Here is a 44232-nt window from a genome sequence, read left to right as displayed (position 1 = left end):
GAAGCCGCCTGGCACGCCGCCCAGGCCGAACCGACTACCATCCCGGCATCACCGATCCGATCCAGGTAACAACCATCTCGGGTTATCGGGGGAAGCTCACACCTCCACTGCCCGCTTCGGCAGCCGATACCTGGCTAGAGGCCGAAACCGGTGTCCTGAACGGCACCGCGGTCGAGTCGAGCCACGCGGGTTATTCCGGCACGGGTTACGTGGCCGGGTTCGACCAGGCATCCGACTCGGTCACCATCACCATCCCGGGAAACCCCGGCGGCTTGCATGACCTGACCATTCGTTACGCCACGCCGTACGGGGCCAAGACGGCGTCGTTGTCGCTCAACGGCAGTGGCCTGGGCGACGTGTCGTTCCCGGCGGTCTCGACGTTCAGCGAGATCCCGGCGGGCAAGGCGCTGCTGCGGCCTGGTGACAACACGATCACCGTGACCAACAACTGGGGTTGGTACCTGATCGACGCGATCAAGGTGACCCCGAGCGCGCCGCGGGCGCCACACCAGGTGACCGGCGAGCTGACCGACCCGGCCGCGACCGCCGAGGCCAAGGGCCTGATGCGGTACCTGACCGACAACTACGGCAAGAACATCCTGTCGGGCCAGCAGGACCAGGCCAGCATCGACTGGCTGGAGCAGAACATCGGCAAGGCGCCCGCCGTGGGCGGTTACGACCTGATGGACTACTCGCCCAGCCGGGTCGAGCGCGGCACGACGGGCCGGGACGTGGACCACGCCCTGGCCTACGACGGCCGCGGCGGGATCACCACCATGGTGTGGCACTGGAACGCGCCGTCGGGCCTGATCGACCAGCCGGGCAAGGAGTGGTGGCGCGGCTTCTACACCGACGCCACGACCTTCGACCTCGCCGCCGCGCTGGCCGACCCGGCCTCGACCGACTACAAGCTGCTGATCCGGGACATGGACGCAATCGCCGCGCAGCTCAAGCGCTTGGCGGACGCGAAGGTGCCGGTGCTGTTCCGGCCGCTGCACGAGGCCGAGGGCGGTTGGTTCTGGTGGGGCGCCAAGGGGCCCGGCCCGGCCAAGGAGCTGTGGCGGTTGCTGCACGACCGGCTGGTCGGGCACCACGGTCTGCACAACCTGATCTGGGTGTGGAACTCCGTCTCGCCCGACTGGTACCCCGGTGCCGACGTGGTCGACGTGGTGAGCGCGGACGTCTACCTGCCGCAAGGCGACCACAGCGCGGCCAACGGCACCTACGACCGGTTGGTGCAATTGGGCGGCGACAAGAAGTTGGTCGCGCTGGGCGAGGTCGGCTCCATCCCCGACCCCGACCTGGTCCGCGCCTACGAGGCCCGCTGGTCCTGGTTCGTCACCTGGGGCGGGTTCGTCCAGGACGGCGCGATCAACCCGCGCGACTTCGTGCAGCGCGTCTACAACCACACCAACGTCATCACCCTGGACGAACTGCCCGACTTCAAGGACCCCGGCAACCAGCCCGAGCCCACGGACGGCTGCGCCGCGACCTTCCACGTGGTCAACCAGTGGAGCGGCGGCTACCAGGCCGAGGTCACCGTGAAGAACCAGAAGACCACGGCGATCAGCGGGTGGCAGGTCACCTGGACGCTCAGCTCGGGCCAGGGCATCCAGAACTCCTGGAACGCCACCCTGTCCACCTCCGGCTCGACCGTGACGGCGAAGAACGCGTCGTGGAACGGGACGATCAAGCCGGGGGAAAGCGCCTCGTTCGGCTTCATCGGCAGCGGCACCCCATCGACGGCCGCGCTGATGTCACGGTCACCAACCTGGGTGACGCCATTTCCGGCGGTTGGACGCTGGAATGGGACTTCGCCGCCGGCCAGACGGTTCAGCAGGGGTGGAACGGCAACTTCTCCCAGTCCGGGAGCCGTGTGACCGTCAAGAGCCCGTCCTGGGCCGACAACCTCGGCACCGGCGCATCGGTCACGCCCGGTTTCAACGGCTCGTGGACCGGGTCCAACCCGGTGCCCGCGCAGTTCCGGTTGAACGGCACGGCCTGCACGGGGACGGTCGACACGACGACCACGACCACCACCACGACCACCACGACCACGGGGACCAATCCGGGTGGCTCGAAGGTCGACAACCCGTACGTGGGCGCGGGTGTGTACGTGAACCCGCAGTGGTCGCGTCAGGCAGCCGCGGAGCCGGGTGGTTCGCGGATCGCGAACCAGCCGACGGGCGTGTGGCTGGACCGGATCAGCGCGATCACCGGCAACGGGTCCCCGACGACCGGCTCCATGGGTCTGGTGGACCACCTGAACGAGGCCGAGAAGCAGCGCGCCGCGCGTGCGGACGGCCAGCTCGTCTTCCAGGTCGTCGTCTACAACCTGCCCGGCCGTGACTGCGCCGCGCTGGCCTCGAACGGTGAGCTGAAGGCCGACGAGATCGGTCGCTACAAGACCGAGTACATCGACAAGATCGCGGAGATCGTGGCCCGGCCGGAGTACTCCAAGCTGCGCGTCGTCTCGGTGATCGAGATCGACTCGCTGCCGAACCTGGTCACCAACGTCTCGCCGCGCGTCACCGCGACGCCGGAGTGCGACACGATGAAGGCCAACGGCAACTACATCGAGGGCGTGTCGTACGCGCTGGGCAAGCTGGGCGCGATCTCGAACGTCTACAACTACATCGACGCCGCGCACCACGGCTGGATCGGCTGGGGCGACGCGGATCCGCAGTACGACAACTTCTTCGCCTCGGCGAAGCTGTTCGCGACGCTGCTCGGGAAGAACGGCGCCACCAACGACAAGATCCACGGCTTCATCACCAACACGGCGAACTACTCGCCGCTGGAGGAGCCGTACTGGTCGGTGGACGACGTGGTCGGCGGCCGTCCGGTGAAGGAGGCCTCGAAGTGGGTCGACTGGAACGACTTCAACGGTGAGATCGGCTTCGCCACGGCGTTCCGCGCCGAGTTGGTGAAGCAGGGCTTCGACAGCGGCATCGGCATGCTGGTCGACACCTCGCGCAACGGCTGGGGCGGCCCGAACCGGCCCACCGCCAAGTCGACCTCCACCGACCCGACCACCTACGTCAACGAGTCGCGCATCGACCGCCGCTTCCAGAAGGGTAACTGGTGCAACCAGTCCGGCGCCGGTCTGGGCGAGCGTCCGAAGGCCGCTCCGAAGCCGAACATCGACGCCTACGTCTGGATCAAGCCGCCGGGCGAGTCCGACGGCTCCAGCACCCTCATCCCGAACGACGAGGGCAAGGGCTTCGACCGGATGTGCGACCCGACCTACGGCGGCAACGTGCGGAACGGCAACAACATGTCGGGTGCCCTGCCTGACGCGCCGCTCTCGGGCCACTGGTTCTCGGCTCAGTTCCAGGAGCTCATGCGCAACGCCTACCCGGCGCTGTGACCACCGGCTGACTGGTACGACAACTGGATAGGTCTTCACGCCCCGTAGGCGGCGTCCCTCTTGGACGCCGCCTACGGGCTCATCCTTCGCGGTCGCCGTGTCAGGGACGTGGTCGACGACGGCCTGGTCGCTGCGCTCCGTTGAGCGAGGTCCACCGTGTGCGACTCGCTCCTCGCGGCCTTCCCCGGTCGCAATGGCAGGCGAGGTGCGGACCCTCGTACCGGCGTCATGGGGCGTGGCACTCGGTGGATCGTCACCGAAGTCGAAGCGTTAAGTTTCGGGCTTTTTCCCGTACGTTTTGGCACCCGTCCACCACTACGCGCGCGGTGCGGCCGTGCTGGCGCGGGTGATGAGTTCGGTGGAGAGCATGAGGCGGTGTTGGGACAGCGCGTCCCCCCGGGACAGGGAGATGATCATGTCGGTGGCCGCGGCGGCCATGTCGCTGAGAGGTTGGCGGACTGTGGTGAGGGCGGGGATGGCCCATTGGGCGGGCGGGAGGTCGTCGAACCCGACGACGCTGAGGTCGCGGGGGATGCGCAGGCCGGCCTCGTGGGCGGCTTGGTAGACGCCGAGGGCCTGCGCGTCGTTGAACGCGAAGACGGCGGTGGGTGGCCGGTCCAGTCGTAGCAGGTCACGGCCGTGGGTGAGGCCGTCGACGATGTTGAAGTCGCCGATGCGGATGAGCGTCGGGTCGATGGGGACCTCGGCGGCGTCGAGGGCGGCGCGGTAGCCGTCGAGGCGGGCCCGGCTGGACAGCGCGTGCGAGGGGCCGGTGATGGCGGCGATGCTCCGGTGTCCGAGGTCGAGCAGGTGGCGGGTGGCCGACAGGCCGCCGCTCCAGTTGCTGGTGCCCACGGACGGGAACTCGTGGCCGGGGTCGCCGGTGGGGTCGACCAGCACGAACGGGATCTCGCGGCTGGACAGTTGCTCCTGCTGGGCGGGGGTGGGCGCGGAGAACACGGTGATCACTCCGGCGGGTTTGCGGGCCAGCACGCCGTCGATCCAGGTGCGTCCGGGGGTGTGACGGCCGTGCAGTTCGGTGAGGACGACGGCGAGCTCGTGCTCACCGGCGACGCGTTCGACGCCCTTGATGATCTCCATGGCGTAGGCGCCTTCGAGCTCGTGGAGCACCAGTTCCACCAGCGTCGCGCGGTTGGCCCTCTTCTGCCTGCGGTAGCCGTGTTCGCGGATCACCGCCTCGACCTGGGCGCGGGTCTCCGGGGCGACCTCCGCGCGCCCGTTGACGACTTTCGACACCGTGGCGGTCGAGACGCCCGCCAGCTCGGCGATGCGGGCGATGGTGGCGCCTCCGCGTTCGGCGGAGTCGGCCGGCGGGCGTTTGGTGGAGGACATGGCCGGAGTGTAGTGCGGCGTGAACACCGAACGTTTCTACGGCATTGCCTGCGCCGTCTTGACGCTGAACGTGACGCGCCTTACTGTCGGCCGCGTTAACATTCGGCGATTTTTTCGAAATTTGTGACCACAGCGAGTGGCCTGCCTCCGCCGCGCTCTCACACCACCGCGGACCGACGGTGGTCGTCAGCGTCTGGCACCGTCCGTTCCGTCCCTCACTGGAGACACCGCCGTGAAGCTCCGCCGCACGACCTGGTCATTAGCCCTCGCCGGGGCCCTCGCCCTGTCCACCGCTTGTTCGCCCGGCACCGACACCGGTGGCGGTGGCGATGGGAAGTCGTTCGAGTTCTGGTCGTTCACCGCCATCAACCAGAAGGCGTCGGTGGACGTCTACCGGGAGAAGCACCCGGAGGTCGAGGTCAAGCCGGCCGAGGTGGGCACCTCGGCGGAGACCGCGCAGGCGCTGACCACCGCCCTGGCCGGCGGCGAGGTGCCGGACCTGGTGCTGATCCAGGGTGACGACCTGCCGAAGTTCGTGCAGCAGCCCCAGAACTCCGTCGACCTGCGCAGTCTGGGCGCCGACGACGTCAACGACGTGGGCGGCATGGCGGTGGCCTACCGGACCGACTTGTTCGCCGCCGCGGGCCTAGCCACCGACCGCGACGAGGTCAGCGCGCTGTGGCCGACGTGGGAGGCGTTCATCGAGACGGGGAAGCGGTACACGCAGGCCACCGGCAAGGCGTTCGTGGACAACGCGGCGACCAGCGTGTTCTCCCAGGCGGTCAACCAGGGCGCGCAGAAGTACTACGACGACGACGACGAGCTGATCTACGCGAGCAACCCCGGGGTCAGAGCGGCGTTCGACCTGGGCGTCAAGGCGGCGACGGCAGGGATCACGGCCAAGCAGCCGTCGTTCTCCAGCGGGTGGAGCGCGGGCATGGCGCAGGGCCAGTTCGCGACGCTGGAGGCGCCGTCGTGGATGCTGAACGCCATCCGCAGCCACGCCCCGGACACCAAGGGCAAGTGGGACATCGCGAAGATCCCCGGCAGTGCCGGCAACCGGGGTGGCAGCTTCCTGACGATCCCGAAGGGTGCGAAGAACCCGCAGGCGGCGTGGAACTACATCAAGGAGATGCAGTCACCGCAGGGCCGGCTGGAGTACTTCGTCCGCTCCGGAGCCCTGCCCTCCACGCCGTCCGTGTACAAGGACGACAAGATGGCCTCCGCCGAGGATCCGTTCTTCTCCGACGCGCCCACCGGCACCATCTACACCGATTCGCTGCTGGGCCTCGAGCCGTTCCGCATCGGGCCGGACACCTCGGCCATCGGCCAGGAACTCGGCAACGTCGAGCAGAGTGGCGGCAACCCCGCCACGGCCCGGGACGAGGCGGTGCGCAACACCAAGACCGCCTGGCGCTGTTCGACTGGAACCCGATCGGCGACCGGACGTTCATCGGCGGGGACAACGTCACGCGCATGTTCCCCGACCCCAGGTTCTGGAACACCGCCGGCAACACGGTGAGCATCTGGGTGCTGTCCACGGTGCCGCAGCTGGCGCTGGCGCTGGTGCCGGCGCACGTGCTCAACCACGCGCGCCTGCGGTTCGCGCTGTTCTTCCGGATGGCGGTGCAGGTCCCGTACACACCGACCGCGACGAAGATGCCGCCCGAGGTCGTGCCCGGCGGCTTCGACTGGTTCGACTGGTTCGACTGCGAGCCCACCGACGTGGCACCGCACCCGCGGTGACGACCCGCCGGTCCTCGCCGGCGCGCCACCGTCCCAGCCGACCCGCCGCTCGCGGGTCGCGACAGATCTGATCGGCACCACGACGCCGATCACGACGCCGCACGGGCACGCCACTCCCCCGGCGTGCGCGTGCGGCCGGTCCCGACAGCGACGTCAGGAGAAGACACATGTCAGCACCAGCAGGCCGCGCACACCGCGTCCTCGCCGCCACGGCCGCCGTCGTCGTCGGCACGCTCGCCGTCGGCATGGCGGTCGCCGCACCGTCCTCGGCAGCCGCCGAGCCGACCCTGGGCGAACTCGCCGCCGCCAAGGGCCGCTACTTCGGCTCAGCCACGGACAACCCGACCCTGGACAACGCCTCCTACACCGCCGTCCTCGGCAGCGAGTTCAACCAGATCACCGTCGGCAACACCCAGAAGTGGATGTACACCGAGCCCAGCCGGGGGCAGTTCGACTACACCAAAGCCGATCAGATCGTCGCCTTCGCCCAGCAGCACGACCAGATCGTGCGCGGCCACACCCTCGTGTGGCACAACCAGCTCCCCGACTGGGTCAACAGCGTGTCGGCCGGCGACCTGCCGGACGTGATGCGCAATCACATCGCCAACGTCGCGGGCCACTTCAAGGGCAAGGTCGTGCACTGGGACGTGGTCAACGAGGCGTTCGAGGAGGACGGCACCCGCCGGCAGTCGGTGTTCCAGCAGAAGATCGGCGACAGCTACATCGCCGAGGCGTTCAAGGCCGCCCGCGCCGCCGACCCGAACGCCAAGCTCTACTACAACGACTACAACATCGAGGGCATCGGCTCCAAGAGCGATGCCGTGTACAACCTCGTCAAGTCGTTCAAGCAGCAGGGCGTCCCCATCGACGGCGTCGGCTTGCAGGCCCACCTCATCCTCGGTCAGGTGCCGAGCACGCTGCAGCGGAACATCCAGCGCTTCGCCGACCTCGGCGTCGACGTCGCCATCACCGAGCTCGACATCCGCATGCGCACGCCCCGCGACGCGACCAAGGACGCCCAGCAGGCCGCCGACTACCGCACCGTCACCAAAGCCTGCCTCGCCGTGACCCGCTGCGTCGGCATCACGGTGTGGGACTTCTCCGACGGCTACTCCTGGATCCCCTCCGTCTTCCCCGGCGAAGGCGCGGCCCTGATCTACGACGAGGACTTCGCCAGGAAGCCCTCCTACTGGGCCGTCTACGAAGCCCTCGGCGGCACCACCACCACCACGACAACGACGACCGGTGACAACGGCAGTGGCTGCACCGCGACGTACCGGGTGACCAGCCAGTGGAACGGCGGCTACCAAGGCGAGGTCGCCGTCCGCAACACCGGTGCCACCGCCACCGCCCGCTGGACGGTCAAGTGGACCCTGGCCCAGGGCCAGACCGTGGGCAACCTGTGGAACGGCGTGGCCACCACCAACGGCCAGGAAGTGACCGTGCGCAACGCCAACTACAACGGCGCCATCGCACCCGGCGACACCACCACGTTCGGCTTCCTCGGCTCCTGGATCGGCACCAACCCCGTCCCCGCCACCATCACCTGCACCTCCGCTTGATCGCAGCGGCGGTGTTGAGCCGCCCATGGGGCCGGTGCTGCCCCTTCCGCCTTCGTATGGGGCAGCACCGCGGGGCGCCCGTTCGAAGAACCGGTTCGCGCCTGATCGTCGCGTCACGTGCGTTTTACGGGCCAGATCCGTCGAACCGCGTCCCGTTGGGCGCAACCGTGCATCAACTACTTGTCCGGGTTCGGCACCCCGTGGTGTCGGGTCGGCGTGCCTTGGAGGTGGTGATGCGACGCAGCGGCGGTTCGGGCACTGGTCGCGGTCGTTGGTTCCGGACCAGTTCACCGGTCCTCATCGGACGCGGCGAGCACCTGGCCGCGTTGCGGGAGGCCGTCGTGCGCCCGCCGGCCGTCGTCCTGCTCGAGGGCGAGGCGGGGGTGGGCAAGAGCAGATTGGTGTCCGAACTGCTCGCCGGAGACCTCGGCGGGGCGCTACCGCTGGTCGGGTACTGCTGGCAGGTGGGTGAGCCGTTCTCCTACGGCGCGCTGTTGGAGGCGCTGCGGGCCGCGGGGCCGGGGCTGGACCGGCAGCGGAACCTGAACCCGGTGATCGGGGCTCTGGCACCGCTGCTGCCCGAGATCGCCTCGGAGCTGCCCGCCCCGCTGCCGTCGATCGGCGACCCGCGGGCCGAGCGGCACCGGCTGTTCCGGGCGGTGCGGGAACTGCTGGCCGCGCTCGGTCCGGTGCTGCTCGTGGTGGAAGACCTGCACTGGGCAGACGAGGGCACGCGCCAGTTGCTGCGCTTCCTGGCGGGTGCTCCGCCGGCCGACCTCGGCATGGTCCTGACCTACCGGCGGGAGGACCTGCACGGCGGCAGCCCCCTGGGCGCGGAGTTCCGATCCGCCGCAGGCGGTCTCGTCGCGGTGCTGGACATCGAGCCGCTCGACGTCGACGGCGTGCGAGGACTGACCGAGGCCATCCTCGGCGCGGAGAAGGTGTCGGCCGAGTTCGCGGCCCGACTGCACGAGCGGACCGCGGGCATCCCGTTCGTGGTCGAGGAGGCGCTGCGCGCCCTGCGCGACCCCGCGGGAGCGGTGCACGCGGGCAGCGTGCGAGCCAAGCGGCTGCTCGACGCGGTCAAGGTCCCGGTGTTGCTGCGGGACGCGATGTCCGACCGCCTCGCCACGTTGCCCGCCACCGCGGTCCGCCTGGTCGAGGCAGCCGCTGTGCTCGGCACACCCGCACCCGCCGAACTGCTCGCCGACGTCGGTGATGTCCCGCAAGACCAGGTGAGGACCGCACTCGCGCACGCCGTGGACGCCCACGTCCTGCACGAGGTGGACGAGCAGCGGTACAGCTTCCGCCACATGCTGGCCCGTCAGGCGGTCTACGACACGATCAGCGCTCCCGAGCGCGCCGCCCTGCACGGCCGTGCCGTCGACGCGCTGGAGCACGTCGAGCCCAGGCCACTCGTCCAGTTGGCCGAGCACAGCGAGCGGGCGGGCCGGACGGCGGACTGGCTGACCTACGGGGAGGCCGCGGCGGACCGGGCCGTCGACTCCGGCGACGCGGCGACCGCGACCACTCTGCTGCAACGGTTGCTCGCCGTGCCCGTGCTGCCCGCCGACGCGGTCGACCGGCTGGCGATCAAGCTCGGGCGCATCGCCAACACCGGCCTGGCCCAGCGCGACCCGACCGAGACACTGGAACGCCTGCTGACCGATCCGAGACTGACCACATCGGTGCGCGGCGAGGTGCGCCTGTACCGGTCCTTCCTGCTGCTTCGCCGGATCGGCCACATCCGGGAGGCACGGACCGAGCTCGAACGCGCGGCCGACGAGTTGGAGGACAAGCCCGACCTCGTCGCCCGCGCCGCCTCGGCACTCGCCGTGCCGTCCACCGGCGCCGTCCCGCCGGACGCGCTGCGCCGGTGGCAGGACCTCGCCAAGGCACACCGGATGACCGCATCGGGCGAGCTGCGGATCCGCCTGCTGGCCAGCGAGGTCGCCTCCGCCCTGTACGAGGGGCACCTGGCGTGGCTGGACGACGTGCCGGAGCACGCGGACACGCTCGGCGCGCGGCAACACCTCGCCCGGCTCCGGTGCAACGTCGCCGATGTCTGCGTGTGGCTCGGCCACCTCGACCTGGGAACACGGTTCCTGCGCGACGGGCTGAGGCTCGCCGCCGAGAGCGGAGCGCCGTTCGTGACCAGCACCGGCAGGACCACCGAGGCACGGCTCGACTGGATCACCGGTCGGTGGGAAGACCTGGCCGATCGGGTGAACGCGCTGATGGAGGAGTACCGCGACATCACCAGCATCACCTCTGAGCTGGAGTTGGTGCTCGGCTGGCTCGCCGCGACCCGTGGCGAGCCGGAGGTGGCGGACGGGCACTTCCGCAGGACCGGGGCCCACGACCCGCACGACGCCATCGCCCCCGTGGCGATCAGCGGGATCGCGGGTCTGGCCTCGATCCTGCTGGAACGGAAGGAGGCGGCCGAGGCGGCGGCTGAGGTCGACCGAGGGCTGGCCGCCGTGCGGAAGTGCGACGGCTGGTACTGGGTCGGCTCGCTGGCCCCGGTCGCGGTCGCCGCCTACTCGGCCACGGGACGGACCGCGGAAGCGGAACGCCTGGTGGGTGAGATCGCCGAGGGCGTCCAAGACCGCGACGCGCCCGCCGTGCTCGCCGCGCTCGCGCACTGCCGGGGCACTCTGGCCGAGACGCGGGGCGAGCCCTTCGAGGCCGTCGAGCACTTCAGGGAGGCCGCCGCTCGCTACGGATCGATGCCCGCGCCGTACTTCGCCGCCCTCGCCGGGGAACGCGAGGCGACGGTCCTGGCGCCGTCCGATCCGGAGAAGGCCGTCGAGCTGCTGACCGGGTTGGCGGAGACCTTCGACGGGCTCGGTGCGTCGAAGGACGCCGCGCGCTGCCGCCACGCCCTGCACGCCCTCGGCAGCGTGAAACCGGCGCGGCGGGGACGACGCGGGTACGGCAACGACCTCTCCCCCCGTGAGATCGAGATCGCGCGCATGGTCGCGGTCGGGCAGACCAACCGCGAGATCGCCGAGCAGCTCTTCCTGTCCTCGAGAACCGTCGAGCAGCACGTGGCAAGGCTGTTCCGCAAGCTCGGCATCAACTCGCGCACCGAGCTGCACGCCGACCACCTCCGCTGAGGTCCTGTCGGAAGCGAGCGGCGCTACCGGGTGGGGCTACCGGAAGCGCCGCTCGACACCGAGGAAGTGGCTCTAGAACATCATCGGCATGCACCAGGTCGGGAAGTTCGGGTACGGGGAGCCGTGGCACCGGATCTGCTGACTGACGGTGCTCTTCTGGTCGAAGCTGTCGGTCACGGTCAGCTTGGCGATGAAGGTGACCGCGAACTCCTTGGTCGAGTAGGTGTGGTCGGCCTTGACACCGGTGGCGGTCTTGCCGTCACCGAAGTCCCAGGCGTAGGAGACGATGTCGTTGTTCGGGTCGGTCGACCCGCTGCCGTCGAAGGAGCACACGTCCTGCCGGCACATCACGCTGAACGCCGCCCTCGGCGGCTGCGGACCCGCGACGGCCCTCCTCGACGTGGTGGCGGTCTTGCCGCTGTTGTCGGTCACCGTCAGCTTCACGGTGTAGGTGCCGTTCTGACCGTACTTGTGGGACGGCTTGACGCCGCTGCCGGTCGTGCCGTCGCCGAACTCCCAGGCGTACGAGGAGATCGAGCCGTCCGGGTCCGACGAGCCGGACGCGTCGAACGTGCAGTCCGGCGTCGTCGACGAGCAGTTCGCGGTGAAGACCGCTTTCGGCGCACCGGGGTCGCGGGCGCCGAGGTCGTCCACGTACAGCAGCCGGTTCGGCGAGTCCGACGGATCGGAGATCTTGTTGACGGTCGCCGTGTCGAGCACCAGGGCGTTGGCGTCGGCCACCGAGATGTCCGGGGCGGCGCTCAGCACCAGCGCCAGGGCGCCGGCCACGTGCGGGGTGGCCATCGACGTGCCGTTCCACGCGGCGGTCTTGCCGTCCTGGGTGATGGAGGTGATGTTGCTGCCCGGCGCGAACAGCTCGACGCACTCGCCCCAGTTGGAACCCCCGCTGCCCCAACGGCTGCGCTTGTCCTCGCTGTCCGACGCGCCGACGGTCAGCACGCCCGGCGCGGAGGCCGGACTGACCTCACAGGCGTCCTTTGTGTCGTTACCCGCCGCGACGGCCCACGCCACGCCCGCCTCGACCGACTTGGCCACGGCATCGTTGAGCGCGCTGCTCCGGGCGCCACCGAGGCTCATGTTGCCCACCGCGGCTTTCGGGGCGTTCTTGGTCACCCAGTCGACGGCCGCGATGATCTGGTCGTACGAACCGCTGCCGGCGCAGTTCAACGCCCGGACCGCGACCAGGTTCACGTTCTTGGCGATGCCGTAGGTCTTGCTGCCGATGGTGCCGGCCACGTGGGTGCCGTGGCCGTGGCAGTCGCTCGCGTCGCTGTCGTTGTCGATGAAGTCGTAGCCGCTGACCGCTCGACCTTCCAGTTCGGGGTGGTCGAAGGCGACGCCCGTGTCGACGACGTACGCCGTGACGCTGGACCCGTCGTTCGGCGCCGCGTAGCTGTTGTCCAACGGCAGGTCACGCTGGTCGACGCGGTCCAGACCCCACGTCTCGGACGTGCGCACCACCCCGTTCCGCTCGACGTAGCGCACCGCCGGGTCGGCGGCGAGCCGCTTCGCCTGCCGCTCGCTCATCCGCACCGAGAAGCCCCGCAGCGCGGTCGAGTAGACGTGCGAGACCTCGCCGCCGTACTGCCCGGCCAGGTCGGTCGCCTGCGTCGAGACCGCCGCCTGGATGCTCGCCGCCTTCGACGGCTCGCCGTTCAACGCCACGACGTAACTGCCTTCGACGGCGTCCTGGGCACCCGCGCCCAGGATGTGCCCCTCGGCCGCCTGGGCGACACTGACAACGCTCATCGTCAACGCGATGGAGGCGAGACCGGCGCACAGACCGGCCATGAGCGTTCCTCGCCCTGGTAATGTGGACATGCTTGACCAAGCTCCTTCAGCCGTAGCAGGGAAACGACTTCAACCGGTACCGCCGCGGCGAGGTCATGTGCCGTGACGGCTTCGTGCGAAGACCCGACGATCCGTCAGGCAGCACACGCGGTCCACTGCGCTTCGGCGCCACGCCCACGTCAGGCGGCCCGCCGGTCGGTATCGCCCCAGCACACCCCGTCAGGCACCCCTCGCGTGCCGGCGACGGGGTGAGGTGCGGGGACATCACCGACGAACCAAGAATCGGCCGTGCGCTCAAGTCGGCACAATCAGTATCGAAGCTAGTGGGTATACCCAATCATCGGCGCCGCGACCGCGAGTCCACGATCGCCGCCGAGGACGCCGACTTTCCGCACCACGCCAGGCGAGCTGCGAGCACGACAGCGGAACGCCTGGCGGGAAAGGCATGCGGCACCGTGTGCCTGCCGATAACGGGTGGTCAAGATCGGGCCAAGCAACTGCGACGGTCGCTGGGCGAACGCTGCGTCGCCGACGTGGTCACCCTGCTCTCGAGGATCCTCGGCGAAGCCGTCGACGAAGGCCTGATCGGATCCGACCCCTGCCGCAAACACAGCCGCATCTGCGCGATCAGCAGCAGCGGCGTGGCAGCCGGCAGACGATCACTGGAGCCGCGGGCCGGGCCGCTGAACACGATCACGTAGTCCACGCACGGCGTGAGCAGCACCAGCAGCACCCCGACCTGCACGGCGCGGTCGGCGGGCAGGAACCCGAACATGGCCGCGACGACCAGGGGCACGACTACGAAGTTCACCACGAGCGTGGCGGCCAGGAACCGTCCCGCGCGCAGCGACCGCACCAGATCGCGGGCGGGCACTTGGAGGAAGGTGACGTAGAGCAGTGCGCCGAGGATCGGATTGATCGCGGTCTCCAGCCCTGGTCCGGCCGCCGGTGCGGCCAGGCCGAGGGAGGATGCCGCCGAGGTAGATCGGGACCTGGTGGCGCTCCATGCGCGTGACCAGCCCGCCTACGCCTTCCGACACCGACACCCTCCGCGCTCCATCTCACCTGCTTGTCCTGGTGGTGGGCGTCGGTGCCCCCGGGGCTCTTCCTGCCTGACGCGACCCGCCGGGCTTCGAGCCTGGTCAGCCGGTCAGCACGAGCAGCGGCCACCGGAGCAGGCGTGACCGGCCTGCCGCCGCCGCGTTCGGCGGTGGTTCAGAAACCAGAGCGAGCCGGCGAGCACGAACAGCACCGCGGAGATCACGAGCAGCCCCGTGGTCGCCGCCGCGACACCAGCACCGGTGAGCAGCCCGAGCGGCACCAGCAGCGGCAGCGCACAGCACCCCGCGCAGGCGAGCGCCGCGAGGAACGCGACCACTTTGCTCCGCCGGGGCGGCCCTGCCTGCCCCCTGTGGGCCGGCTCGATCGGGAGTGACGCGGCGTCGGGTCCGGGTGTGACGGGGGTGCTCATGCGAGGCCTTTCGTAACGGTGGCAAGTTCGATGAACGGGAGCGGGCAGTCCTCGCAGGTGCAGTTGGTCAGGCTGTCGCAGCGCGCGTCGACGACCCGCACGAGTTCCTCTCTGATCTTGGTGAGGTCCTCCATCCGTTGGTCGACCTCGACCAGCTTGGCCTGCGCGCGGGCCTGCAGGTCCGGTGTCGGGTGCCGTCGGCGGCCGGCGTCGAGCAGCTCGGCGATATCGTCGAGGGTGAAGCCGAGCCGCTGAGCGGCCTTGACCACCCGCAACAGCGCCACCGCGCCTTCGTCGTAGTCGCGATACCCGCCCAGTGACCGGCGTGGCTCCGGAAGCAGGCCGCGCCGCTCGTAGTAGCGCAGTGTCTGCACGTTCACCCCGGCCGCCGCGGCCAACTCACCTGACCTCATCGCCTGCACCTCACCGTCACTTTGTCGCTCCCTGCACCCGCGCGGCCAACACGGCCTCCGCTTGGGCGGCCAGGCCGTCGAGCACCACTTCCTTGTCCGCGGGCACTCGGACATCGACGACCACCTGGTCGCCGTCCCGGTCCACGGCGAAGTCGAAGAACGCGCAGCACTCCGCCTCCCGTGCGGTGAGGTCGCGCGCCCGGCTCTCCACGTCCGCGCCGCCGTCCAGGCGAAGCCGCAGCCAGCCGGACTCCTCCCTGCGCAACACCAGCAGCGACGCGGTGAACAGGCCCTCGAACTCGGCGAGACGCATCGGCTGGTCAGCGGTCGGCAACGTGCACGCCTCCACAGAAACCCACCCGATCGGCGCTCCAGTTCCTGGGTCGGTCTGCCGGCCCGCCTCGTCGAGCCCGGTACCGGCGGCGGACCCGCAGGCCGGTCCGCAACCGCATCCACCGCCAGACGACGACCCCGCCGAGACGGTCGGCTGGGCGAGCCCTGCGGCAGTGTCGAACAGGGCCCGCAGGATCGGGGCCGGCTGCGCACCGACCACCGACGCCACCCGCTCACCACCAGCGAGAACGAACAGCGTCGGCGTCGAGGACACCCCGAACCGCGACACCAGATCCGGGTTCTCGTCGACGTTGACCTCGAATAACCGCACACGCGGCGCGAACTCGTCGGCCAGTTCGTCGAGGACCGGGGCGATCCGCCGGCAATTCCCGCACCAACTCGCGTAGAACTCGACCACCACCGGCATCGACGACGAGCCGATCTCCCGTTCGAACGTCGCCTCGGTGACCTCCACCCTCATGCCACCCACCTCCGGGTTCCACCTACCAGGACCAACACCCACCACGCTAAGCCTGTACCCCAGTACAGCCTTCAATGAGACCTGCATCACACGAACCAGGGTGCGGTTGCCCGGCGTACGGAAGTGACGGGGCTGATGCGCGCGGCAGGCAAGGCGCTTGCGTATGCCCGGCGGGTTCATCCGGAGATGATCGGCATGCCGAGGCTCACCGGACCGATGCCGGTTTCGGTGTGCTGCAGCCGTTCCAACGTGGCGAGTTTCCTCCTGGCCCCGTCGAGGCTGACCTGAAACCCTTGGACTTCGCCGAGCCGGCCGTTGGCGCGGGCCTCGGCGATCCGGTCGGTGAGGTTGCGGCCGATGTCGACCAGCCGATCCCGCCGCCGGGGCTCCACGCGCAACTCGGCCGATTCCTCCTATGTGGGTTCGCGGTACTCCGCGGCGGGCCGGTCGGCGCGGCGGTTGTCGAGGTAGGCACGGTAGGACTGGATCAGGTCGGCCTGGAACACAATGGCAACGTCAGAACTGTCTGAGTGCCTGGCGGTAGTGCGTGATCCATGCCAGTGATCACAGGTAGTCGAAGAAGCGGAACCACCAGGTCGGTGGGTGCTCAGGCGGGTAGTGGGAGCCCAGATCGCTGACGCCGTCGTATCTGCCCCAGAGGATGTGCTCGGAGACGACGCGGTAGCCGAGCGCGTGAAGTACATCCTCGGTGCGGTGTCGGTCCAGCCACATCCCCGACGTAGTCAGGCGACGTTGTCCGGTGAACGGACGTGCTCGGCGTGCTGGGCGACCAGCGCCACGATGTCGGTCACGGCGTGGTCGTGGCGGAAGGCTCGTCGCTGCCGGCTCGCACCGTTGCCGTTGGCGATCAACTCGCCCACGACGGTCTTCACGGCCTGCAGATCACCTGTTGTGGTCAGCGCGGGTTCGACGTGGCGCAGCAGGCGGTGCAGCAGGTCGACGGCCGGAACGGGCCGGATGGTGTCCAGGTCGACGCCCATGCCGTCCAGTCCGTCACGCGAGGCACGCCAGTACGCCATGCGCAGCGCGTCGTCGCCGATCCGAGGTGCTTCGACGCCGTCCCGAATGGACTGCAGCGAGGTCATGACCAGCGCCCGCACCAGAGCGGCGAACAGTACGGACTCATCCACAGTGGACTGGACGTCGCTCACGCGGACCTCCACGGTGGGCAGGTGGGAAGAAGGCCGGATGTCCCAGTAGACCATCTTCTCGTCGAGCACACTGCCGGAGCCGACGGCCATGTCCACGGCGGACTCGTAGTGCGCGAGCGACTCGAAGTACGGCGGGGCGCCGGCGCACGGCCAACGGCCGACGATCACCGACCGCCAGCTGGCGTAGTCGGTGTCGACGCCGTGGTGGATCGGCGAGTTGGCGGTGAGCGCCAGAAGCACGGGGAGCCACGGCCGGACGTGGTTGCAGACCTGGACCGCGGTCTCCCGGTCGGGCACCTCTACGTGGACGTGGCAGCCACACACGACGTTCTCGGGCGCGAGCTGCCCGTACGCGTTGTTGATCGTGTGGTACCGCGGGTCGTCGGTGATCGGCGGTCCCGGCGCGTCATCGGCCAGGGCGGTGCCCACGGCGAGCAGGGTGCCGCCACACTGCGACGCCGCCTCGGCGGCAGTGGAGCGCAGGAACGTCAGCTGCTCGCGCACCTCCGCCATCGTCCGGCACACCGGCGTGTTGATCTCGACCTGCGCCCTGGTCAGCTCCAACTCCAGCGCACCGCCCAGATCTCCGGCCACCTCGACGACGTGGGCGCTGATCGGGAGCAGGTGCCCGGTGGACAGGTCCGCCAGCAGAAACTCCTCTTCCACGCCCACTGTCGGCACGCCAGGCGCACCCGGATGGGAAGACCACAGCACAGGGGAAAACGACGCCATCGCCTGCCTCGCTCACGGGTTTGATCACGCCGGTCGGGACCCGGGGATTACCAGCAGTCACCTCTTGCAAACCGATGGTCTGTTCGGACTACGCACGGGTCGTCGGTCGACACAATCGGCCACATTCCCGACACCGGACCGTGCGCTGGACGGATCACTGTTGTCCGCACGAGGTGCAGGCCTGCACGGCTCACTACCACCACCGCAGACCCCACCAGGCCCTACGATTCACTCCACCACAGCCGGACCACCCGACCGCAGAGCCAGGTGGCGCCACCATAGGTCGCCGACCAGCCCTCGGCGGCCTGATCAACGAGTACGGACCCACAACAGCCCAACCGCGCAGGTCAGGTCATGTGGCCGCCCTTCGGCACCCGGTACCGCACCCGGCCGCCCGTACGACCCTCCTGTCATCGGCCGACAACCGACCAGAGCTTGGTCTTCAATCGATCGGTTGATGTGTCCGGTGAGCCCGACTGCCACTGTCTGGATCATGAGACGACTTCTGGGGGCGGCGGTCGCCGTCGGTGTGTTGGCGTTGAGTGCCGCGCCGGCCGCGGCGAGCAACAACGCGGCGGTGCGGACCGATGCCGGCCTGGTGCGGGGCACCACGAATGCGGATGTCCGTTCTTTCGAGGGGATTCCCTACGCCGCGCCGCCGGTCGGTGACCTGCGCTGGCACTCGCCGGTGCCGCCGGCGCCGTGGTCCGGTGTGCTGGACGCAACCCGGCCGGGCGATCGCTGTCCTCAGGCCAGTACCGGCGGCCGACCGGCAAGCGTCACCGAGGACTGCCTCTACCTCGACGTCACCACACCGCGTGCGGCCAGGAAGGCACCGGTGCTGGTGTGGCTGCACGGTGGCGGGCTCATGAACGGCGCTGGTAGCGACTACCTGCCGACCCGGCTGGTCAAGCAAGGCGGTCTGATCGTGGTGACCGTCAACTACCGGCTGGGGAATCTCGGTTTCCTCGGCTTTCCCGGGCTCGCGAACGGCGGCGCGTTCGGCATCGAGGACCAACAGGCGGCGCTGCGCTGGGTGCGGCGGAACATCGCGGGGTTCGGTGGCGACCCGAACAACGTCACCCTGGCCGGGGAGTCCGCCGGGGCGCACTCGGTGTGCGCACAACTCGCCTCGCCGGGCGCGGCCGGGTTGTTCCAGCGGGCGATCGCCCAGAGCACGCCATGTGCACCGGGCTCCTCCGCCGGCGCCGACCTGCGACCGATACTGGACGTGCCGCTGTTCGTACCGTACGAGTGGCACCAGGGACATGGCCAGAACGTCGCCGCACTCCTGGGCTGTACGACACTCGAGTGCCTGCGGGGCAAGCCAGTGCCGGACCTGCTCGCCGCGCCGGCGTTCCCCCTGCCTGCGTTCGGGAACACGGTGCTGCCGGAGGACCCCGCAGTGGCGCTACCGGCCGGGCGGTTCAACCACGTGCCGCTGCTGACCGGCATCACCCGTGACGAGGGCACGTTCTTCGCACCACTGCTGCTCCCCGATCTCGGTCCCGATGGCTACCTCACCGCGTTGACCGATCATTTCGGACCGCACGCTGCGGCAATCGCACAGCAATACCCGCTCGAGCAGCACGCCGGCTCCGCGGTGCAGGCACTGGCCGCGATCATGACCGACCTCGACTGGGCGTGGCCGCAACGCGCCGCGGATCGCCAGTTCGCGGCCGAGATCCCGGTGTACGCCTATGAGTTCCTCGATCGAACGGCACCGGCGATCCCCGAGTTCCCTTCCGGTGTCGAGCCGCTCGCCGCCCACGGCTCCGAGCTGCGGTACCTGTTCGACCTGCGCTCCGACGACGTACTGCTGACGACCGCACAGCGCCGCCTCGGCGACCGGATGATCGACTACTGGGCCCGCTTCGCGACCACCGGCAATCCCAACCGGCCAGGCCTGCGCGCGTGGCCCCGCGTCGACCCGGCGGACACCACGCCGTACGTGCAAGGCCTCGACCTCCACCGAATCAGACCGTTCGACCGGGTGACAGAACACAACCTGGCCTTCTGGAACGCGCTCCACCGCTGATCGAGGGTCGCGACCTCCTGACGGCAGCCCCGCACCGACCGTGGACCCTGTGGGGTGCCAGAACCTTGCACAGGGCGTTGAGCTGCGACGATCGTGCACGCTGGTCTTCAAGGCCTGATCGTGAGGTGTGGCGTTACGACTGCTCTACCTGATCTTCGTCCGACTCAGTGGTCGGCCGGCGCCCATCTGCCGGTCCTGTCAAGGTGTTCCGGCTCGGACGGGTACGCGAGAGCCCGCTGCTTCAGATGGTGGAGAAGGGCGAAGCGGCGCTCAACATCACCTTCGACCGATCCCTCTGCACCGGGACAGGCCGGCGGCACGACGTACCGTGGACCGCGTGAGCACCGCACCGACCGTCACCCTGGGCGACCGCTTCGCCCGGGAATTCCCCGAGATGGCTCTCGCCTGGCAGGCCGAGCAGGCTCCGGCGCCGCGCCTGCTCGTGCTCAACGATCGGCTGGCCGCGGAACTCGGGCTGGACGTCGCGTGGCTGCGTGGCGCCGAGGGCCTTCGCCTGCTCGTCGGCGAGCACGTCCCCGACGGCGCGACTCCGGTGGCACAGGTCTACTCCGGGCACCAGTTCGGGCACTACGCCCCGCGGCTCGGCGACGGTCGCGCCCTGCTGCTCGGCGAGGTCACCCACGCCGACGGCGAGCCGCGCGACCTGCACCTCAAGGGCTCCGGGCGCACGCCGTTCTCCCGTGGCGGCGACGGCCTGGCCGCGGTCGGTCCGATGCTGCGCGAGCACGTCGTCAGCGAGGCGATGCACGCCCTCGGGATTCCGACGACCCGCTCACTGGCCGTGGTGGCGACCGGCCGGCCGGTCCGCCGTGAGACCGTGCTGCCGGGAGCCGTGCTCGCCCGCGTCGCCCGCAGTCACCTGCGCGTGGGCAGCTTCCAGTACGCCAGGGCCACCGACGACGTGGACCTGCTGCGCCGCCTGGCCGACCACGCGATCGCCCGCCACCACCCCCACGCCGCGCGGGCCGAGCGCCCTTACCTCGCGCTGTTCGAGGCGGTGGTCGCGGCCCAGGCCGCGCTGGTGGCGCGGTGGATGCTCGTGGGGTTCGTCCACGGCGTCATGAACACGGACAACATGACGATCTCGGGCGAGACCATCGACTACGGGCCGTGCGCGTTCATGGAGGCGTTCGACCCGGCCACCGTGTACAGCTCCATCGACCACGGCGGGCGCTACGCCTACGGCAACCAGCCGCGCGTGGCCGAGTGGAACCTCGCGCGACTCGCCGAGGCCCTCCTCCCCCTGTTCGCCGACGACGAGGAGCAGGCGATCGCCCTGGCGGTCGAGGCGCTCGGCACGTTCCGCGGGCGGTACGACGACTCCTGGTCGGCAGGCATGCGGGCCAAGCTCGGCCTGCCCGACGACCTCGACCACGCGGTGAGCGGGCCCCTGGTCGAGGAGCTGCTCACCCTCCTCCAGGACAACCGCGTCGACCACACGTCGTTCTACCACCGCCTGGGCGCGGCGGGCGGCGGCACCGGGTCACCCGCGCGTGAGCTGTTCCTCGACCTCGCCGCGATCGACGGCTGGCTGACCCGCTGGCAGGCTCTCGAACCGGACGCCGCCGCGATGGGCCGGGTCAACCCCGTCTACATCCCCCGCAACCACCTCGTGGAAGAAGCCCTCGACGCCGCGACCGAGGGCGACCCGCGTCCGCTCGAACGACTCCTGGACGCGGTGAGCGCCCCCTACGACGAGCGTCCCGAACTCGACCGCTACGCCGAACCCGCCCCGGACGCGTTCGGCGCCGCTTACCAGACCTACTGCGGCACCTGAGGTCCACGCGCAAGGCATAACCAGGACCGACGGCCGTCCGAAGCGGGCCGGGCCAGTTCACAGACCGCGTCGGCGATCCGCTTGCCGCTGTGCCGGTCGCCGAACGGTGACGGCAGGTCGGCGAGCCCGGCACGGCGCTCGTCGCCGTCGGTCAGCCAGCCCAGGGAAATCCCGGTGATGCCCTCGTCGTGGGATGTGGCGTTACGACTGCTGTACCTGATCTTCGTCCGACTCGGTAACTGGCTGGTTCTGCTCGGCCGGGCCTCCGCGGCCAAGGACGTCGAACTGCTGGTACTGCGGCACGAGGTCGCCGTGCTGCGCCGGACCAACCCCCGCCCACGGTTGGACTGGGCCGATCGCGCGGTACTCGCCGCGCTGGTCCGCCTACTCCCCCGACTGCTGCGCGAGCACCGGTTGATCACACCGGGAACCATCCTGCGATGGCACCGGCGCCTGGCCGCGAGGAAGTGGACCTATCCCCATCGCACCGGCCGACCGCCGATCGACGACACCACCGTGGCACTGATCGACCGGGCCTGCCAGTTCACCACCTCGTTCGACCGTCCTCGCCGACGCCGGCATTCAGGTCGTGAAGACCCCGCCACGGTGCCCACGAGCCAACGCCCACGCCGAACGCTTCGTCGGCACCGTAAGACGCGAAGTCACCGACCGACTGCTCACCATCAACCAACACCACCTGCGGACCGTGCTGAACCGCTACACGACCCAATACAACCACCGCAGACGACACCAAGCCCTACAACTCACACCACCACGACCAGACCACCCGACCGCGCACACCCCACCGCATCCTGGGTCACCCAAGCCGCCAGAAACCTTGTCATGGACCTCGACGACGCCGGCACCCCCGCCCGGTTCCTGATCCGCGACCGCGACGGCAAGTTCCCCGCCCTGTTCGACGCCGTCCTCGCCGACGCGGAGATCCAGGTCGTCCTCAGCGGCGTCCGCATCCCCCGCATGAACGCGATCATGGAACGCCGGATCCACAGCTGCCGTCGCGAACTCCTCGACCGCACCCTCATCTGGAACCAACGACACCTACTTCACGCCCTGCGCGAGTACGAGCAGTTCTACAACACCCACCGCCCCCACCAAGGCATCGACAACGCCCGACCACTACGCGCCCTACCACCAGCCGTCACCGATCAAGCAGCGGTCGTCCGCCTCCACATCCGCCGACGGCAACGACTGGGCGGAATCCTCAACGAGCACCATCACGCCGCCTGTCCTGCACGGACGACATATTCGGCAAGCACAGGGTCAGCCGGCCGCTCCCCTGAGGAACGTGGCCAGGTCCTTCAGCAGGACGTCCTCGGGGAGGGGTTCCACACCGGAGGCGCCGGTCCGGTAGCCGGAGATCTCGATGTGGACGTAGGTCCTGCCGTCCAGCAGGTAGGCGGCGGTGACCGTGCCGTGGCCGGGCACGTGGTGCAGCGCGTAGCCGACGTCCCCGACCCGCAGTTCGTAGAGCGGGCTCGGCTTCGCTTTGTCTTTCGCGGTGCCGTTCCGCAGTCCCAGCAGGTCCCTGCCCATCGTTTCCGAGGCGCGGAACGCCTCTTCCGATTCGTACGTGGCCCAGCGGATCCCGATCTCGCGCTCGCTGTAGCCGTCCGGCCTGTCCTCGGGCTCATCCACGGGCTCGAAGGTGCAGGCGAATCCTGACGCGCCAGGCGCGGCGGTCCTGTTCGTGCCCTTGGGCTTCGTGCCGAGTCGCCCCGCTGCGGCGGTCAGCGTGCCGCACGCCTCCTTGGGGGTGCCCACCACCGGCAACTCTGGCGCGGTCAACCCCGCCAGAGCCGCGTTCTCCGCCAGCTTCGGTTCGGTGATCTGTGGCTTCCCCGGTTCGCCCGCACCGCTCAGCGCCGTCACGACGTCGGTGATCTCCCGGTAGGTGATCTCCTCGGTGAGCGGCTCGTTCTCCCCGTACTCACCGGCCTCGGAGACGTGCCGGATGTTTCCCCACAGCGCGACCATCACCAGGTCGTCGCCAGACCGGAACACCGCCGTGGTGTCGGTCCGCTCGGTGTCCGGGCTGAGGCTTTCCTGATGGGAGATGAACCCCACGTCACCAACCGGGAACTGCTCCACCTTGCTCGCCCGGTACTCGGAGTCCTGCTGCTGCCTGTCGCGTTCCCGGATGGCCTTGTCCAACATGGACTGGTACCGGGACTCGACGTCGCCCCGCCAGACGGAGATGTCGGCGTTCAGGTTGTTCGAACCGTCTTCCAGCAGCGAAAGCCCCGTTGTGATGTACCAACAGGAGGCACTTGTACCGTCGGAGTCCTTGGCGCTGACCGGCTGGTAGCCGCGGTCCCGCATCAGCTTGTTCACGTTGGTGCACATCTTGCCGGGCCCGTCACCGAAGCCGAGCTTGTCCGGATCGGGGAAGGCCAGTTCCTTCAGGTTCCGGTTCCGAGGTAGGTCGTTCTGGCTCGCCACAGACGAATCCGACCGGAACCACCACACGCCGCCGGCGATCCCGGCCACCAGCACGACCACGATGGCGGCAGCGATCATGGTGCGACGCCGCCTGTTCGGCCGGCGAGAAGGTGCGTTGTACCCCGAGGGCGTCGGCGGATAGTGCGGTGGGGCCAGGTGGTGGTGCTGCGGTGCGCCGTAGTTGCGCGGCGGAGGTTGTGAGAAGTTCTGAGACACGGCACAGCGTAGGACGCCTACGGGCGCGACAGTGTCCGGCGAACACCGGACAGCGATTGGCGACCACCCCGTGATTGTCCGCTGAGGTCGTGTGCCTGCCGATAACTCCATCCATGCCGGTCGAAGCCGTGTGTAGCGTGGGGGGTCAAGGCGCTCGTAGGTGCGACCGCAGGTCCGCAACGCCGTCGGCTGACGCGGCATGATGACCGGCCATGCTGCTCCGACTGGCCTACCTGAGCGTGACCATCGCGTTCGCGCTGCTGCGCCTGCTCCCCCTGAGTGACTGGGACAAAGACATGGAGATCCTGGCGCTACGCCATCAGATTACCGTCCTGCAACGCCAACTCGGCATGACCAAGCCGCGGTGCCCCCCGGCGATCGAGCCTTTCTCGCGGCACTGCTGCACCGACTTCCGATAGGCACGCTTCGCAGGCTCCGACTGTTGGTGCGTCCGGAGACATCCCACGCCGGCACCGGGACCTTCTCGCACGCCGTCACGCGATGAAATCCCGTCCCAAACAGCCCGGCAGTCCACGGACCATCCGCTCGATCCGGCTTCTGGCGCTGCGCCTGGAACGGGAGAACCCCACCTGGCAGGTCGCTGCGGCACCTCGTCCCTTCAGGTGGAGCGCCGCGCCCTCACCTCTTGTCCACCTCCACGCGAATAGCGGTCGAGCCCTTTTCCAGCCATCCGCAGTAGGTGTCGAAGTCGAGGTGACGTCCGTCCGGAACCGACTCCTGGGCAAGGGTGAGCAGGTGCCTGGCGAGGGACACGAGACCGGCCGGGTTCCCCGAGATCACTACCGTCTTCTCGGGCGAATCCCACACCTCCGCCCGAAGGGCGGTGTCTTCTTCCCACCAAGTCCCGACACCGAGCACGGGATCGTACGCGGTGACCTCCACCTCGACGGGTACCACCGGCCGAGTACGTTCTCCGGCGGGGTCTACGGGTGGTGCCATCCCGACTCCTCAGGTAGGAAGATGTGGATGTTGCTGACCGGCCTGCCGCCGCGAACCCCAGTCCCGATCGGGCTGCTGTAGGTTTCGAAGTTGATGTGGGGGTCCTGTCGCGGGTGTGCGAGATCCGCATCCGTAAGCCGGACCTGGCGAAGCCCACGCTGTGCTTGAGGGTTGGCCGCCCCCGCCGGCACGCCTTCACCGCAGTTGTAGACCAGCACCGAGGTGCCACCGGCCAGCACATAGTACGTGTGGACGCCGTCGATGGTGAGGTCGTAGACCGGGTTCAAGGCGGGTGTAGCGGTCGACGTCGGTGACTTGCGGCGAATTGCCGTCGGCTGAGGTGGGGTGTTGGCCGGGTTTGAGGTCGCCGATGTTGACGAAGCGGCCTTGGGCGTCGACCCAGACGGGGTGCCAGGAGGTGGCGTCGACGGTGCCGGTCGAGTGGTGGGCAGGACCCGGCGACAGCTCGCTGCCGAGTTGATCTCCGAACTGACGACGATCGATCGCAAGACGACCGCCGCCGACAAACGCCTCGCAGAGCTACTCGACGCGACCGGCACCGGGCTGCGAAAGCTCTACGGCATCGGTCCGTCCAGCGCCGCCAGGATCCTCGGAGACGTCGGCGACATCAGCCGCTTCCCCAGCCGCGGACGATTCGCCAGTTGGAACGGCACCGCGCCCATCGACGCCTCCAGCGGCGACCAACGCCGCCACCGACTCTCACGAGCCGGAAACCGGCGCCTCAACCGCGTCCTGCACATCATGGCCATCGTCCAACTCCGCCACGACACCCCAGGCCGGCCCTACTACCGGCGCAAACTCTCCGACGGCAAGTCACCCCGCTAAGTCATTCGCAGCCTCAAACGCGTTCTATCCAGGGCCAGCGCGAATTTTTCATGCGGCAGCGGGGATAGACAATCTCAGTCTCGCCTCTCTTAATATCTTCGGCAAGCACACGGTCCGAAGTGGGTTCAGCGCCGCCTACCTGACCGTCACCTCGTACACCTCGTCGTAGAGGTTGGCATCCATCGTCAGACGCCCCCGGCCGTCAACAAAGAACGCACCACGCCGATAGCACTCATTGAACACGGCAACCATATTTTCAAGACTGCCAAACTCAACCTCCGTCTCCTCCCCCACGAGGACACCAGCGACACGAACATTTCCATTCGGGCCCCAAACCGCGGCATATATGTCACCGCCCGCTCCTCCAAGCACGGGCACCCAGTGATCACCCAGAACCGGATCACCGGAATAAGACTCGATAAACCGAGCCGCCTCGGCCAAGGACAGCGGAGCATAGCCTGGGACTACGTTGATGTCGTCCTGAATCTGCCCGGGTTGCAACTCGACACCGTTGCACCAACCGAACCACATGATCACTTCCTCAGGCGGCATCTCCCCAAGCGTCTCCTCGACCGCTGCCGCGCCGACCCCAGGCACGAGCCATGACGCGACAGGGCGAGCCAGTGCGGCGAGCCGCTCCACCAGCGCCCTAAGCTCTGTCAGCAACACATCAAGCCCTCCGTCCGATCACTGGCCGCGTACATAGTACTGGTCGCCGCTCTTGACGCCGTTGTCTCTCAAGAATGGCCACAACGATGTAAGCCCGTGAGCCGAGTTCTCGGTCAACGGAATGAGGCTCAAGGTGGCGCCAGCACCGACCTCCCGAGTGGACGCAAAAGGAAACTCTTCCCACGACAAACCACTGCCCAGTGTCCCTGGTCGAGGAGCACCAGACTGGGCCGCATTCCTGTTGGCCCTGATGTTCGACCGACCGGTCAACCGAGTGACGATCGGACTCTTTCCACTGGCAATGGCATTGGCGAAGTTCGCAGTGCGTCGGCCTGGGAGCACAGGAAGTCCGACCAGGTCGTCGTGGTGCGTTCGGGGGCCGGGTCGATTCCGGCGTCCTTGAGGATCTGCCAGACGGTGGAGGCTGCGACCTTGATGCCGAGGACGAGGAGTTCGCCGTGGATGCGGCGGTAGCTCCAGGTGGGATTCTCCCGTGCCGGGCGTAGGGCCAGGAGTCGGATCGAGCGGATGGTCCGCGGTCGGCCGGGCCGCTGGGGACGGGACCTGGCAGTGTGACGGCGTGAGAGAGGGTCGCGGTGCCACCGCAGCACCGTCTCCGGGCGCACCAGCAGTCGGAGCCGACGAAGCGCATCGACGGGTACTACCGCCCGACGCCCAGCAACACCCCGCCGCAGCACACGACCTCGACACCCACAGACTGCACCGCACCCGCATCCTCAGCGGACTCATCAATGAGCACAGACACGCCGCCTGGCCAGCAGCGATGACTTTTCGAGCGGCACGCGATCAGGCACGGGACACGGGCACTCAGGCGCATGTGTACCAGGCAGCCATGAGGCAACCTGGTTACGCTGAATGGGCTAGCTGGTCATCCGGTCGGGATTCAATCCGGATCGTCTTGGCCGCGTCTTGGCCGCGTCGAGCAGATGGTAGATGGAGGTGGGTGCACAATGGAGCCGCCGATCGCCGATATCCCCAACCCGGATGACCTCGTCGAAGAGTTTGTAAAGACAATATTCGGCCCTGCTGCACTAATCACGATAGCGTTCCTGGCGCTCAAGTCGGCATGGTCGTGGTACGAATTAGCGAAGTCTGGGGTTAAAGTTACGAAGGCGACTTTGAGGGCTGCATCACACGTCTCAAATCGGTTGCGAACGGTGACAGCAGTTGCGATATCTGCCGCAGTAGTTATATCACTCACCCTTGTAATGCTACAAGCGTTGTGGCTATGGATCGCCTACCTTATTGGAAATGCACTCTCTTATCTTGTATTCGGACCAATCCCGGACGAAGGCCCGGAATGGGACAAAGTCATGGCGTCTTTACGGTGGGATGAGGTCTCAACCGGCTACGTTGTAGCCTCAATTCTAGGCTTCTTTATTATGTATGTGGCCGCATTCAAAGGCAGAGAAGCCTCCTGGGTTCCCACACTGCTTTCCTTTCCGGCGATACTATGGGGGTTCTTTTGCGCAATTGGCTCTGCATTGGCACTACTTTTGGCGACACTGCACCGGATCTCTGATGGTAAATTTGAAGTTGATCCGGCAGGAAAAGCAATGATGTTAATGGCCCTGATGGCCTTAATTCAAATTGTCGCATGCTACTCAGTAATGGGTAGCCCAAGCCTGATGGTACGGATTTGGCGGTCCCTTGGGGCTGTGCCGCTGAGTTCAACCTAGATGCAATGTCGATAACCGTGAGCGAGAGGCGGAGGTCAACGTCACGATGTCGCGCTGAACTGTACGGGCTCGATATAACATGCGAGCGAAAGGTCTGGTGAGCAAATCGGGTTTGACTCGTACGAGTACAGGTATGCCGCTTGACCAGCAGCGACGACTTTTCGAGCGGCACAGGGGTGCCAGAACTCTGCACTGAGGCGCCGACCTGCAGCGATCGCGCACCATGGGCTGTAGGAGCATGATCGCTAGGCGTGGCGCTACGACTGCTGAACCTGATCTTCGAACTCGCGGTGAAGACGCTGGCGTCCGACAATAACAGGGCGACCGTGTGGTAGTTTCGGGCGACGGTAGCTGGCTCGTTCAGCGTTTGCCAGGTTCCTTGTCCCGCGCCGTAGTTGGCCGAGGCCCAGTCGATGTCCGGCGTGAGACCTCGGTTCCTTGAGCACGCGGCGAACGGTTGACGCGGCTACGCGGTGTCCGAGCTTGAGCAGCTCGTCCTGGATCCGGCGGTAGCCCCAGTCGGCGTTCTCGCGGGCCATACGCTCGATTAGCACCGTGATGGTGTCGTCGAGCGGTGGGCGGCCGGTCCGGTTGGGGTAGGTCCACTTCTTCGTGACCAGGCGCCGGTGCCATCACAGGATGGTGCCCGGTGTGGTACTGCGGCACGAGGTCGCCGTTCTACGCCAGGCCAACCCTCACCCGCGACTGGATTGGGCCGATCGTGCGGTGCTCGCCGCGTTGGTGCGACGCCTACCCAACTGGCTACGACACCACCGGTTGGTGACGCCGGGCACCGTCCTGCGACGGCACCGGCGACTGGTCGCAAAGAAGTGGACCTACCCGAACCGGATCGGGCGACCGCCGGTCGACGATGCCGTGGTGGCGTTGATCGAGCGGATGGCCCGGGAGAACGCCGGCTGGGGCTACCGCAGGATCCAGGGCGAGCTGCTCAAGCTCGGCCACCCGGTAGCCGCCTCGACCGTGCGCCGCGTGCTCAAGCGCCTACGCATACCGCCCGCACCCGAGCGCGACAGCGACACGGTCCAGTAACCCGACTCCATCAAACCCAGGGCACATCAGAGTTCCCACCAAAGCCGGGGCGGTTCACGACTGAATCGGGGGAGTCTGATGGCCGTGTGACCATTAGGTCATGGACTTCGGTCAAGCGAGCCGCGTCCGACTGAACTTTGATCTTGCGGACGTGGACTGGGCCACGAGCGGCGACCGACTCATGGACTATATGTTCGCGGTCCTGACGCGCGATCACCATGTCGTGGGCTACACGTACCACCAGGTCATGCCGACGCCCGACCTACCGTACTGGCACATGCGGTACGACACCGACTCCGTGAGCCTGTCGTCCTGCTTGCTGGTGTTCCCGGATGGGGCTGGCTACCGGTTCTTCGTCGACGTTCCGGAGGAGAATTCGATCGTCAGCCAGACCCAACCGTGGATCGATGCGTTGGTGGAGGCCAGGGAGCGGCTGTCCGAGCCACGGCAGGTCTTCAACTGGCACGCGATCGTGGGTGTCGTTGGGCCACAGCCAGGTGGTGTGCAGGTCCTGACCGCTCCAGCCGCCGTGGGTGGGATGCAGGTCCAGCGCGCCACTAACCAGTTCCGGGAGGCGGAAGGCCGTACGGCGTTCCCGTCGTTGAGTGGCTTCTCCGTCGGGCACTCCTACCCGGTGTTCGTCGAAGGCCGGTCGATGGGATTCGATTGGGCGGAGGCGGCTCTTCACGCGGCAGCAGCTTGTTCTTAACATCTTGCCCAATCGCGTCCAGAAGTGCCCGCGTGAGCGCGACGCCCGGGACAAGTATGTTGATTCGACCGTCGCGACTGTACTGTAGGGTCAACACGACGCGCTCATTCGCCGTCAGATACTCAACCTGGTTAGCCGAAACACCCCGTGCATGCCCGATGCGATGCAGGAGCATGTAGGTCAACTCTGCGTCATTGACGGCTCCAAGCTCCACCTGCTGCTCAAGTTCTTGCTGCGATACGGGCTTTTCCGTCGCCGCAGCCTTAGTGTCGCCGACATCATCGTCTTGACGAGCACTGTCCGCCGATGAGAAAGCTCGAATCTCCACGCAACTGGCTCCTGTTGAAGTTAATGTCAGCTCATAGCGGTAGCAATTCGGTTGCGCGAGCCAACGCCCACGCCGAACGCTTCGTCAGAACCGTCAGACGCGAAGCCACCGACCGACTGCTCATCATCAACCAACACCACCTGCGGACCGTGCTGAACCGCTACACGACCCACTACAACACCGCAGACCACACCAAGCCCTACAACTCACACCACCACGACCAGACCACCCAACCGCAGAGCCGGGCCGCACCTCGATACGCCGCCGACCAGTCCTCGCCGGCCTGATCAACGAGTATGAACCCGTCGCAACATAACCGCAGGTCAGACCACGAGGCCGACTATTGGCACCCCACAGGACCGGAAGCGCCAAACCCGATCAACTCCGGTCGCTTCTCGCGAGCGCCCCAGTCCAGGATGTCGCGGAGCTTCCCGGCCAGGTCCGCGTCATCGACCTCCGGGCCGCTCAGGTCGACCTTCACAGGCGTCGGGACCTCCAAGACCTCCGCGTCCTCGGCCGTGAATTCCAGGGTGAGCACGGCACCGGTGATGTGCACCCTGCGCAGGCAGCCGTACACCGTGAGACCTCGTTCGGTCGAGACGTTATAGGAGTCCATACCCGACCGGATTTCCTGCTCGTCGGGCTGGTAGGTGGACCGCTGGATGGAGAACGATCTCCGGACGCCGGCGTCGTCGATCCCGGAGATTCCCACCTCCAAGGCCTCCTCGTCCTCGTAATCCTCGAAGAATCCCAGCTGCACAGCGTTCAGCCTCATCATCGGCGTCTCTTTCCCGCGACCCATAATCCGGAGCCCTTGTCTCCCACCCACGTGTACGTGACCGACACACCCAACTCCCTGACCATGCGATTCATCGCGCCCCTGCACCTGGAGCAAGGCGGGAGCTGGCCATTCATGGTAACTGCGTCGCCAGCGCTCACTGGGTACCGGCCCGCGAACGGGTCGTTCGGCAACCAGATCCTCGGTCCCGTGGAAGCACCCGCCATGCGCGAGAACCGGTGTTCCGTGTGCGTGAGAGCCGCAGCGTTGGGATAGCCGAGCGCGGCCTCCTCAGGGGTCATGTCCCCGCTTTCGAGGCCGATTTCCAACCGCGTGCTCCCGTCAAGGGCCGTCACAGTGACCTCGCACATGTGGCCGTTGCCGCCGGTGTTGTGCGTCAGTACCGCCGCCGTGCCGGCGCCGACGTAGTACGTGTGCAGGCCGTCGACGGTGAGGTTGTGGACCTGGCGATCGGGATCGAAGGGACGGATACCGGTGACGGTGGCCGGGCGGTGGTCCGCCGTTTCAAAGGTGTAGGCCGGTTCCAGGTCCTCGGCGTGCACCCAGCGGTGCAGCGACTCCACCCAGAACGGGTGCTCGTCGGTCGCCGTGATCTTGCCCGTGCCGTTGACGGTGATCTCGTACAGCTGCCGCTCGGCCTGGTGAGAACGGGTATCGGTGACGGTTCGCGCGCCGGTCTCACCTGTGGTCGGGTCGGTTGCCAGGACCGAGTCGCCGACGCGCACGTCGCGAATCGGCTTGCGTGATCCGTCCGCCATCAAGACCGGGGTGTCGCCGGAGAAGCTGTTGCGGTCGAGAGACATCGGGCAGCTGCCGTTGGCCTCGCCGCGCGAGTTGTCACCCGCGTCGCGGGCGGCGCCGTTGCCGCGCTTGCGACCTGGCCCGAGTAGCGAGAGCGCGTCGCCGAGGCCGGGTACCTGGCTGTTGGTGAAGTCGGAGACGGCCTGTTCGCCGACGGACTGGATGATGTTGACGCCGGGTTTGACGATGGTGGCTTTGACGGTTTCCCAGATCTTGTTGACGTCCTGCACGTTGGCCGTGACGGTGGAGACCTTGCTTGCCGGCAGGTTGGCCGCCGACGACACCAGGTCCTTCGTGGCGATTTTCGGCTTCAGTGCCGCTTGCAGGACCGGCATCGGGTTGTTCTTGGCGGCGTCGGCGATCGCGGCCTGGGCACGTCTGGTCACCGCTTCCATCGCGGCACGGCGGGCGGCGGCTGCTGCGGCTGCGGCAGCGGCAGCGGCTCGTTTGGCGGCGGCTTGGGCGGCTTCACGGGCTGCGGTCGAGGAGTAGCCGCCTACGTTGCGTCGTGACCAGCTTGCCGCCTCGTCGCCGTAGCGGTGTCCTCCTGAGGCGGCCTCGTCGCCGTAACGGCGGGCGTTGGATCCCGACCTGCTTCCGCGACGACCGCTGGAGGCCACGTCGTCACCGGAGCGTCGCGCGGCCGAGCCGCCGCGTCGACCGGACTTGCGGGCCGCGCCTGCGAAGTCGTCTCCGCGCTTGGCGAGGTGCTTGGCGCCCTTGTAGAGGTACTTCGCGCCCTTGAGGAGTTTGCCGCCGGGGATGAAGTTGGATGCGACCCACAAGGCGTTGCCCAAGCTGGGATCGCGGGCGAATCTGACGATGTCGCCGACGGGTGAGACTTCCTTGACGACCGTCAGCGCGACGGAACCGATCTTCTTCCAACTCGGCCAGTGGCCGTCGGGGTCGATGAGGTCGAGTGGCCTGCCCGCGCCGTAGGTGTAGCGGTTGAACAGGGTGGACGTGCCGGAGCCGGCCGAGACGGTGTCGCGGGAGGCGAAGCCGCCGGTGCCCGGCTGGTACCAGCGGGCGCCTATGTTGACCTGTTTGGTGTCCGGGTCGGTCCAGTCGCCCTGGAACCCGACCTGGCGCGCGGTGCCGGTGGTGGCGGTGATGGTGCCGAACGGGTCGAACGCGGCGGAGTCGGCCATGCCGGTCGTGGTCGTCGGGTCCATGCCTCCGACGACGTCGCCGTGCTTGTCCGACACGGTCAGCCGTTTGGCGCCGCCGGCGGCGATGGAGAGCAGATCGCCGGACGCGTCACGGCCGTAGGTGTTGTCGCCGTCGGATGCCGGGTCGATGTCGAAACCGGCGTAGCGGAAGGACTTCGCACCTCGTGACACGAGTCGGTCCGCGCCGTCGTAGGCGTAGGTAGCGGCCCCGACCTGGATGAGCCGGTCGAACGCGTCGAAGGAGAACTTCTCCTCCAACCCCGATGAGGTGCGTGAGGCCATCGAGCCGCGTGGCGTGTGCTTGTAGGTGTAGTCGCCGTCGGACAGCAGCCGGTTGCGTTCGTCGTAGGTGGCGGTTTTCGCGCCGTTGCGAGTGCGGTTGCCGGAGGCGTCCCACGCGTAGTCGGTGGTCTGTCCGCCGACCGTCCAGGACTTGAGGCGATTGCCGTGGTCGTAGGTGTAGGTGTGGTCGCCCGCGCCCGCCGAGCCCGAGGTGACCTTGCGTGTCAGGCGGTCGTTGTTGTCGTACTCGTAGGCCAGTGACGACAGCGTCGCGCCTGCGGAATCCTTAATGACGTCGGACTTCTCGCGGCCCAGTGGGTCGTAGTCGAACGTGCGGGTGCGGCCGACGCCGTACTTGAGGGTCTTTAGCTGACCGGTCTCGTTGTAGTCGTAGGACAGGCCGACCCCGGTGACCCCGTCGGTGACGGTCTTGAGCCTGCCCTTGTCGTAGCCGAACGCGGCGGTGCCGGCGGCGTCGGTGCGACTGGTCACCCGGCCTTCGGCGTCATAGACGTACGACGAGTCGCCGGACGGGCCGGTGGCCGACAGCAGTGCGCCGCGGTCGTTGTAGTCGTAGGCGTTGCGCCCACCCGGCGCGTCGATCTCCTTGACCCGGCCGATCTCGTCGTAGACGCGGACGCGCTCGGCGGTCGCGATCTCCGCGCCTGTTCCGGTCTCCTTCTTCAGCCGGTTCAGCGCGTCGTACTCGCGGTCGCGCACCACTCCGCCCGGGGCGGTCAATCTGGTGGTGTTGCCCGCGGTGTCGTAGACCGCGGTCCACGTGCGGTCGGTGGCGTTCGGGTGTGCCGCGGTGGAGGGCTCGACGACGGATTCGGGCAGTGACCACGGGTTGTAGGTGGTGACGAACTTGTTGCCGCGTCCGTCGGTGTAGCGGGTGCGGTTGCCTTGGGCGTCGTAGCCGAACGAGGTGGTGATCGACTCGGTGTCGGTCACCGGTTCGACCTGCTGGGTGAGCCTGCTCAGCGCGTCGTAGGTGTAGCGGGTGGTGTGGTTGAACGGGTCGGTGGCGGTGAGGGTGTTACCCGCAGCGTCGTGGGTGTAGGTGGTGCGGCGTTGGATGGCGTTCTGGGCGTTCAGGTTGAACTGGCCGGTGAGTCGTCCGGCGGCGTCGAGGCGCAGGTAGTCGGTGCGTCCGAGGGCGTCGCGCTGCCACACCGGGCGTCCCAGCCCGTCGTAGCCGTACTGCATGACCACGCCCGCGGGGTCGGTCGCCGTGGTTCGCTGGCCGAGGGCGTCGTAGCCGAGCGTGGTCACGTCACCCGAAGGGGAGGTGGTCTTGACCAGCTCGCCCGCGTCGTTGTACTCGAGCGTCGTGGTGTGGGCCGCGGCGGTGGGTTTGCGTTCCAGGGTCGTGCTGGTGATCTGGCGGCCGAGTGCGTCGTAGGTCGCCTCGCTGCGTGCGCCGGTCGGGTCGGTGATCGACAGTTGCTCGCCGGTGTGGGTGTAGGTGTAGCGCCACACGCCGCCGGCCTCGGTCGGGTTGTCCGGCTTGGGATCCTGGCGTTCGACGAGTCTGCCGAGTTGGTCGTAGCGGAACCGGGTGATCGCGCCGCGCTCGTCGGTGGCCTCGACGGCGTTGCCGGCCGCGTCGTAGGTGGTCGTCGTGACGCCCTTGATCGGCTGGGAGGAGCTCGGCGGGGTGTAGTCGGGTGATTCGGTGCGGACCGGGCGGCCGACCTTGTCGTGGACCAGCCTGGTGACTTGGCCGTTCTCGTCCTTGACGGCGGTCTCGTCGCCGAAGTTGTCGAACCCGATCAGCGTTTCGGGACGTGCCGTGGTCGGTGTGCCGCCTCCGGTCTCGACCTGCACGGCGGGCAGCTTGACCGCGACCTGCCGCTCGCTCTCGTCATAGCGGTACTCGGTGGTGAACGCGGCCGGATCGGCACCCACGACGTTGCCGCGCGACTCGGTCTCGGCGACGAGCAGGCCGCGCTTGTCGTAGCGGCTGGTGGTGGTCAGCGGTGTGCTGCCGAGCTGGATGGTCTCGCTGGTCTGGTTGCCGACGTTGTCGTAGGTGTAGTCGACGACCGAACTCGCCGTGGTCTGCACGCCGGGTGTGTTGGAGCCGTTGCCCGAGCGGGCGATCTGGGTGACGTTGCCATTGGCGTCGTAGCGGTAGGCGGTGCGCCGGACCAGACCGGTCGGGTCGGCGAGTTCCTCGGTGATGCGACCGACCGGGTCGTGGGTGTACTGGGTGATGTTGCCGCCGGGGCCGGTGTGCTTGACGAGGTTGCCCGCGCCGTCGTAGGCGTTCTGCTCCAGAAGAACCTTGCGCGTGGTGCCGCCCGCTGCCGGGACTTCAGCCTGCACGCGGAAGACCAGGCCGTTGGGCAGGTACTCGTAGAAGGTCCTGCGACCCATGGCGTCGACGTGTCGGACGAGCCTGCCGCCGAGGTCGTAGGTGTTGGACTCCAGCACCAGCAGCGTTCCGGGGTCGGCCTGCTCGCCGGTACCCTGCCCGCCGGAGACCGGCTTGCCGTGCCAGCCGCGCAGCCGCACCTCGGCGAGCATGTTGCGGGCGGTGTAGGCGTACTCGATGCGAGTGCCGATCGCGTCGACGACCTGGGTGCGGTTGCCGAACACGTCATAGGCGTAGCTGGTCTTCGCGCCCTCAGCGTCGGTGACCGAGTCCTGTCTGCCGCGGTCGTCGTAGGTGTAGGTGACGGTCCGCGTCGGGTCACCGCCCGTGAGGTCGGAGACCTCGACCTTCTCCGGCAGGCTGTCCGCGTTGTAGGTGGTCTTGGTGAACTTGGTGTGCCGGATCCCGTCGACGGCGTTGGTGACCGGGGCGTCGGTGACCTCGACGAGCCTGTTGAGCTCGTCGTAGGAGAACTTGGTCTCCAGGCCTTGGGGGTGAGTGTCGGAGAACTCGGTCTCGGTGACCTTTCGCCCCAGCAGGTCGTAGCGGTACTTGGTGACCAGGCCCTCGGCCTCGGTGTCGGTGCGGCCGGGTTCGGTGGTGGAAGCCAGGTCGCCGTTGGTGAAGTACCGGTAGGTGGTCTGCTTGCCGCGCGCGTCCTTCGTCCATTTCAGCAGGCCGGCGGGTTCGTTGCCGCCGCCCTCCGCGGCGGTGGTGCCGTCGGTGTAGCCGTGGGTGACGGTGGTGCCGTCGGGCATCGTCTGCTTGAGCAGCTCGCCGCGTGCGTCGTACTCCGACGAGGTCAGGTAGCGGTTGTCGGCGGGTCCGCTCGAACGGCCGTCGCGGGACGTCAGCTGTTTGTCGATGCGCGGGTCGGTGTCGTTGGCCTTGCCCGACGCGGGCTGGTGGTAGGTGAAGTGCTCGGTGTCGCACACGCCGGGTTCGCGGCAGGTCTTGCGGGAGGTCACGTTGCCGCGGGCGTCGTTGCGCAGCTCGACCTGGTGGCCGTTCTCGTCGGTGATGGTCTGCTGGAACCCGGAGGCGTCGTAGCCGTAGGTGCGCACGCCGACGCCTTGCACCGGGCCGCCCTGCCAGTCCGGGTTGCTCACTCCCGTACCGCCGCAGTAGGCGGGTGTGCCGTCCGGATTCGTCGTCGTGTCGGTGCACGGCGGTGCGGTGGACGGGGTGGTCGGCACGACCGACGGGTCGGGGCGGTCTTCCAGCCGCACACCGGTGCCCAGCGGGGCGACGAACCTGATGATCCGGCCGCGTATCGGGTCGTAGTCGAAGAAGTGCGGCCGGTCGCCGGGATCGGTGACCTGGACGGTACGCACCAGGTTGCGGACCGTGCGGCCCTGCGCGTCCTGCTTCTCGGTGCCGCTGACGTGCGGCACGCCCAGCTTCCAGTGCCCGCCGTCGACGTCGGTGTAGTCGCGGACGCGGTCGTTCGTGGTGTCGTAGGCCAACTCGGCGGCCACCCGGCCGCTGGGCATGGTGACCTTCGTCAGCTGGTCGGAGTGCTCACGTGCCCGGTAGTGGGCGCGAGCCGCCTCCTCTCCCAGCGGGTGCTGGTAGATCGCGACCTCGTCGATCTCCCCGGCGAAGTGCTTCCTGCCCGCGCCGGGCCACCAGCCGACCGGTTCCCAGGCCGCCGGGCCGACCGCGTGGGCCGCGCCGATCTGCCCGTGGTTGAACGGGCTGTTGTCGATCTCGCCCTCGGTGGTGCCGACCTTGGCGCCGTCCAGGTACAGGGTCTGGGTGGCCAGCGAGCCGGACAGCACCACGTGGTGCCACTGCCCGTCGTTGACCGTGCCCGTGGTGGTGATCGGAGCGACGCGGCCGTGCCAGAACTGGCCGCGCAGCTTGCCGTCGCGGTCGACGTACAGGGCGGGGACGGCGCCGTTCTGGGCGCGGTCGAACGGGGCGGTCTGGAAGCCGATCAGCGGTCCGCCGGTGGTGGTCTTGAACCACAGCTCGACGGACAGGTCGCGGGACTTCTTGATCGCGCCGTCGGGCAGTGCCACGTAGGAGCCGGTGCCGTTGAACGTGGTCGCGGTGTCCGGGCTGCCGTCCAGCGGGCCGGGTGCGCCGGGAGTGGTGCTGCGGTGCGCACCCCAGTCCTTGGCGAGGTTGGTGGCGACCTGGCTGACCGCGTCGGCGGAGCCGGCGGGTTCGCCGAGCCGCCAGTAGGAGTCGGGCCGGGAGTCCAGGACGGCGGTGCGGTAGTGGGAGCCGTTGTCGTAGTCGTACTTGGTGCAGCCGCCCTTGGGGTCGCAGACCTCCGTCAGCCGGTCACCGAGATATTTGTAGGTCCATGTGAACGGTGTGCCGCCGGTCGTCGGCGGGTCGGTGCGAACTTCGGTGACGTGGTTGCCGGTCCAGGTGAAGTACAGCGTCCGGTTGGCGCTCGCGCGGCTGATGGCGCGCTTGACCTGACCGTTGAGGCCATAGTCCAATTCCAGCATGCGACCGGCGTTGTCGTGGATCGTGATGAGCCGGCCGTCGAACTCGCGGAACGTGTAGACGGTGTTGGCCTTGTCCACCAGCACGTAATTGCGGGCGGTGGTCGTGGTGTCCTGGTAGAACGTGGCGAACCGGCCCGGCGGCGGGTCGAACGTGCCGTCGGCGTTGCGGCCGAACCGGACCTGCTGGCCGTCGGGGTAGGTGACCACGACGTTGCCCGAACCATCTTGGTCGGGCACCACGCGCATGTCGTAGCGGGTGGACCAACCCGCACCGAACAGGTTGGTCTTGCGAGGGTCGAGGCTGTTGTACGTCCGCGCGACGTTCAACTCCGGTCCGCTGACGCCGAGCACGGCGTCGATCGCGGCGGTCGTGTAGTTGCCCACCTGCGGGTCGAAGTCCAGGTCACCCGCGCTGTAGGGCGCGCCGCCCAGGTGCGAGGTGATCTCCGGCTGCGGCACCGCGGTCAGCAGCGCGCTGAACGGCAACGCCTCGCTGCGGGCACCGCTCGGGTCGATCGCGAACGCCCGCCAGTGGTACGTCTCGCTCCACTGCAACCGTCCTTTCGGGACGGTCCACGTCTTGCTCGCCACGCGCGGCCCGAGCGTGCAGCTGCCCAGCGCGGGGGTGCCGTCGGCGTTGCTGCCACAGACCTCGAACTCGTAGCGGACTCCGGTGCCCGCGGGCGCGTCGACATCGACCGCGTCCGCCCACAGCTGCGGGGTCAGCGTCGACGCGGAGTGCCCGGCGGGCGGGTACTGCGCCTTGACGATCGGTGGCAGTTCGAACATCGTCAGCGACAACCGCGCCGGCGGGATCTGCTCGTCGGTGAATTAGGTGCCGTTGTGCACCATGCTGAAGTCGAGCAGGTAGTCACCGGCGTTGGCGAAGCGGTAGACGGTCGCGTCGAGCGTCACCGTGTCGCCGGGTGGCACGTCGCGCGGCAACACCGCCGACACACGTGAGTCGACCGCGCGCCCCTGCGCGGTGAACGCCCGGTAGGCCAGCTTGTACGCGGCGGGCGTCCACGTCTGCGAGCCGCGGTTGGTCACCGCGATGCGCACCTTGCCGTCCTGCTGCCGGTGCACCGGTGGTTGCGGCACACCGCGTTCGATCCGGTAGGAGGCGTCGTACGGGGTGTGGGTGACGAAGAGCCGCGGCGGGTTGGCGGTGCCTACGCCGGTGAACTTCTTCCAGCTCCGGGTGGCTTTCACCGCCAGGCCGTTGTTGGCGCCACCGCGCACCCAGCCCTGCACCAAATCACGTCCGGCGGTGCCGAGGTCGACCATGTCCGGTGCCACTGGGCAGGCCGAGTGCGATTGCCCGAACGCCACGTAGCCGTGCGCGAACGACGCCCCCGCGATCGAGCCGCCGGTCGGTGGGTGGCCCGTTCCCGATGGAGACCAGGCGCCAGTGACCGGGTGCACCGTGATCGGCTCCGGGCGGCACGACGGCGCGCTGAAGCTGGTCAGGTAGAGCTGCGCGCCGAAGATCCGGTGGCCGGACAGCGCCGGGTTGACCCCGTCGAACTTCAGGTACATCGCGCTGCCGTCGCCGACCAGCAGCTCCGGACCCCCGGTACGGGCACCGCCGGAGGTGACCACGGCGGCACTGGCGGATGTGCCCTGCACCGACGGGTCCACTAACACCGGGTAAGTGCGGCCGGCTTCACGCAGCCACGTCGAGTCCAACGACATCTTCAACGCCTGGCCGCCGTTGTGCTCGACCAGCTGATAGCGCACGCCGCGGGACGTGGACGGGTCCTCGGGGTGGCTGTCGGTCATGAACCCCGCCGGGATCCGCAACCGCTCCCGACCCGAGGCGTCCATCAGGGACACCTCGCCACCTGCGATCCGGGCGGTGAGGTCCTTCAGCCGCAAGGGGAACACCCAGTCGTGCGGCGCGTCCGGTGAGGCCAGCACAAGCGTTTCCTTGACGCCACCGGGAAGGACGTCCAAGCGCAGGTCCACGCCCGTGGCCACGCCGGGGTAGGTGATTTGGCTGCCCTCGACCCTGGCGGGCGCGGCGGACGTGCCCGCCAGGCCGAAGGACAGCTCGTGGTCGTCGGACAACCTCATGCGCACGAACGGTGATTCGGACGCCGTCGCGGCGAACCGGGTCTCGACCTGGTCGGCGGTGTTGCGCCACCCGTCGTCGTCGGCGACGAGCGTGGTGTCGATCGGGTGCCAGGAACCGTCGGGACGCTGATAGTTGACCGCCGACTGGCTGAACTCGGTGGTCTGCGTGCCATCGGCGTTGCGGAACGTGCGCGAGTCAGCTTGACGCTGTCCGGGGTCCTCGCGGCTGGTGGCCACGTCGAAGCCGGCCAGGCCCGACGGCGCCCCGAGTTCGCGGACCTCGTTGGGCGGCGGCTCCCCGGAGGGGAACTCCGGCTGCGGGTACTTGGCCGATTCCGACTCGGGTAACGCGCGGTTGACCGTGTCGCCCTCGACCACCTGGGCTTGGCCTTCGGCGGTCCCCCACGACTGGTCGGGTGCTGATTCACCGGCGTCGACACCGCCCCTGCCCGCCGCGCCGAACCACGGCAGCGCGTCCACCACGCCGGGAGGGACCGTGCCGAGGAGCAGCACCAGCACCGCGCCGAATGCGACCGCGAGGCGGGTGCTCGCCGACACGACCGGGAACACGCGGGCACGCGGAGCACGCCTGACCACCATTGTCGCATTCCCCCCGAATTGATATAACGACGGCCCGCGATCACCCCCGTGACCACATCCGCCCGAAACTCGCATACGCGGTCCGACAAGGCAAGGAACCAACCCGAAAGGCGCAACTCACCGTTCCCACGTCAACCATATGGCCGATCAAGGGTGCCCAGCGCGACCACCGGCAGGGCCACTCGGCGGGAGTCGCCTGAAAGCACTGACAACTACTTCACCAGTGGTTACAGTCGACGATCGTCCACAGGGACGAGCACGACCCAGGGGGAGACCACATGGCAACAGTGGGCGCTGGCCTGCGCAAAAAAATGCTCGCCATTATTCTTTCGGGCACCGTCATATCAGCCGGGTTGATCACGCCGACGACAGTGGCGCAGGCCGCTGCGACGCTCGTGTGCAATTCCGCGGCGAACATCTTTGCGGTGACCCAGGCGGGCAGCATGTTCGTCTACCCGCACAACGAGCCGGAGACCGGTGTCGCCAACTGGGGGGCGAAGCGCACCATCGGCACAGGGGGCTGGAACGGCGACCGCACGCTGGCGGGCCCGAACGGCGTGATCTACCGACTGGACGGCACCACCGGCGACATCCTCCGTTACCGCTGGAACGGCACCGGCTGGGACACCTGGAACGGCCAGCAGTTCAGGGACGTGGGCGGCGGCTGGCGGCGTTACGTGCAGGCCGCGTACCGCAACCACGTCACCGTCGACGGGCGGGACAGGCTGTACTCCGTCACCGCCGAGGGACACCTCCAGGTCTTCGCCTGGACCGGCGACCACGCCACCGGCACGTGGGCTCCCCGAAGGTTCTGGACACGGGCTGGAACCAGTACAACCTCATCGTCGCCACCGACGACGGCGTGCTGTACGCCCGCACCCCCAACGGCGACCTGTTCCGGTTCCGCTGGAACCCCGCGTCCGACCGGTTCACCCAGTACCGCGAACGAGTCGGCTGGGGTTGGGCCATCTACAACCGTGTCTTCTCCCCCGGCGGCGACATCCTCTACGGGACGCGGACCGACACGCAGCAGCTGGTCTGGTTCCGCTACGGCGAGGACACCGCCACCTGGGCGGGCGGCACGGCCATCGGCTCCGGCTGGTCCGACGAGCTTGACGTCGTCGCCGACACCAACAGCTGCCGCCTCACCGGGTACCCGGTGCCGACCCGTCCCTCCGTGCCACAACGGTCCGACGCGGCCACCACACCGGTACAAGGCACCGACGGCCTGGTGACATTCTTCTACGTCAACTCCGCGGGCGGACTCACCGCCGGCAAGCAACGCTACGCAGGTGACTACGAGATCATCGAGTACGACGTGATCGCCGACTACCACCAGTTCACCGGTGCACCGGGCGTGGGCGTGCGCGAGGACGGCAGGCTGGAGACCCTGGCCAACAGCCACGACGACGCCGCGTACCGAGGCAGGGTGCAGAGCACCGCGAACGGCTCATGGGGGCCGATCACCGGCGTCACAACACACCAGGGGTGGATGCTCAGTGACCCGGTAGTGGTGTCCGAAGCGGACAAGACGCTGACGGTGTACGCGGTCGACGACGGGGGCGCGCTGTGGCGGCGCACCCAGGTCGCGCCCAACAGCGCCTACATGCCGTGGCGCAAGATCGGCGGCACCGGCCTCACCACGGACTTCACCCTGGTGCGCAACGGAACCGCGCTGGACGTCGTGGCCCGCTCCGGCGACGGCTCACTGCGCACCGCCCGGTACGCCGGCGGCACGCTCGGCACGTGGCGCGCCATAGGCACCGACACCACCGGCAAACCCGCGGCCGTGGCACACGCCAACGGCGACCTACAAGTGTTCGTCCGCGCGACGGACGGAACCGTGCGCACACAACGCGAATCCGGCGGTGTGTTCCCCGGCGCCTGGCAGACCATCGGCAACATCATCGCCGCCGGTTCACCGGCCGCGGTGCTGCGCGCCGGGGGGCTGGTCGAACTCGCGGTGCGCGGCACCGACGGCCTCGTCCACCAGTCCAGCCAGGTCGCACCGGCCGGAGGCTTCGGCCCGTGGACCGTGCACTACTTCGAGGACGCCGCCACCGACCCCACCGGCCTCCTGCTCACCAGCGGCAGCCCGATCTTCACCTGGCGCTCGACCGACGGCTCCATCCGCACCGTGTTCATCGCGGCAGCCGGCACGAGCCGGACGGCCGCTGCGTTCGTCGGACAGGAGGCACGACGGTGACGACAAACCACATGGGACAAAATCCGGGAGGCACGGGAATGACGACCACACGTCGGCTACTGCTCACGGCGGGAGCCGTCGCGGTCGGCTCCACGTTCCTGACGACGGGACAGGCCCATGCCGACGACTACGGTTCCGGCGCCCTCGGTCCGTGGGAGACCCTGTCGAAGGCGATCTCCACCCTCACCCAGATCAGACCGGTCCTCGACACCGACGGGCTGTTCATGTTCGGCGACAGCATCTCCGTGCAGGACGGCTACACCTTCGCGCAGCGACTGCACAGCCGGACCGGGGACGTCATCGCCGTGCACAACTGGTCCGGCCGCCCGACGGCTCCAGCCGTCGACGCGCTGGCGCAATGGGCGCAGACCTACGGCCTGCCGAGCCGGATCCTGATGGCGACCGGATCGAACGACATCTTCACCCCGCCGGCGTTCGCCGCCCAGGTCGACCGCGCGATGGGCATCGTCGGTCCGACCCGGACGGTGTACTGGGTCAACACCCAGGTCGTCCGGACCAGTCAGCCGGCGGCCGTCCAGTTGGCCGACCAGCGCAACAGCGCCTGGATCAACCTCCAACTGGCCGACGCCCAACGCCGACACCCGAACCTGCGCATCATCCGCTGGGCCGAGTTCCTCGCCGCGAAGCCGACCAGGCTCACGGCGTACCTCCGCGACGGGGTCCACACCACCGAGCCACTGGGCCAGGACGCCCGCAACGAACTCATCGTCCAGGCCATCGAAGCGGCCTGAGGCACGTTCTGCTGCTTCGACTGGCCTACCACAGCGGGCTAGCGCATCGGTCGGGTCCGTAAGCAGGAAGCACTGACAAGGAAGGCCCGACTTGAAGGTCCGCTCCCTGGCCGCGACGGCGGTGCTCGCACTCGCCGCCGGCCTACTGGTCACCACACCCGCACAGGCAGAGACATCCGTAACCTTCACCCCGCAAACGATCCTGGCCCCTGGCCTCCCACCAGGTGGCGGGGTCGACCAGAACGTCACTCCCGTGGGCACCATCTCGCTGGACATGACCGCCACGCAGACCGCGTACGTGGTCTCGAAGATGCGGGTCAACAACGCCACCATCCGCAGCCTCTTCGACAACGAGGTCGTC

Annotated in this window: 35 protein-coding genes and 2 pseudogenes; 19 read left to right on the top strand and 18 right to left on the bottom strand. The window is 68.3% G+C overall.

What is annotated here, in order from left to right; all coding sequences use genetic code 11:
- Both OQ02_RS38320 and OQ02_RS38315 read left to right on the top strand, forming a co-directional pair.
- On the top strand, nucleotides 1–1880 hold a 1880-nt coding region (locus OQ02_RS38320; RefSeq protein WP_156077590.1), incomplete at its 5' end, for a glycosyl hydrolase.
- A complete protein-coding gene (locus tag OQ02_RS38315; protein WP_269321665.1) occupies nucleotides 1772–3370 on the top strand; it encodes a glycoside hydrolase family 6 protein in 1599 nt (532 codons plus the stop codon). The genes OQ02_RS38320 and OQ02_RS38315, both read left to right, overlap by 109 nt.
- 315 nt (nucleotides 3371–3685) lie before the next feature.
- On the opposite strand, the gene OQ02_RS38310 is transcribed toward OQ02_RS38315, so the two are convergent.
- The gene (locus OQ02_RS38310) at nucleotides 3686–4723 is read right to left on the bottom strand and encodes a LacI family DNA-binding transcriptional regulator (protein WP_033443596.1); all 1038 of its coding nucleotides are present in this window, start codon (nucleotides 4721–4723) and stop codon (nucleotides 3686–3688) included.
- A 232-nt stretch (nucleotides 4724–4955) separates the two neighbouring features.
- Here OQ02_RS38310 and OQ02_RS41770 point away from each other — a divergent pair, with 232 nt between their 5' ends.
- From OQ02_RS41770 to OQ02_RS38290, 4 genes are all read left to right on the top strand, one after another.
- The gene (locus OQ02_RS41770; RefSeq protein WP_063747233.1) at nucleotides 4956–6245 is read left to right on the top strand and encodes an ABC transporter substrate-binding protein; all 1290 of its coding nucleotides are present in this window, start codon (nucleotides 4956–4958) and stop codon (nucleotides 6243–6245) included.
- Nucleotides 6200–6469: a sugar ABC transporter permease gene (locus OQ02_RS38300; protein WP_033443584.1), complete on the top strand. Its 270-nt coding sequence runs from the start codon at nucleotides 6200–6202 to the stop codon at nucleotides 6467–6469. The genes OQ02_RS41770 and OQ02_RS38300 overlap by 46 nt, the downstream gene beginning before the upstream one ends.
- Nucleotides 6470–6636: 167 nt before the next feature.
- Nucleotides 6637–8031: an endo-1,4-beta-xylanase gene (locus OQ02_RS38295; RefSeq protein WP_033443583.1), complete on the top strand. Its 1395-nt coding sequence runs from the start codon at nucleotides 6637–6639 to the stop codon at nucleotides 8029–8031.
- Between the two features lie 233 nt (nucleotides 8032–8264).
- Nucleotides 8265–11150 carry an ATP-binding protein gene (locus OQ02_RS38290; RefSeq protein ID WP_051773406.1) on the top strand — a complete coding sequence of 962 codons (2886 nt, stop codon included), beginning with the start codon at nucleotides 8265–8267 and terminating at the stop codon, nucleotides 11148–11150.
- A gap of 72 nt (nucleotides 11151–11222) precedes the next feature.
- Here the strand turns inward: OQ02_RS38290 and OQ02_RS38285 are convergent, their stop codons facing one another.
- From OQ02_RS38285 to OQ02_RS38255, 8 genes are all read right to left on the bottom strand, one after another.
- Nucleotides 11223–12920 carry a S8 family serine peptidase gene (locus OQ02_RS38285; RefSeq protein ID WP_231500428.1) on the bottom strand — a complete coding sequence of 566 codons (1698 nt, stop codon included), beginning with the start codon at nucleotides 12918–12920 and terminating at the stop codon, nucleotides 11223–11225.
- A 520-nt stretch (nucleotides 12921–13440) separates the two neighbouring features.
- Nucleotides 13441–13836, bottom strand: a complete 396-nt coding sequence (locus OQ02_RS40565) for a hypothetical protein (RefSeq protein ID WP_331281575.1) — start codon at nucleotides 13834–13836, stop codon at nucleotides 13441–13443.
- A 276-nt stretch (nucleotides 13837–14112) separates the two neighbouring features.
- Entirely contained in the window at nucleotides 14113–14340 is a 228-nt protein-coding gene (locus tag OQ02_RS38275) for a hypothetical protein (RefSeq protein ID WP_033443582.1), read from the bottom strand.
- Nucleotides 14341–14429: 89 nt separating this feature from the next.
- Nucleotides 14430–14846, bottom strand: coding sequence for a MerR family transcriptional regulator (locus OQ02_RS38270; protein ID WP_033443581.1), 417 nt, complete (start codon nucleotides 14844–14846; stop codon nucleotides 14430–14432).
- Nucleotides 14847–14862: 16 nt separating this feature from the next.
- The gene (locus OQ02_RS42045; RefSeq protein ID WP_063747231.1) at nucleotides 14863–15660 is read right to left on the bottom strand and encodes a thioredoxin family protein; all 798 of its coding nucleotides are present in this window, start codon (nucleotides 15658–15660) and stop codon (nucleotides 14863–14865) included.
- 176 nt (nucleotides 15661–15836) lie between these two features.
- On the bottom strand, nucleotides 15837–16058 hold the full coding sequence (locus OQ02_RS40560) for a hypothetical protein (protein ID WP_156077588.1): 222 nt from the start codon (nucleotides 16056–16058) through the stop codon (nucleotides 15837–15839).
- A 166-nt stretch (nucleotides 16059–16224) separates the two neighbouring features.
- The gene (locus OQ02_RS44500; protein ID WP_156077587.1) at nucleotides 16225–16392 is read right to left on the bottom strand and encodes a hypothetical protein; all 168 of its coding nucleotides are present in this window, start codon (nucleotides 16390–16392) and stop codon (nucleotides 16225–16227) included.
- Between the two features lie 11 nt (nucleotides 16393–16403).
- Nucleotides 16404–17513, bottom strand: a complete 1110-nt coding sequence (locus OQ02_RS38255) for a carboxylate-amine ligase (protein ID WP_033443580.1) — start codon at nucleotides 17511–17513, stop codon at nucleotides 16404–16406.
- Nucleotides 17514–18057: 544 nt separating this feature from the next.
- Here OQ02_RS38255 and OQ02_RS38250 point away from each other — a divergent pair.
- The 4 genes and pseudogenes from OQ02_RS38250 to OQ02_RS46875 all read left to right on the top strand — a co-directional run.
- Nucleotides 18058–19602 carry a carboxylesterase/lipase family protein gene (locus OQ02_RS38250; protein ID WP_197043695.1) on the top strand — a complete coding sequence of 515 codons (1545 nt, stop codon included), beginning with the start codon at nucleotides 18058–18060 and terminating at the stop codon, nucleotides 19600–19602.
- Nucleotides 19603–19939: 337 nt separating this feature from the next.
- Nucleotides 19940–21400: a protein adenylyltransferase SelO gene (locus OQ02_RS38245; protein WP_033443589.1), complete on the top strand. Its 1461-nt coding sequence runs from the start codon at nucleotides 19940–19942 to the stop codon at nucleotides 21398–21400.
- A gap of 589 nt (nucleotides 21401–21989) precedes the next feature.
- Nucleotides 21990–22283 (top strand): integrase core domain-containing protein, encoded by a 294-nt coding sequence (locus tag OQ02_RS46440; protein ID WP_231500427.1) that lies wholly within the window; start codon nucleotides 21990–21992, stop codon nucleotides 22281–22283.
- Nucleotides 22244–22525: pseudogene (locus tag OQ02_RS46875) on the top strand (integrase core domain-containing protein); the annotation flags it as partial. The gene OQ02_RS46440 and the pseudogene OQ02_RS46875, both read left to right, overlap by 40 nt.
- Before the next feature lie 156 nt (nucleotides 22526–22681).
- Here OQ02_RS46875 and OQ02_RS45300 read toward each other — a convergent pair.
- Nucleotides 22682–23938, bottom strand: a complete 1257-nt coding sequence (locus OQ02_RS45300) for a hypothetical protein (RefSeq protein WP_033443578.1) — start codon at nucleotides 23936–23938, stop codon at nucleotides 22682–22684.
- A gap of 350 nt (nucleotides 23939–24288) precedes the next feature.
- On the opposite strand from OQ02_RS45300, the gene OQ02_RS46430 reads away from it, so the two are divergent.
- The gene (locus OQ02_RS46430) at nucleotides 24289–24495 is read left to right on the top strand and encodes a hypothetical protein (RefSeq protein WP_051773392.1); all 207 of its coding nucleotides are present in this window, start codon (nucleotides 24289–24291) and stop codon (nucleotides 24493–24495) included.
- 220 nt (nucleotides 24496–24715) lie between these two features.
- Here OQ02_RS46430 and OQ02_RS45290 read toward each other — a convergent pair whose 3' ends face one another.
- Both OQ02_RS45290 and OQ02_RS45285 read right to left on the bottom strand, forming a co-directional pair.
- A complete protein-coding gene (locus OQ02_RS45290) occupies nucleotides 24716–24994 on the bottom strand; it encodes an Imm32 family immunity protein (RefSeq protein ID WP_051773390.1) in 279 nt (92 codons plus the stop codon).
- A 26-nt stretch (nucleotides 24995–25020) separates the two neighbouring features.
- Nucleotides 25021–25323 (bottom strand): hypothetical protein, encoded by a 303-nt coding sequence (locus tag OQ02_RS45285; protein ID WP_033443577.1) that lies wholly within the window; start codon nucleotides 25321–25323, stop codon nucleotides 25021–25023.
- A gap of 61 nt (nucleotides 25324–25384) precedes the next feature.
- On the opposite strand from OQ02_RS45285, the gene OQ02_RS38215 reads away from it, so the two are divergent.
- Nucleotides 25385–25882, top strand: coding sequence for a transposase (locus tag OQ02_RS38215; RefSeq protein WP_197043694.1), 498 nt, complete (start codon nucleotides 25385–25387; stop codon nucleotides 25880–25882).
- A 135-nt stretch (nucleotides 25883–26017) separates the two neighbouring features.
- Here the strand turns inward: OQ02_RS38215 and OQ02_RS38210 are convergent, their stop codons facing one another.
- Nucleotides 26018–26551: a hypothetical protein gene (locus tag OQ02_RS38210; protein ID WP_033443576.1), complete on the bottom strand. Its 534-nt coding sequence runs from the start codon at nucleotides 26549–26551 to the stop codon at nucleotides 26018–26020.
- An 18-nt stretch (nucleotides 26552–26569) separates the two neighbouring features.
- Nucleotides 26570–27286, bottom strand: coding sequence for a NucA/NucB deoxyribonuclease domain-containing protein (locus OQ02_RS47395; RefSeq protein ID WP_442973739.1), 717 nt, complete (start codon nucleotides 27284–27286; stop codon nucleotides 26570–26572).
- Between the two features lie 236 nt (nucleotides 27287–27522).
- Between OQ02_RS47395 and OQ02_RS44490 the strand changes: the two genes are divergently transcribed.
- Nucleotides 27523–28251: a hypothetical protein gene (locus OQ02_RS44490; RefSeq protein WP_156077583.1), complete on the top strand. Its 729-nt coding sequence runs from the start codon at nucleotides 27523–27525 to the stop codon at nucleotides 28249–28251.
- Nucleotides 28252–28508: 257 nt separating this feature from the next.
- Here OQ02_RS44490 and OQ02_RS47050 read toward each other — a convergent pair whose 3' ends face one another.
- A complete protein-coding gene (locus OQ02_RS47050; protein WP_331281576.1) occupies nucleotides 28509–28811 on the bottom strand; it encodes a hypothetical protein in 303 nt (100 codons plus the stop codon).
- A 220-nt stretch (nucleotides 28812–29031) separates the two neighbouring features.
- On the opposite strand from OQ02_RS47050, the gene OQ02_RS46425 reads away from it, so the two are divergent.
- The 3 genes from OQ02_RS46425 (at nucleotide 29032) to OQ02_RS43260 (ending at nucleotide 30625) form a co-directional block, all read left to right on the top strand.
- A complete protein-coding gene (locus OQ02_RS46425; RefSeq protein WP_231500426.1) occupies nucleotides 29032–29301 on the top strand; it encodes a helix-turn-helix domain-containing protein in 270 nt (89 codons plus the stop codon).
- 100 nt (nucleotides 29302–29401) lie between these two features.
- Complete coding sequence (locus tag OQ02_RS38200) at nucleotides 29402–30010, top strand: hypothetical protein (RefSeq protein ID WP_033443575.1); 609 nt, start codon at nucleotides 29402–29404, stop codon at nucleotides 30008–30010.
- A gap of 306 nt (nucleotides 30011–30316) precedes the next feature.
- Nucleotides 30317–30625, top strand: coding sequence for a transposase (locus tag OQ02_RS43260; RefSeq protein WP_231500425.1), 309 nt, complete (start codon nucleotides 30317–30319; stop codon nucleotides 30623–30625).
- 53 nt (nucleotides 30626–30678) lie between these two features.
- Here the strand turns inward: OQ02_RS43260 and OQ02_RS38195 are convergent, their stop codons facing one another.
- From OQ02_RS38195 to OQ02_RS41765, 3 genes are read right to left on the bottom strand one after another with little or no spacing between them, the layout of a single operon-like run.
- A complete protein-coding gene (locus OQ02_RS38195; RefSeq protein WP_197043692.1) occupies nucleotides 30679–31116 on the bottom strand; it encodes an Imm10 family immunity protein in 438 nt (145 codons plus the stop codon).
- On the bottom strand, nucleotides 31113–39026 hold the full coding sequence (locus OQ02_RS40550) for a LamG-like jellyroll fold domain-containing protein (protein WP_156077581.1): 7914 nt from the start codon (nucleotides 39024–39026) through the stop codon (nucleotides 31113–31115). Before OQ02_RS40550 ends, OQ02_RS38195 begins: the two co-directional genes overlap by 4 nt.
- A 42-nt stretch (nucleotides 39027–39068) precedes the next feature.
- On the bottom strand, nucleotides 39069–40913 hold the full coding sequence (locus tag OQ02_RS41765) for a DNRLRE domain-containing protein (protein WP_156077580.1): 1845 nt from the start codon (nucleotides 40911–40913) through the stop codon (nucleotides 39069–39071).
- A gap of 278 nt (nucleotides 40914–41191) precedes the next feature.
- On the opposite strand from OQ02_RS41765, the pseudogene OQ02_RS47390 reads away from it, so the two are divergent.
- The 3 genes and pseudogenes from OQ02_RS47390 to OQ02_RS38180 form a co-directional block, all read left to right on the top strand.
- Nucleotides 41192–41671, top strand: a pseudogene (locus OQ02_RS47390) (tachylectin-related carbohydrate-binding protein); the annotation flags it as partial.
- Between the two features lie 35 nt (nucleotides 41672–41706).
- The gene (locus OQ02_RS38185) at nucleotides 41707–43119 is read left to right on the top strand and encodes a tachylectin-related carbohydrate-binding protein (RefSeq protein ID WP_033443574.1); all 1413 of its coding nucleotides are present in this window, start codon (nucleotides 41707–41709) and stop codon (nucleotides 43117–43119) included.
- Nucleotides 43120–43157: 38 nt separating this feature from the next.
- Entirely contained in the window at nucleotides 43158–43871 is a 714-nt protein-coding gene (locus OQ02_RS38180; RefSeq protein ID WP_033443573.1) for a hypothetical protein, read from the top strand.
- The last annotated feature ends 361 nt before the right edge of the window (nucleotides 43872–44232 follow it).

The organism is Saccharothrix sp. NRRL B-16314 (assembly GCF_000716595.1).
Lineage (GTDB): Bacteria > Actinomycetota > Actinomycetes > Mycobacteriales > Pseudonocardiaceae > Actinosynnema.
This window is presented reverse-complemented; position numbering and strand designations above follow the sequence as displayed.

Bases quoted from the DNA above. Each gene is read 5' to 3' on its own strand.
- OQ02_RS45300 (WP_033443578.1), bottom strand. From the start codon at position 23,938: ATGATCGCTGCCGCCATCGTGGTCGTGCTGGTGGCCGGGATCGCCGGC.
- OQ02_RS41765 (WP_156077580.1), bottom strand. From the start codon at position 40,913: ATGGTGGTCAGGCGTGCTCCGCGTGCCCGCGTGTTCCCGGTCGTGTCG.
- OQ02_RS43260 (WP_231500425.1), top strand. From the start codon at position 30,317: ATGAGAAAGCTCGAATCTCCACGCAACTGGCTCCTGTTGAAGTTAATG.
- OQ02_RS42045 (WP_063747231.1), bottom strand. From the start codon at position 15,660: ATGAGGGTGGAGGTCACCGAGGCGACGTTCGAACGGGAGATCGGCTCG.
- OQ02_RS38300 (WP_033443584.1), top strand. From the start codon at position 6,200: ATGTTCCCCGACCCCAGGTTCTGGAACACCGCCGGCAACACGGTGAGC.
- OQ02_RS38285 (WP_231500428.1), bottom strand. From the start codon at position 12,920: ATGAGCGTTGTCAGTGTCGCCCAGGCGGCCGAGGGGCACATCCTGGGC.
- OQ02_RS38270 (WP_033443581.1), bottom strand. From the start codon at position 14,846: ATGAGGTCAGGTGAGTTGGCCGCGGCGGCCGGGGTGAACGTGCAGACA.
- OQ02_RS44490 (WP_156077583.1), top strand. From the start codon at position 27,523: ATGGAGCCGCCGATCGCCGATATCCCCAACCCGGATGACCTCGTCGAA.
- OQ02_RS40550 (WP_156077581.1), bottom strand. From the start codon at position 39,026: ATGTTCGAACTGCCACCGATCGTCAAGGCGCAGTACCCGCCCGCCGGG.
- OQ02_RS38290 (WP_051773406.1), top strand. From the start codon at position 8,265: ATGCGACGCAGCGGCGGTTCGGGCACTGGTCGCGGTCGTTGGTTCCGG.
- OQ02_RS38200 (WP_033443575.1), top strand. From the start codon at position 29,402: ATGGACTTCGGTCAAGCGAGCCGCGTCCGACTGAACTTTGATCTTGCG.
- OQ02_RS38180 (WP_033443573.1), top strand. From the start codon at position 43,158: ATGACGACCACACGTCGGCTACTGCTCACGGCGGGAGCCGTCGCGGTC.
- OQ02_RS44500 (WP_156077587.1), bottom strand. From the start codon at position 16,392: ATGTGGCTGGACCGACACCGCACCGAGGATGTACTTCACGCGCTCGGC.
- OQ02_RS38250 (WP_197043695.1), top strand. From the start codon at position 18,058: ATGAGACGACTTCTGGGGGCGGCGGTCGCCGTCGGTGTGTTGGCGTTG.
- OQ02_RS38295 (WP_033443583.1), top strand. From the start codon at position 6,637: ATGTCAGCACCAGCAGGCCGCGCACACCGCGTCCTCGCCGCCACGGCC.
- OQ02_RS38310 (WP_033443596.1), bottom strand. From the start codon at position 4,723: ATGTCCTCCACCAAACGCCCGCCGGCCGACTCCGCCGAACGCGGAGGC.
- OQ02_RS46430 (WP_051773392.1), top strand. From the start codon at position 24,289: ATGCTGCTCCGACTGGCCTACCTGAGCGTGACCATCGCGTTCGCGCTG.
- OQ02_RS47395 (WP_442973739.1), bottom strand. From the start codon at position 27,286: ATGCGGGTGCGGTGCAGTCTGTGGGTGTCGAGGTCGTGTGCTGCGGCG.
- OQ02_RS38195 (WP_197043692.1), bottom strand. From the start codon at position 31,116: ATGATGAGGCTGAACGCTGTGCAGCTGGGATTCTTCGAGGATTACGAG.